Source organism: Paenilisteria rustica (assembly GCF_013820765.1).
Lineage (GTDB): Bacteria > Bacillota > Bacilli > Lactobacillales > Listeriaceae > Listeria_A > Listeria_A rustica.
Window position 1 is genome coordinate 1 of the sequence record NZ_JABJVM010000017.1, and the last position, 57671, is coordinate 57671.

57 protein-coding genes, 1 other RNA gene and 1 riboswitch are annotated in these 57671 nt (G+C 42.7%); of the genes, 8 read left to right on the forward strand and 50 right to left on the reverse strand.

Going from position 1 to position 57671, the window contains the following annotated elements; all coding sequences use genetic code 11:
* Positions 1-251: 251 nt before the first annotated feature.
* Together HPK16_RS13345 and HPK16_RS13350 are read left to right on the forward strand one after the other, a co-directional pair.
* Positions 252-704: a threonine/serine exporter family protein gene (locus HPK16_RS13345; RefSeq protein ID WP_181677427.1), complete on the forward strand. Its 453-nt coding sequence runs from the start codon at positions 252-254 to the stop codon at positions 702-704.
* A gap of 74 nt (positions 705-778) precedes the next feature.
* Positions 779-1312 carry an NADPH-dependent FMN reductase gene (locus HPK16_RS13350; protein ID WP_181677428.1) on the forward strand — a complete coding sequence of 178 codons (534 nt, stop codon included), beginning with the start codon at positions 779-781 and terminating at the stop codon, positions 1310-1312.
* Positions 1313-1442: 130 nt separating this feature from the next.
* Here the strand turns inward: HPK16_RS13350 and HPK16_RS13355 are convergent, their stop codons facing one another.
* The 28 genes from HPK16_RS13355 to HPK16_RS13490 form a co-directional block, all read right to left on the reverse strand.
* The gene (locus HPK16_RS13355; protein WP_181677429.1) at positions 1443-2591 is read right to left on the reverse strand and encodes an ABC transporter permease; all 1149 of its coding nucleotides are present in this window, start codon (positions 2589-2591) and stop codon (positions 1443-1445) included.
* Between the two features lies 1 nt (position 2592).
* A complete protein-coding gene (locus HPK16_RS13360; protein WP_246369426.1) occupies positions 2593-3699 on the reverse strand; it encodes an ABC transporter permease in 1107 nt (368 codons plus the stop codon).
* A 19-nt stretch (positions 3700-3718) separates the two neighbouring features.
* The gene (locus tag HPK16_RS13365; protein ID WP_181677430.1) at positions 3719-4657 is read right to left on the reverse strand and encodes an ABC transporter ATP-binding protein; all 939 of its coding nucleotides are present in this window, start codon (positions 4655-4657) and stop codon (positions 3719-3721) included.
* A gap of 122 nt (positions 4658-4779) precedes the next feature.
* Entirely contained in the window at positions 4780-5895 is a 1116-nt protein-coding gene (locus HPK16_RS17120) for a histidine kinase (RefSeq protein WP_181677431.1), read from the reverse strand.
* Positions 5892-6533, reverse strand: coding sequence for a response regulator transcription factor (locus HPK16_RS13375; protein ID WP_181677432.1), 642 nt, complete (start codon positions 6531-6533; stop codon positions 5892-5894). The genes HPK16_RS17120 and HPK16_RS13375 overlap by 4 nt, the downstream gene beginning before the upstream one ends.
* Positions 6534-6647: 114 nt before the next feature.
* Complete coding sequence (locus HPK16_RS13380) at positions 6648-7478, reverse strand: MetQ/NlpA family ABC transporter substrate-binding protein (protein ID WP_181677433.1); 831 nt, start codon at positions 7476-7478, stop codon at positions 6648-6650.
* An 18-nt stretch (positions 7479-7496) separates the two neighbouring features.
* Positions 7497-8171: a methionine ABC transporter permease gene (locus HPK16_RS13385; protein ID WP_036090830.1), complete on the reverse strand. Its 675-nt coding sequence runs from the start codon at positions 8169-8171 to the stop codon at positions 7497-7499.
* A complete protein-coding gene (locus HPK16_RS13390; protein ID WP_181677434.1) occupies positions 8168-9190 on the reverse strand; it encodes a methionine ABC transporter ATP-binding protein in 1023 nt (340 codons plus the stop codon). Before HPK16_RS13390 ends, HPK16_RS13385 begins: the two co-directional genes overlap by 4 nt.
* Before the next feature lie 94 nt (positions 9191-9284).
* A riboswitch (SAM riboswitch) is annotated at positions 9285-9405 on the reverse strand.
* A gap of 85 nt (positions 9406-9490) precedes the next feature.
* A complete protein-coding gene (locus HPK16_RS13395; protein ID WP_181677435.1) occupies positions 9491-10327 on the reverse strand; it encodes a D-alanyl-D-alanine carboxypeptidase family protein in 837 nt (278 codons plus the stop codon).
* Positions 10328-10475: 148 nt separating this feature from the next.
* Complete coding sequence (locus HPK16_RS13400; RefSeq protein WP_425487939.1) at positions 10476-11624, reverse strand: sensor histidine kinase; 1149 nt, start codon at positions 11622-11624, stop codon at positions 10476-10478.
* A complete protein-coding gene (locus tag HPK16_RS13405) occupies positions 11608-12306 on the reverse strand; it encodes a response regulator transcription factor (RefSeq protein ID WP_181677436.1) in 699 nt (232 codons plus the stop codon). Before HPK16_RS13405 ends, HPK16_RS13400 begins: the two co-directional genes overlap by 17 nt.
* A gap of 57 nt (positions 12307-12363) precedes the next feature.
* The gene (locus HPK16_RS13410; protein ID WP_181677437.1) at positions 12364-13236 is read right to left on the reverse strand and encodes a cation diffusion facilitator family transporter; all 873 of its coding nucleotides are present in this window, start codon (positions 13234-13236) and stop codon (positions 12364-12366) included.
* Between the two features lie 339 nt (positions 13237-13575).
* Entirely contained in the window at positions 13576-14229 is a 654-nt protein-coding gene (locus tag HPK16_RS13415) for a DUF6088 family protein (RefSeq protein ID WP_181677438.1), read from the reverse strand.
* 104 nt (positions 14230-14333) lie between these two features.
* Positions 14334-14639, reverse strand: a complete 306-nt coding sequence (locus HPK16_RS13420; RefSeq protein WP_181677439.1) for a thioredoxin family protein — start codon at positions 14637-14639, stop codon at positions 14334-14336.
* A 66-nt stretch (positions 14640-14705) separates the two neighbouring features.
* Positions 14706-15083, reverse strand: a complete 378-nt coding sequence (gene gcvH / locus HPK16_RS13425) for a glycine cleavage system protein GcvH (protein WP_036090814.1) — start codon at positions 15081-15083, stop codon at positions 14706-14708.
* Between the two features lie 28 nt (positions 15084-15111).
* Positions 15112-15465 carry an arsenate reductase family protein gene (locus HPK16_RS13430; RefSeq protein ID WP_036090812.1) on the reverse strand — a complete coding sequence of 118 codons (354 nt, stop codon included), beginning with the start codon at positions 15463-15465 and terminating at the stop codon, positions 15112-15114.
* 208 nt (positions 15466-15673) lie between these two features.
* A complete protein-coding gene (locus HPK16_RS13435; protein ID WP_181677440.1) occupies positions 15674-16120 on the reverse strand; it encodes a VanZ family protein in 447 nt (148 codons plus the stop codon).
* Between the two features lie 240 nt (positions 16121-16360).
* The gene (gene rodA, locus HPK16_RS13440) at positions 16361-17536 is read right to left on the reverse strand and encodes a rod shape-determining protein RodA (protein ID WP_181677441.1); all 1176 of its coding nucleotides are present in this window, start codon (positions 17534-17536) and stop codon (positions 16361-16363) included.
* Between the two features lie 74 nt (positions 17537-17610).
* Positions 17611-18768 (reverse strand): FtsW/RodA/SpoVE family cell cycle protein, encoded by a 1158-nt coding sequence (locus tag HPK16_RS13445; protein ID WP_181677442.1) that lies wholly within the window; start codon positions 18766-18768, stop codon positions 17611-17613.
* Between the two features lie 182 nt (positions 18769-18950).
* A complete protein-coding gene (locus HPK16_RS13450; RefSeq protein WP_246369428.1) occupies positions 18951-19742 on the reverse strand; it encodes an ABC transporter ATP-binding protein in 792 nt (263 codons plus the stop codon).
* Complete coding sequence (locus HPK16_RS13455) at positions 19739-20734, reverse strand: FecCD family ABC transporter permease (protein WP_181677443.1); 996 nt, start codon at positions 20732-20734, stop codon at positions 19739-19741. The genes HPK16_RS13450 and HPK16_RS13455 overlap by 4 nt, the downstream gene beginning before the upstream one ends.
* Positions 20734-21711, reverse strand: a complete 978-nt coding sequence (locus HPK16_RS13460) for an ABC transporter substrate-binding protein (RefSeq protein ID WP_181677444.1) — start codon at positions 21709-21711, stop codon at positions 20734-20736. Before HPK16_RS13460 ends, HPK16_RS13455 begins: the two co-directional genes overlap by 1 nt.
* Positions 21712-21776: 65 nt before the next feature.
* Entirely contained in the window at positions 21777-22274 is a 498-nt protein-coding gene (locus tag HPK16_RS13465) for a GNAT family N-acetyltransferase (protein ID WP_246369432.1), read from the reverse strand.
* Positions 22275-22340: 66 nt separating this feature from the next.
* Positions 22341-23099 (reverse strand): MerR family transcriptional regulator, encoded by a 759-nt coding sequence (locus tag HPK16_RS13470; RefSeq protein ID WP_181677446.1) that lies wholly within the window; start codon positions 23097-23099, stop codon positions 22341-22343.
* Positions 23100-23175: 76 nt separating this feature from the next.
* The gene (locus HPK16_RS13475; RefSeq protein ID WP_181677447.1) at positions 23176-23745 is read right to left on the reverse strand and encodes a YdcF family protein; all 570 of its coding nucleotides are present in this window, start codon (positions 23743-23745) and stop codon (positions 23176-23178) included.
* A gap of 10 nt (positions 23746-23755) precedes the next feature.
* Positions 23756-24346, reverse strand: coding sequence for a VanZ family protein (locus tag HPK16_RS13480; protein WP_181677448.1), 591 nt, complete (start codon positions 24344-24346; stop codon positions 23756-23758).
* 402 nt (positions 24347-24748) lie between these two features.
* Positions 24749-25309 carry a hypothetical protein gene (locus tag HPK16_RS13485; RefSeq protein WP_181677449.1) on the reverse strand — a complete coding sequence of 187 codons (561 nt, stop codon included), beginning with the start codon at positions 25307-25309 and terminating at the stop codon, positions 24749-24751.
* Between the two features lie 432 nt (positions 25310-25741).
* Complete coding sequence (locus tag HPK16_RS13490; protein WP_181677450.1) at positions 25742-26545, reverse strand: YwqG family protein; 804 nt, start codon at positions 26543-26545, stop codon at positions 25742-25744.
* 119 nt (positions 26546-26664) lie between these two features.
* On the opposite strand from HPK16_RS13490, the gene HPK16_RS13495 reads away from it, so the two are divergent.
* Entirely contained in the window at positions 26665-27216 is a 552-nt protein-coding gene (locus tag HPK16_RS13495) for a GNAT family N-acetyltransferase (protein ID WP_181677451.1), read from the forward strand.
* Between the two features lie 156 nt (positions 27217-27372).
* Here HPK16_RS13495 and HPK16_RS13500 read toward each other — a convergent pair whose 3' ends face one another.
* From HPK16_RS13500 to HPK16_RS13515, 4 genes are all read right to left on the reverse strand, one after another.
* Positions 27373-28311: a siderophore ABC transporter substrate-binding protein gene (locus tag HPK16_RS13500; RefSeq protein ID WP_181677452.1), complete on the reverse strand. Its 939-nt coding sequence runs from the start codon at positions 28309-28311 to the stop codon at positions 27373-27375.
* Positions 28312-28391: 80 nt separating this feature from the next.
* Positions 28392-29150, reverse strand: a complete 759-nt coding sequence (locus tag HPK16_RS13505; RefSeq protein WP_181677453.1) for an iron ABC transporter ATP-binding protein — start codon at positions 29148-29150, stop codon at positions 28392-28394.
* A complete protein-coding gene (locus tag HPK16_RS13510; protein ID WP_181677454.1) occupies positions 29147-30088 on the reverse strand; it encodes an iron chelate uptake ABC transporter family permease subunit in 942 nt (313 codons plus the stop codon). Before HPK16_RS13510 ends, HPK16_RS13505 begins: the two co-directional genes overlap by 4 nt.
* Positions 30081-31031, reverse strand: a complete 951-nt coding sequence (locus tag HPK16_RS13515) for an ABC transporter permease (protein WP_181677455.1) — start codon at positions 31029-31031, stop codon at positions 30081-30083. Before HPK16_RS13515 ends, HPK16_RS13510 begins: the two co-directional genes overlap by 8 nt.
* A gap of 201 nt (positions 31032-31232) precedes the next feature.
* On the opposite strand from HPK16_RS13515, the gene HPK16_RS13520 reads away from it, so the two are divergent.
* Complete coding sequence (locus HPK16_RS13520) at positions 31233-31403, forward strand: hypothetical protein (protein WP_156110608.1); 171 nt, start codon at positions 31233-31235, stop codon at positions 31401-31403.
* A gap of 92 nt (positions 31404-31495) precedes the next feature.
* Here HPK16_RS13520 and tdcB read toward each other — a convergent pair whose 3' ends face one another.
* Positions 31496-32494 (reverse strand): bifunctional threonine ammonia-lyase/L-serine ammonia-lyase TdcB, encoded by a 999-nt coding sequence (gene tdcB, locus HPK16_RS13525; protein ID WP_181677483.1) that lies wholly within the window; start codon positions 32492-32494, stop codon positions 31496-31498.
* Entirely contained in the window at positions 32494-33597 is a 1104-nt protein-coding gene (ald, locus tag HPK16_RS13530; protein ID WP_181677456.1) for an alanine dehydrogenase, read from the reverse strand. Before ald ends, tdcB begins: the two co-directional genes overlap by 1 nt.
* 353 nt (positions 33598-33950) lie before the next feature.
* Here ald and HPK16_RS13535 point away from each other — a divergent pair, with 353 nt between their 5' ends.
* The 4 genes from HPK16_RS13535 to HPK16_RS13550 all read left to right on the forward strand — a co-directional run bounded on the left by HPK16_RS13535 (position 33951) and on the right by HPK16_RS13550 (position 39956).
* Positions 33951-36056 carry a BglG family transcription antiterminator gene (locus tag HPK16_RS13535; protein ID WP_181677457.1) on the forward strand — a complete coding sequence of 702 codons (2106 nt, stop codon included), beginning with the start codon at positions 33951-33953 and terminating at the stop codon, positions 36054-36056.
* A gap of 99 nt (positions 36057-36155) precedes the next feature.
* Positions 36156-37346 carry a glycine C-acetyltransferase gene (locus tag HPK16_RS13540; protein ID WP_181677458.1) on the forward strand — a complete coding sequence of 397 codons (1191 nt, stop codon included), beginning with the start codon at positions 36156-36158 and terminating at the stop codon, positions 37344-37346.
* Between the two features lie 222 nt (positions 37347-37568).
* On the forward strand, positions 37569-38540 hold the full coding sequence (locus tag HPK16_RS13545) for an L-threonine 3-dehydrogenase (protein ID WP_181677459.1): 972 nt from the start codon (positions 37569-37571) through the stop codon (positions 38538-38540).
* Between the two features lie 90 nt (positions 38541-38630).
* A complete protein-coding gene (locus tag HPK16_RS13550) occupies positions 38631-39956 on the forward strand; it encodes an APC family permease (protein WP_181677460.1) in 1326 nt (441 codons plus the stop codon).
* A gap of 52 nt (positions 39957-40008) precedes the next feature.
* On the opposite strand, the gene HPK16_RS13555 is transcribed toward HPK16_RS13550, so the two are convergent.
* The 16 genes from HPK16_RS13555 to HPK16_RS13630 form a co-directional block, all read right to left on the reverse strand.
* Positions 40009-41733 (reverse strand): carboxylesterase family protein, encoded by a 1725-nt coding sequence (locus tag HPK16_RS13555; protein WP_181677461.1) that lies wholly within the window; start codon positions 41731-41733, stop codon positions 40009-40011.
* A gap of 227 nt (positions 41734-41960) precedes the next feature.
* Positions 41961-42328, reverse strand: a transfer-messenger RNA (tmRNA) gene (gene ssrA / locus HPK16_RS13560).
* 406 nt (positions 42329-42734) lie between these two features.
* A complete protein-coding gene (gene smpB, locus HPK16_RS13565) occupies positions 42735-43199 on the reverse strand; it encodes an SsrA-binding protein SmpB (protein WP_036076812.1) in 465 nt (154 codons plus the stop codon).
* Between the two features lie 15 nt (positions 43200-43214).
* Positions 43215-45572 (reverse strand): ribonuclease R, encoded by a 2358-nt coding sequence (gene rnr, locus HPK16_RS13570; protein ID WP_181677462.1) that lies wholly within the window; start codon positions 45570-45572, stop codon positions 43215-43217.
* 27 nt (positions 45573-45599) lie between these two features.
* On the reverse strand, positions 45600-46346 hold the full coding sequence (locus HPK16_RS13575) for an alpha/beta hydrolase (RefSeq protein WP_181677463.1): 747 nt from the start codon (positions 46344-46346) through the stop codon (positions 45600-45602).
* A gap of 359 nt (positions 46347-46705) precedes the next feature.
* Positions 46706-46936 carry a preprotein translocase subunit SecG gene (gene secG, locus HPK16_RS13580; RefSeq protein ID WP_181677464.1) on the reverse strand — a complete coding sequence of 77 codons (231 nt, stop codon included), beginning with the start codon at positions 46934-46936 and terminating at the stop codon, positions 46706-46708.
* Between the two features lie 118 nt (positions 46937-47054).
* Positions 47055-47501: a carboxymuconolactone decarboxylase family protein gene (locus tag HPK16_RS13585; RefSeq protein ID WP_181677465.1), complete on the reverse strand. Its 447-nt coding sequence runs from the start codon at positions 47499-47501 to the stop codon at positions 47055-47057.
* Between the two features lie 65 nt (positions 47502-47566).
* The gene (locus HPK16_RS13590) at positions 47567-48400 is read right to left on the reverse strand and encodes a sigma-70 family RNA polymerase sigma factor (protein ID WP_181677466.1); all 834 of its coding nucleotides are present in this window, start codon (positions 48398-48400) and stop codon (positions 47567-47569) included.
* Between the two features lie 58 nt (positions 48401-48458).
* Positions 48459-49202 carry an alpha/beta hydrolase gene (locus HPK16_RS13595; protein WP_181677467.1) on the reverse strand — a complete coding sequence of 248 codons (744 nt, stop codon included), beginning with the start codon at positions 49200-49202 and terminating at the stop codon, positions 48459-48461.
* Positions 49203-49448: 246 nt separating this feature from the next.
* Positions 49449-50156 (reverse strand): alpha/beta fold hydrolase, encoded by a 708-nt coding sequence (locus HPK16_RS13600; protein WP_181677468.1) that lies wholly within the window; start codon positions 50154-50156, stop codon positions 49449-49451.
* A 134-nt stretch (positions 50157-50290) separates the two neighbouring features.
* The gene (eno, locus tag HPK16_RS13605; RefSeq protein ID WP_036063537.1) at positions 50291-51583 is read right to left on the reverse strand and encodes a phosphopyruvate hydratase; all 1293 of its coding nucleotides are present in this window, start codon (positions 51581-51583) and stop codon (positions 50291-50293) included.
* Between the two features lie 108 nt (positions 51584-51691).
* On the reverse strand, positions 51692-53224 hold the full coding sequence (gene gpmI, locus HPK16_RS13610) for a 2,3-bisphosphoglycerate-independent phosphoglycerate mutase (protein WP_181677469.1): 1533 nt from the start codon (positions 53222-53224) through the stop codon (positions 51692-51694).
* Positions 53225-53980: a triose-phosphate isomerase gene (gene tpiA, locus HPK16_RS13615; RefSeq protein ID WP_181677470.1), complete on the reverse strand. Its 756-nt coding sequence runs from the start codon at positions 53978-53980 to the stop codon at positions 53225-53227.
* Between the two features lie 272 nt (positions 53981-54252).
* Positions 54253-55443: a phosphoglycerate kinase gene (locus tag HPK16_RS13620; protein WP_036063542.1), complete on the reverse strand. Its 1191-nt coding sequence runs from the start codon at positions 55441-55443 to the stop codon at positions 54253-54255.
* Between the two features lie 88 nt (positions 55444-55531).
* Complete coding sequence (gene gap / locus HPK16_RS13625; RefSeq protein WP_181677471.1) at positions 55532-56542, reverse strand: type I glyceraldehyde-3-phosphate dehydrogenase; 1011 nt, start codon at positions 56540-56542, stop codon at positions 55532-55534.
* Positions 56543-56576: 34 nt separating this feature from the next.
* Positions 56577-57623 carry a sugar-binding transcriptional regulator gene (locus HPK16_RS13630; protein ID WP_181677472.1) on the reverse strand — a complete coding sequence of 349 codons (1047 nt, stop codon included), beginning with the start codon at positions 57621-57623 and terminating at the stop codon, positions 56577-56579.
* Between the last annotated feature and the right edge of the window lie 48 nt (positions 57624-57671).

Below are 57671 nucleotides of genomic sequence, written 5' to 3' on the forward strand. Positions count from 1 at the left end.
AGTGAAACTGACAACCTTTTAATTGTTAGAGGGCGCAGGGAAAACCCGTCCTTGTTTTTTTCGGAGGCCACGAAATTTCCGAGAGGCTGGCTCTTGAAGCCGGATCAAGAGAAGTGCTGAAACGGCCGCTCCAGTTTTCGAGTAGTTGGCTTAAAGGAAGGCAGTTTCATTGTATTCAACTGCCTATTGAGGTTCTAGCAAAGCAAACGACGCTTTTCAAGAAGCACAACAAAATAAGGAGGTAAAATCAAATGTTTTGGACTATACTCATGCAGCTGGCTTTTAGTTTTCTAGCCACACTTGCATTCGCTATCATCACCAACGTTCCCCGCCGCTCGCTCATCGCTTGTGGTCTCACGGGTACATTTGGCTGGATGACCTATTGGATTCTCATGCATCTCGAAGCTGGCACGACAATGAGTACGCTCGCTGGTGCTTTTGTTGTCGCTATAGCTAGTTTCTTCTTTGCAAAATCAAAAAGGTTACCTGTCACGATTTTTAATGTTCCAGGCATTGTTCCGCTTGTACCAGGTGGTCTCGCTTACCAAGCTGTGCGTAATTTCGTGCTTGGTGATTATCTCGAAGCTATCTCGTTCTCCGTTCGCGTTGCCCTAGTTGCTGGCGCGATTGCTGCAGGGCTAGTGCTTTCAGAGGTTTTAAATCACAGTATTCGACGTTTTCGGGAACATAAAGAAAATATTTGAGTCTAAATCATTGACTTACTTTTTGTAAGTTGTTAATATTAAGTTATTAACTTGATGAAATGAGGAATATAACAATGAAAGTAGCCATTTTAGTAGGTAGTTTAAGAAAGCATTCCTTTAATAAAACGTTAGCCGAATTTATTCAAAAACGTTACGCGGATAATTTAGATAGTGATATTTTAGATCTTAACTTACCACTTTTTAATGAGGATTTAGAGGCAGATCTACCAGCGGATGTCGTAGCTTTTAAAGAAAAAGTTCGCGACGCTGATGCCGTTCTTTTCGTGACACCTGAGTATAATCACTCTATTTCTGGTGTGTTGAAAAACGGTATTGACTGGGCTAGCCGTATTACGCCAGATTTGACAGAGAAGCCTGGATTTATTGTTGGTGCCTCGATGGGTGGTCTTGGAACGGTTCGGGCGCAGATGCATTTACGTCAAATCTTAGATACGATGGGAATGCGAATTTTGCCAGCAAATGAAGTTTTCATCAGTTCAGCTCACACGAAATTCGATGAGACTGGTGCACTGATCGATGAAGGAACGGTCGCTTTTATGGATTCTGTCGTTCAGAACTTTGTCGCTTTTTATGATAGAAATAAATAGTTAGAACTTAGAGCAGGAGATAATCTTGCTCTTTTTATATAGAAATAGGCAATACGATACTTGAATACGTGTACACTATTATTGAAAAAAATTCGGCGACGCCTCGTGCTTGAGGTGCCGTCGAATTTTTCTATACAAAGGAGTTAACCCGATTATTTTTCGTGAATTTGTAGCTCGCGATGCAGAAGAATAGCAAGGCGTATCCCAGTATAATTGCGATATTCAAGCTAATCGATGCCAAATCGCCGTTTTGTTGTAGTGTCGTAATCGCGTTCATCACCCAATATTGTGGCAGGAACTCCGCGAATTTTTGCATGAATGCTGGCATGATTTGAACTGGAATAAGCGCGCCAGAAAGTAGACTTGTTAGCGTGAACAGGATCATTTGTAATCCGCTGACGCTCTTTCTGCTTGTCGCTGTGAACCCGAGTGCTAATGATAGCAAGACCGCCATGATTGAGAAGACAAACAACACGCCGAATAGCGCAAGGTAGGATACCCCTGGATCGATACCAAACACGAAGTTCATCGCCGTTAAGCAGATCACAACCTCCGTGACAACGACAGTAAGCGCGAATAATGCATTGCCAAAAAGATACGCTTTGCTGCTAAGCGGTGTCGACATCAACCGATAAAACGTGCCATCTTCCTTTTCCTGCAAAATGAGTTCCCCTAGATTTCCCGCCGCATATAACAACATCATACATAGAAAACCAAGGATTTGCGTCGACATCATCAGCACCACATCGTGTTGATTGCTCGTCGTTTTTTGCGTCACGCTGATTTCTGACTGATCAAAGGTTGTTGCATACTTCGCAAAATCTTGTCCGCCTTTTTCGCTCGCCTGAATCATCGTCATGATATTACTAAGCGAGGCATCCACTGTTCGCTTCACGGTATTATTAACGGCATCGCCCTGCATCGATTTCACCTTAATATGTTGCGGATCAAGTGCTGCGATGCTTTTTTCCGAGCCTTTTTCAAAAATCACGAGCGCGTCTAATTGTCCGCCAGTCAGCTTCTTATCACCAGTCGCCTTCGAAACCGACTGCACACTGTCACTATCCTCTTTCATCCATGTCACCATTTGGCTCGTATACACGCCTGGATCCTCATTTACTAAACCGATTTTCAGCGTTGTTGTCCCAGATTGAGTCCCGTATGAAAGAAAATAAATTAAAATACTCAAGATTGGTAAACCTATAATCATGATTAATTTCGCCTTATTTTGCGTCAGACTTTTCAAGTTATGCCTGAATATCCAACCAATTTGCCGCATCTTAATACACTTCCTTTCGTCTAATCCACAGGCTCATTCCGACTACTAGAACCGCTGTTACAAGCAAGTTCACACCTATCGGAAACACCGCCGCTGTTACATCATGATTATATAATACATCTCTGACCCCAACTCGAACCCAGCCAATCGGTGATAATTTCGACATTAGTCCGTCGCCAGTTGGGAAATACGCGCCACCCAAGAAAGCAAACACTTGAACCAAAATAGACGCAACACCGTTCGCCGCTGGATTCCCATTACTAAACACATCGACCGCCATACCAAGCGCTACCGATAAGAATAATAAACTAAAATAAATCACAAAAATGACGAGCGCGTAATCGCCCCAATGAACCCCGAAAAATAAATCTGAAATCACCATCAGCAAAATAAGGGACATAGTCTGCATAAAAATCGCGCCCATAAAATTCCCAATAATCGCCGTCGATTTCTTGATCGGCGCAATAAAGAGCCTCACATCCGTATGACGCACCTTCTCCTCACGAAACACGTTAATCCCGCTATTAATACCGAACATCATCACCATCGCAATCATCGCAATCGCATAATATTCAAAAGCACTAATATTATTTCCCGAAGCCAATTTCTCCACTTGAATCGCCGAATCCGATGCCTTTGGAGGATTCTGCAAGACGCCAGCCTGTGTCGGGTCTACTTTTATGATCGTGCTCGCCAGTCGATACTGCGATGTAAAGCCATCCAAATAGCCATCTAGTACGCTCATCTCAATCTGACTCGGAGAATTCGTCGTCACCGTCAAATCATCCTTCACGTCCACAAAACCGACCGCATCTCCATTCTCGACCGCATCCTTGCCAGCCTTCGCACTGTCCGCTTTCTTAAACGTCACCTGCTTACCACTAGCCTCCGTCGCAAACTCACCGAACGCCTTGCCAACCGGACTATCCTTTTGCACCGTGTATTCCACCGTCATTTTATCCAGTTCCACATCGCTACTAAACGCATCCTGCAACACACTTCCCAGCACCAAAATCAACGCCAACGGGAAAATCATCATATAGAGAAAATAGCCCTTGTCACGCAGCGTCAGCTTGATTGCCTTCAACATTATATGAAAAATCATCATCACAAGCTCAACTTCCTCTCTAATCCCTTAATTTTCGGCCCGTCAAATTCAAAAAGACCGTTTCCAAATTCAACGTCTGCTGGTTCATCTCCATCACTTCTACCGACTGCCCAATAAGCATGTCTAAAACTGCATTCAAATTGTTCACTTCGCTGTTAGACGTGATGTTAAGCGCATTGCCCTCTGTCACTTCCACCAGCAAAATTCCAGAAATAGCCCGCAACGCTTCCAAATCAATTTTCGACGCATCATCCACAACTAAACGCATCTCTTTCCGATCCGAAACAAGGCTCACCAACTGTTCCTTCGTGCCTTCCGCAATCACTTTTCCATGGTCGATAATCGAAATATAGTCACATAACTCCTCGACTTCTTCCATATAATGACTCGTATAAATAATCGTACAACCCGATGCATTCAATTTTTTAATCGATTTCAAAATATAATTCCTCGACTGCGGATCAATCCCGACCGTCGGCTCATCCATAATAATCAGCTCCGGTTTATGCGCAATCGCACACGCAATATTCAGGCGTCGCTTCATCCCACCCGAGAAAGTTCCTGGTTTATCCTTCGCCTTATCCGCCAAACCAACGAATTCCAAAGCCGTGTTCGCAGCCGCATCCAGTTCCTTCCCACGAATCCCATAAAGCCCCGCGAAAAAGCGCACATTCTCAAACGCCGATAGATCACTGTAAAGCGCAATATCCTGTGGCACCAAGCCAATTCGCTGCTTAATCTCCAAACTATGCGACTCCTGCTCCTCCCCAAACAACCGAATCTGCCCACTATTTTTCTTCAAAAGTCCACACAAAACGCTGATTGTCGTACTTTTCCCAGCTCCATTAGGTCCAAGCAAGCCGAAAATCTGCCCTTGTTCTATCGTCAAATCCAGATTATCCACTGCAATATTCTTTTCAAATTTCTTCGTTAACTGCTCAATCTCCACAATTTTCATGACGTTCCCTCTCTTTCATTATCCTCTTATTTACTAGTATAGAAAAAAAACGAGCATCACACTAGTGCAATTACTCATTTTCTTCCCGTGAGAATCTCACGAATTTTGCTGCCTATGAGGAATCAATCAGGCGAAATCGGCAGCAATGTCACAACAACAAAGCCATCTGCCCCGTCGATAACTAGCTTCCCACCGAGTTTCGCAGTTCGCTCCTCCATGCCCGTCAAACCAAGACTTTTCGTCATAGAAACCGCCCCGATACCATTATCCCTGAACTCCAAACGCACAAACTTATTCAAAATCCCCAGCGACACTTCGACTTTTGTTGCCTGGCTATATTTCAGAACATTCGTCAGCCCCTCCGTCACATTTTGGAGCAACACATACCACATCGCTTGCGACACTTTCCCAATATTCCCTTGCGTATTAAAAACCGCGCGAATCCCGTACTGCATCTCAAAAACCTCCAATTGAGCCCGCAGCCTATTCACGCCCAAACTCTCCTGCGCAGGTTTTGTCATTTTTAGCGTTTTCCGAATCTCCTCGATCCCCGACTGATTAATCAAAATCGCATTATTCAGCAGTTCCGTCGCTTTCTCAAGATCAATAGAAAGTAGCGCCTTCGCAGCCTCCAATTGCATTAAGCCCCCCGTCAGCGAGTGCCCCAACTGATCGTGTATTTCATGCGACAATGCATTTCGTTCCTCCAATTTCGCCAAATACGCCTGTCTAATCCCATTCATCTCAGCAGCCTCAAGCTTTGCCGCAAAACCATCCGACTTCACCCGTAACGCCTCATTCTCAACCATTAAATCGTCCAATACATAAGCTGTTCGGTTTAAATACCAATAAAATACCCCTACAAAAATACTAACCCCAGCATAAATTAACGCAAATGAGCTGAAAAAAACCGGAATCCCCGTCAAAATCACACTTCCCCAAAACCATTTAGCACTGATCTTCCGGCCTTGTAATAAAAGCGATAACGTGCAAAACGGCCACAATAATCCCAGCACCGGCAAATACCACAGGCTCGCAACACCTATAAACACAATCAGCAAACTACGCAACGCCAACTGATAGCGAACGAAAACAAAAGACAATAACGTCACCGATAAATATAATATAAAGTGCAATAAATAAAGCGCCAGAAGCTTTCCGCTCACATTCACCTCAAGCAAATAAACAGCTAATAATCCACAAAAAGCCACATCAAGCATTAACTTGTATTTCGTCACATCTCCCCGCCTCCAACACGTCCCGTCAAATACAAAATCGCGAGTTGCGTCCGGTGATCTAATCCAAGTTTTCCAAGCAAAGCTGAAATATTATTGGCTACCGTTCCTTCCGAAATAAACAAATTCTTCGCAATCTCCTTATTCGATAATCCACTCGCAATCGCCTTCATGACATCCATTTCACGCGCCGTCAACCCCAAATCACTCAAATCAGGCTTCGTTTCACTAATGAGTGATGTCTTCACTTTATCCCAAATCTCATCCTGAATAATGCTCTGATTTTGCATCACACTCCTAATCGCATGCCGAATCGTCTGCGGATCATTATTTTTCAGCAAATAGCCCTTCGCACCATTTTCAATCGCTTTCAAAATAAATGCATCATCATCAAACGTCGTTAAAATAATCACTTTTGTAGCCGTCGTTGCTGTAATTTCCTTCGTTGCCTCAACCCCATCCATCACCGGCATCCGCACATCCATCAACACCACATCGACCTCATGATTTTGACAGAAAGTAACTGCCTCCGCACCATTTCCCGCAGCACCCAACACCTCAATGCCGTCCATCGTCGCTAGAATAATCTCCAAGCCGCCCGTAATAAAAGGATTATCATCCACTACCAATATCTTAGTCATACCTATTTCCCCCACCATAAAATTCATAAAGCAAACATAGCATACTTCCACCCAATTCTCCACTCATAAAAAAAGCCGCCCACCCATAATTCAGGTAGAACGACTCGACATATATTAGTTAGAAACAGGTACGACTGCACCCTTCCACTCTTTTGTAATGAAATCTTGAATTTCTTTTGACTGTAAAACTTTCACTAGTTCTTTAATATCTTTATTGTCTTTATTTTTCTCTTGGGCTGCAACGATATTCACGTAAGGAGAATCTGTTTTCTCAATCGCAATCGCATCTTTCTTAGGGTTCATGCCTTGATCCACTACGAAATTCGAGTTAATCGCAACAATATCGCCCTCTTCATTATTGTATGCTGTCATCAAATACCCAGCATCCACATCGTATTTGAATTTAATATTTTTCGGATTTTCAACGATATCATCGAACGTTACATCTTGACGCTTCACGCCGTCCTTCAATTTAATAACGCCATTATCCGCTAAAATGCCAAGCACACGCGGCCAATCCGATTTACTATTAGACATGATAACTTGCGCATTTTTCGGTAGGTCCTCTAACGAATCAATTTTCTTAGAATAAAGACCCATTGGCTCGATATGAATACCGCCCATATTCACAAATTTGTAGCCTTTTTCCTTCATTTCTAACTCCATGTACGGAATCGTTTGGAAATAGTTCGCATCCAAGTCGCCTTCATCCAACGCCACATTCGGCATTACGTAGTCCGTATATTTTTTAATATCTAAATTGATACCTTTTTTCGCTAAAATAGGTTTCGCTTTTTCTAAAATGACAGCATGCGGTGAGTTAGATGCACCAATAACAAGCGTTGTTCCTTTATCGCCACTCGCATCATCTTTCGAACCTTCGCCACAAGCCGCTAAAACTAATACTAACGTCAGTGTAAATAATCCTAATAAAACTTTTTTCATTCGTTAACTCCCCTTTTCCTATCGTTTGTCGACCCATTTGGTCAAGATGTCCCCAATGAACTGGAAAACAAATACTATAATTAAAATAATAATAGTCGCAACTAATGTGACTGCTGGCTGAGCCCGTTGGAAACCTTCTAGATAAGCTGCGTTTCCGAGTCCACCTGCTCCGATAACACCCGCCATGGCCGTGAAGCCAACCAGTGAAATCGCCGTCACGGTAATGCCTGAAATGATCGCTGGTAGTGCTTCTGGAATCAAAACCTTTCCAATAATCGTGAATAGGTTCGCACCCATCGCTTTTGCTGCCTCAATAACGCCCTTATCCACCTCACGAAATGCGATTTCCACCATTCGTGCATAAAATGGAGCCGCCGAAATAATCAAAGCTGGTAGCGCCGCTTTAGGCCCAATAATCGTCCCGACAAGCGTTTTTGTCATTGGAAGTAGTAACACGATTAAAATAATAAACGGAATCGATCGGAAAACATTGACTAAAATCGCTGTTATCCAATAAGCCGTCCGTGATCCAGCATCCTTTTTGCGATTCGTTAAGAATAAAACGAGTCCCAAAGCCAAACCTAGGAAAAAGACGGCAAACAGTGAAACAATCGTCATGTAAAGCGTTTCTTCTGTAGCTGTTTTCATCATGTCCCAATCTACATTTGCAAAGTATCCTGTAGAATCGTTCATCCTTCAATCACTTCCGTTTCTATCTCAAGCTCGCGTAACCGGGTGATTGTGGCATCCACTTGCGATTCCTCACCTTGAATTTGAATATATAAAGTCCCGTACGCCCCATTCTGTGTTTGCGTTAGGTTCCCGTGTAAAATATTGAGTAACACCTTATTATCTTGCGCTACCTGTGAAATAATCGGCTGCGTCGCTGTGCCGCCAACAAAAAGCAGCTTCACTAGTTTACCTTCCGAATAATTTTCGAGCAACATATGAATCAATTCTTCCGTCTCATCCGAATCGGTTACTTGGCGCACAAAGCGTTTTGTCACCGACTCTTTCGGATGTTGGAATACTTCAATAACATCACCAAGTTCGACCACACGCCCCGCTTCCATGACCGCCACACGATTACAAATTTTGCGAATAACGTGCATTTCGTGTGTAATCACGATAATCGTCAAGTTCAGACGGCGATTAATGTCTAGCAATAACTCCAACACTTCATCCGTCGTTTGTGGGTCGAGTGCCGATGTCGCCTCATCACACAGCAATACTTTCGGATTATTAGCAAGCGCCCGAGCAATCCCGACACGCTGCTTCTGACCACCACTTAGCTCAGACGGATACGCATCTTCCTTTCCTTCCAAGCCAACAAGTCGAATCAACTCATTCACCCGAAAACGTCGCTTCTCACCACGCACTCCCGCAATCTCCAGCGGAAACGCGATATTATCATACACCGTACGCGACCAAAGCAAATTAAAATGTTGAAAAATCATCCCGATTTGCTGGCGCGCCTTACGCAATTTACTTCCTCTAATTTGAGAAATAAATAAATCATCCACTTCCACCGTGCCCTCTGTCGGCAATTCCAAACCGTTAAACATCCGAATCAGCGTACTTTTCCCAGCGCCAGAATACCCTACGACACCAAAAATTTCACCATCCGCGATATCTAAATTAACATCGTCCACTGCTCTCACATTGTTTTTCCGAGTCTTATAATCCTTCGCAACACTTTTAAGCCTTATCAAAGTAAACTCCACCCTTATTCTCTGTCTTAAACAAAAAACCTCTCTTGCTACTTGAGCGAAGAAAGGTGTAATTACATGCATAATTTACGCTTTTCTCTCATCTCTCAGAGTCTTACACTCTGTATGATTTAGCACCTTGCAATGGATAACAATCATTCATCCACTTAGGTTGCTGGGTTTCTTCGGGCATATCCCTCCACCACTCTTGATAAGATTATTTTTCGACGCATTTACTTACGCGCCTTGTGTTTATTAATATTACATGTTTTTAGTCGGATTTGTCAAGATTCAGTCTCCAATTTATTTCGAAAAGCCGAACTCCATCATTTTTTTAGCATCCTTTGTTCGTCCTGCATCCGACGAACTACCCAACGTAATCGAGATTATCCGCTCGCCATTTTGAACCGCCGTTCCGATAAGACAGTAACCAGCTTGATCCGTATACCCCGTTTTCAAACCGTCCATCCCACTTACCACATCTTCTTCAAGCGCCCCGTTCGTCGTATGAATCGTGTCGCCATTTTTCGTCACATAATCCGTTCGCGATGTCGTATCCAACACTTCCGGAAAATCATGCAACAACCGCTTCGTCAAAATCATCAAATCCGCTGCTGTTGATACCGACATTTCGCCATTCTTATCCAAACCACTTGCACTGCTAAAATACGTCTTTGTCGACATACCGAACTGTTTCGCCTTCGCATTCATCTTCTCCGTGAAATGCTCCGCGTCGACCCGTTCCGCTAAAGCCTCAGCCGCATCATTGGCCGACGTAATCAACATCGCTGCAAATAAATCCTCTACCGTATAATATTTCGTTCCCGTCTTCGCATAGAGACTCACTGCCTGCGGATCATCCACTCGCTCAAGCTTCAACATCTCATCCCAAGAAAGGGCCTTCGTATGTATCGCCTCTAAAACTAAATAAGTCGTCATTAATTTCGTTATACTGGCAATCGGAACCGCACGATTCACATCTTTTGCAAAAAGCTCCTTCTCCTGCTTCGTATTTATAACCAGTACACTACTAGCCTCAATCGATGGCGTTGCACGAATATCTTTTCCCATTAAAACAAAAACTAATATAGCAACTATCGTCAAACAAGCGAGAATTAAAATCAATGTCTGTTTTTTCATAATTTCCCCTCCTTGCCTACATCTTATCTAAAAATGATAAAATGGAGAGTAAGAAATTAGAAAGAAAAGCTTAAGATTCAGCGCGTAATCTAACAGTTCCGTAAGAAAACGAGTCGTTACACACTGAATCTAGAGTACAAACCTGTCACTAGCCCTCGCTGATCGGCAATTGCACTGTAAATGTGGTTTTTCCTTTTTTACTTGTAGCGAAAACATGCCCGCCATGACGCTCAACAATGGACTTAGCAATCGCTAAACCAAGCCCAGTTCCCGTAGTCGTCCGATTTTTATCCACTTTATAAAACCGATCAAACAACTGCGGTAAATCACCAGCAGGAATCTCAGCTCCGTAGTTCGAAACCTCAATAATCGCCACACCAGCTTCTTTTTTAGCGCTAATATCAATTTTCTTCCCAGAGGCACCATACCGAAGCGCATTCGAAAATAAATTCTCAAATAAACGCATAATCTGCATACCATCCCCCATGACTTTCAGGTTCTCTACGGCGTACATCTCAACAATGCGAACCTCTTTTTCCGCAGCAGGTCGCTCATATTCTGCAACAAGCTGACGTAACAATTCCACCATATCAAGCATATCCTCTTTAATGTGGAATTCCGTACTCTCAAGCCGCGTATAATCAAACAAATCATCAATCAGTTTATGCAGTCGTTGCGCCTTTCCATACACCAATTCTGTATAATGACGCAATTCCACTTCATCACGATAACGATCCTCATGAATATAACTCAAATAACCCAAAATCGAAGTAAGCGGTGTACGTAAATCATGCGACACATTCGTAATCAAGTCGTTTTTGGCCTGTTGCGCCTCCTGCTCCTGCTTGATAAGTTCCGCCTGATGCCCCCGCATTTTCTCGATGCTCTCCTCCAACTGCACAATCTCCGGAATCAAACTCTCCTGCTCCATCGGCTGATCTTGGAGAATCGCATCATTAATCTGCCGCAACTGTTTTCTAAGTAAATTCTGCTTAAAAAGCCAATAGAAAAAGATGAAAAACACGAGTGCTACACCAGTCATACCGAGATATTTCAACATGATCATCCACGGTGAATTCAGTAATTTATCATAGCGACCGTAGCCGAATAAATCAATAAAACTCTTCGTCGTTCCAGTCAATACAACCGAATCCTGCGTCACCGAAACGAGCCACAGACCAATACTCCGCAATGTCACAAAACCCGCGAACCAAGACAGCACTGCTAAAACAATGATTTGCAATGGATGCATTTGCTGCCAAATTCGCCATATGAACTGCTTAAACTTCAATTTTATAACCTACTCCCCAAATGGTTTTGATCACATTTTCTCCGTCCATCGCATCCTTCAACTTATCGCGCAAATTGCTAATATGCACCATCACGGTCTTACTCGCACCCAGTGCCTTCTCCTGCCAAATCCGTTCAAAAATTAGCTCGGAACTGAAAACACGACCCGGCTCATTCGCCAGCAAAAATAATATATCAAATTCCGATGTCGTCAAATGCAAATCCTTCTCGTTCACCATCACCGTATGCAGCTCCCGGTCAATCACAATTGGCCCTAAAATCAGCTGATTGAGCGGCGTACTACCCATACTACCCTGACGCATCAACTGCACCCGTCGTAAAATCGCCTTCACACGTACCGACAACTCCAGCGGGTTAAACGGCTTCACCATGTAATCATCCGCGCCAGTCAAGAGTCCCATAATTTTATCATTATCCTCCGCCTTCGCGCTCAACATCAAAATCGGCGTCGTAATGCCCTCCTGACGCATCAAACGGCAAACCTCCAAGCCATCCATTTTTGGCATCATAATATCCAGCACAACCAAATCCAACTGCTCCTTTTGCACCGTTTCCCATACCTGAGCGCCATCATAAGCATAATGAATCGTGTAGCCCTCATTTTGAAGATATAATTTCACTAAATCCACAATTTCCTTATCATCATCCGCAATTAAAATCGATGTCATCTTTGCGCCACCTCACTTTTCGTTTCACATACATGTATTGTAACATAAAGACCAGCGTTATTTCGTCAAGATTCGTTCCTCTTCCGGTTCCAAATGAATCAACACTTGCGCCTTCGCATAAAAATCATAAATCTCCTTTTCAATCACATCACACAGCGAATGCGCCTGCTCGATTGTCTGATTATTCGCCACAACCAAATGAAAATCAATATATTCCTGCGCACCAGCACGACGCGACCGAAAATCATGAAACTCAATGAAATCCGCCTGATGCGTCATAATAATCCGCTTAATCTCCTCTTCCTCACTCGGCGATAAACGCTTATCCATAAGTGGCGGAAACGACTCCTTCAACAACTTCCAAGCCTCATACATAATGTAAAACGCCGTCAAAATCGCAATCACCGGATCAAGCCATAACCAGCCCGTCAAATGAACAAGCAACAAGCTAAACGCAATGCCTAGCGACGTAAACACATCCGTATACAAATGAAGCGCGTTCGACTTCATCGCCACCGAATTCTCCTTATCCGCCGCCTTCTTAATCACCTTAGAAACCACAATATTCACCGCTGCCCCAAACAACATCACAGCAATACCAAGCGCCGGAAACCGAATCTCATGCGGATTGAAAAATTTGTTCATCGACTCATAAATAATCCAAATCCCAGCCACAAAAATAAGCAGCGTCTCAATCGTCCCAGCGATATTCTCTGCCTTCCCATGCCCATATGGATGATCATCATCTGCCGGCCGGTTCGAAATCCGAATCGAGAAAAACGTAATCACCGACGCAAACAAATCCATCGACGAATGCACAGCCTCCGAAATAACCGCAACCGATCCCGTCAAAAAACCCACAATAAATTTCAAAATAACGATAACAAAATTACTTATTACCGATAGAATAGTCAAATTAGAATTACTCATCACTTACCCCCGTTAACATAAATAACTACCTAAAGTATAGTACCACAACCCTTTCGTGTGGGTCTATAGCAACCTTTTTTAGGCGACTCATTTCTATATCGGGCACGAAACTTTGTTGGGCTAGCGAAACAATCACACCCGTTCATTCTCGGGTAAAAAAGTATTCCGAAACGTAGTTAGTAATCCTCGATATAAAAGACCTCTCTAAGCAGAAAGATACTCTTCCACCTCAAAAAAAGCGAGCGCACAGCCCACTTTTTTAATATATCAACATAATAGTCTTTCTCCACAATAGATTCCGATAGCGATCTAGCAGCACTCGTCGCAATGATAAGTTGCTCAAATGTCTCTTTGTCCTCGAATAAGTGCATGATATAACCCCGTTTCAATTAATTCTTTCGATGTTTTACTGGGATACTTAGCAATAATTTCAATAATCTCCGCTTCCGATAAAGTCACATCTTCCAAATAGGATTGAAGTCGCCCTATCATAATTTCCCTCGGTACTTCGCTATAAGAAACCTTGTCTGTCAGCAAATCAAACACTTGTAAGACCTTATAATTTTCGAATGTGATTGGAGCACGCGGTTTTTTCAAGGTTAACTCCGTATTCTTTAGTGTCACCGTTCTTCTTTTACTCGCATTATTCTCGGTTACGATTTCAAGCATAGCAGGGACTTGTGTTGTTAACTGCAATTCATTCGCCAATGCAAGCCCTGAAAAATAACCATAACGCTCCGTTTTATCTTGAATATATTTCCTCTCAATCACGATTCGTTCACTAATTTGCGTGTTCTGTTGCAACATATCGTTCCATTTCGGAAAATAATAAACACCTTCACAAAAACGTACCATTTCCTTCTTCTCCACTAACCGATTAATATTTCTACGCAAACTATCCGGCTTCACTCCAAAATTCTGCTGGCGTATATTCATCGTCACAATAGGCTCATTATACCCATACTCATCCAACAAAAGCTCTCTTATTGCCATACTTCCACCTCCGCCCCTCATACTCCACTTCAGTATACAACATCTAACTAAAAAAGTAAAAAATCGAGACAAAAAAACTCAGAAGCGCTCCGCTCCTAAGTCCCTCACCCCTTCAAAAAATCATACACCTCTATCATATTTCCCATTCGATAACTCGTCTCTGCAATCTCCCCATCCTTAAAAACAAGCAACACCGGCACATTCGTAATCGCCCAGCGCTCCGCCAATTCGGGTACATAATTCAAATCCATTTTACCAATTGTAAGCTCTGGTATCGCCTCATGCGCCAAATCCACCAACTTCATCGCCTGTTGACATCCTAGACACATCGGCGTGAAAAAATATACTGCAAAATCTTCCCCAGCATCAAGCCGCGCCATCAACTGCTGTTTATTCCAAATAGCTACCAAATCCAATCCCTCCAAAAGAAGAAAACCCTGTCGCATAATGCAAGCAGGGTCCTCTATGTATCACTATTAGTCTAACGTTTTCTCGTAATCTTCCGCCGAAAGCAATGCCGCAACTTGAGCCGCGTCCGCATCTTCCACTTTCAACAACCAACCAGCATCATATGGTGCCGAGTTAAGTAGTTCTGGTGCATCTTCTAATTCCTCATTCACAGCAACCACTTTACCAGTGATCGGTGCGTAAAAATCAGATACTGTTTTAACGGATTCAATACTTCCAATCGAATCGCCCTGTGTAATCGTATCGCCCACTTCTGGTAACTCAACGAAAACGATGTCGCCTAGTTGATCTTGCGCAAAATCTGTAATCCCGATAACGAAATTTCCTGCGTCATCTTTCACCCATTCGTGCTCTTCTGAATAACGTAAATCCTTTGGTAAACTCATCTTAAAAAATCCCCCTTCAAGTCAGTATTTACTTCCAGTTTTCTACAAATTCGCTTTCCTTGAAGCCAAGTGTCACTTTTTTGCCATCTGTAACGATTGGCCTCTTAATTAGTTTACCATCTGTAGCTAATAATGTAAACGCTTCATCCTCTGTCATTTGGTCCACTTTATCTTTTAAGCCCATTTCGCGATACAAAATGCCACTTGTATTGAAGAAACGGCGAATTCCTAGGTCACTATTTTTAAACCATTTCTGTAATTCCTCTTTTTTCGGTGGTGTTTCAATCATGTCTACTTGATTATAAGCCACATCGTTCTCATCTAGCCACTGTTTTGCTTTCTTGCATGTCGAACACTTCGGATACCAGTAAAAAGTAATCATATTTGTTTTTCCCCTCCCAAAATTGTAGTACTTCCTCTATCATAATGGATTTTGATGACAATAACAAATGGTTCCCTAAAAAATACATAAAAAAAATTACCTTATCCGCATAATCCAGACAAGGTAATCTATTCTAAAATTTCATATTAAAAAAATTCTCGTAACAGATGACTTTTGCAAGTATCTATAACAAGAATCTTTTCATTATTTATTCTATTAATTCATATTTCCTCAAGATTGACTGCATCGAATTGAAGAGAAGTACGCCTAGAAAAGTTCCGATCGTATTAAAAATTAAGTCATCAATATCAGTAGCTCGATAATTATAACCTAAGTAAAGCCCTAAGAGCCATTGTCCTAATTCAATCGAAAGGCTTATCAAAAAACCAGTCAACACAACTTTTTTCCAACTAAATTTCTTAACAATTATCGGCAAAGAAAAACCTAGTGGGACGAATAAGAGTATATTTCCCACTACTTGCCTCAGAAAAATAGCCAACATCATTCCTAAATCTAAATCTTTCATGTCATAAAAAATTTTTAAAGGTATAAAGTTATGTTCAAGTCCTAGCTTGTCTGCAATCATACTCTCAATTAGATACCGTTGAACTGGCAATGGAAAGAATGTTATAGCAACAACACTACTTAGATACATAAAAAAACAGAATCAAATAAAGTAATTTCAATCCAGATATCTTCTTCATAAAAAATAAAATCAAGCAGAAAACGCTAGGGAAAACAATAATGATGAAAACTGGTGCTACAGATGTAATCATATTTATATGCTCGCTTTCTATATTATCTACGACTTATACACTAAGTTTGAATAAATTAGAGCCATACTTCCTAACAAAAAAGTCCTTACTATATTTTATCTAGCAAGGACTTTCTTTCATTATTCAGCCAGCTTCTCTTCCTTCACCGTAAACATCGATTTCTGGTAATTGTACCTAATTCCGAGAACCAGACCAATCGCCATCATATTTCCGAGTAACGCACTTCCCCCGTAACTAATAAATGGCAATGGAATACCCGTAATTGGTAGCAAACCGATGTTCATCCCCACATTCTCAAAAACGTGGAACATAATCATCATGACAACGCCTGTACAAATGTACGAATAGAAAGGAATACCGATATCAAGCGCCACACGAATAATTTGGTAAATCAACAAGAAATATATCGCTAGCAAAATACTCGCACCGACGAATCCAAAATCGCCACCAATGACTGTGAAAATAAAATCATTATGGTTTTCCGGAATCGCGATGGCATTGTAACCCGCACCGTTCCCGCCAATTTGACCAGAGCCAATCGCCGTCATCGCTCGCAGCACTTGATAACCGCCGCCTTGAGGATCCGATTCAGGGTTAATCCACGTATGAATCCGCTCAAATTGATAGGATTTGAAGCCTAATTTTACGAGCCAGCTTTCATGATAGAGTACTAAGTAGAGTAATGTTCCTCCAATTGCAATAATCGAGCCATAAATCGGCACAATGAGTTTCCAGGTGATGCCTGATACGAGAATCATACCTGACATAATCGCAATGAAAACGAGACCTGTCCCTAAATCGGGTTGTAACATGATTAAACCAATTGGGATAATCGTAATGATGCCGATTTTGACTAATAATAGAAAATCGAGTTTTACTGTGTGCAACTTATATTTCCGATTATGATCCCAAATTACTTTTGCGAGGACGATAATTAGGATAACTTTCACAACTTCCGATGGTTGAAGGCTTCCTAAAAACGGAATGATAATCCAACTTTTCGCGCCGTTTACTTCTTTTCCGAAGAACAGTACGAAAACCAACATTAACAGACCAGCACCGTAAAAATAGTAGGCCCATTTCGTCAAACGTTCATAATCTAATTGCATAATAACGAAAATAGCAAAGCCACTGACGACAAACCAAACAGCTTGTTTCATGACAAAGTTGGCGTTGTATTGCTCATTTGTTAGCTGTGCGCTGTATATTGAAATCATACTGATAACACACAATAACATGAGGGATAACACGATACCATAATCAATTCTCGCAGAAATTTTGTTTTGCGAATTCATTCTTAACGCTCCTTACTGGATGGAATAAGTTATTTTTTCCAAACCTCTGTTACTTTCCATACAGTTTTAAAAATTTATAAATCCATTGCTTTTGGCGCATTGTAGCGTGCAGATAATACAAGGCCAATTGCCATCAAACTCCCTAACATTGCACTCCCGCCATAACTAATAAATAGTAGCGGAATCCCCGTAATCGGCAACATACCGATCGTCATCCCAATATTTTGTAACACATGAAAGAAAATCATCGCTACGACGCCTGTACAAATATAGGAATAAAAAGGTATTCCTACATCCAAAGCGACACGAATAATTTGGTAAACTAATAAGAAGTATAACACAATTAAGACGCATGCACCAACAAAGCCGAAGTCCCCGCCGATAATTGTGAAAATAAAGTCATTATGGTTCTCTGGTATTTCAATCGCTTCATACCCGATACCACTTCCCTGTAATTCCCCGGAACCTACCGCCCGCATCGACTTCAAAAGCTGCATCCCCGTGTCTAGCGGATCTTTTTCAGGCTCCAACCAAGAGGTAATCCGGTTAAACTGATATTTCTTAAATCCAAGCGAAGTCAGGGTACTTGGACTTTTTAGCACGAGCAGAATTAAGGTCGTTCCAATCGCTGCAATACCTCCGAAAACGGGCAGTAGCAAGCGCCATGTGATTCCGGATATAAACATCATTCCCACCATAATCGAGATAAGTACGAGCGAAGTTCCCAAGTCCGATTGTAGCATAATCAGCGTAATCGGCGCTAAGGTCATGAGACTGATTTTTATAAAAAGGTGAAAATCGCTTTTTAGTGTGCGGATGGATGTTTTCTTTGTGTGATCCCAGATAAGCTTCGCGAGCGCGACAATCAGGAAACTTTTCATCAATTCGGAAGGTTGGATGTTGATAGCCTCCGTCCCGACCCAGCTTTGTGCCCCTTTTCGCTCGATACCGATGACCGGTGCAAAAACTAGCAGCAATAAAAAAAGACCGCCGCCGTAGAGATAGTATGCCATTTGTTGCAGTCTGTCATAGTCGAAATATTTCACGATAATTATGATAATAACGGTTCCAGCGACAAGCCAAACAAGCTGCCTAACTAGAAAATCCGTTGCGTATTGATTGTTCGTTAAACTTGCGATGTAGATTGCTGCGATGCCGATAAGACACAGGCACATAACCAATAAAATGATGGAATAATCTATTTTGGTGCTACTTTCTCGACTGGTATTCATATGCGGCCCCCTATGTCCTAATTCTCTTCAAATCAACCCTTCTATTATATAAAATTCCAGCCAAGATAGGAAGCTTTTTCATCAAATTCTAATGAAGCGAAAAACGGCTCTAGAGGACAAAACAGGGTGCTGTCTTGGTTTCCTAGAACCGTGCTTTATGAATCTTTAAATTATCTTTAACTTTACGCATGAAATTTCGTCGAGGCAATTGGCAAAACGCGTAATCCGCGCTCGGTGGAATGAATTTCAGCTTCGATTTTGAAAATATCGCGTAACAGGGGTTTTGTGAATACTTCTTCGGGCGTGCCTGTTTTTTGGATCGCGCCTTCTTCGCATACAATGACGTGATCGCTGTACCCTGCTGCTTGGTTTAGATCATGGAGAACGAGAATAATCGACATGTTGAAATCTTGATTGAGTTGTTTTAATAGGTCGAGTAATTCGAGTTGATGCGAAATGTCAAGATACGTTGTCGGTTCATCTAACAGCAGAATTGGTGTTTTTTGTGCGAGTGCCATCGCAAGCCAAGCGCGTTGTTTTTCGCCTCCTGAAAGCGTGTGTAGTGGCCTGTATGCGAGTTCCTCTAGGTTGCAAACATTCATTGCCCAATCTACAGCGAGCTCATCCTCTTTTTCCATTGTGCCGAGCCATGATTTGTACGGCATCCGGCCATAGCTAACAAGATCGCGGACGACGACATCGATTAGGCCGTCTGGTGACTGGGAAAGCATCGTCATTTCGCGTGCTAGTTTTTTGGCGCTGATAGCATCAATGTCCGTGCCGTGAAGCATGATCTTGCCTTCATTTGGTGCTAGGAGGCGCATAATCAGACGCAGAATGGTGGATTTACCCGAGCCATTTGGACCGATGATTGTCGTGATTTTACCTTCTGGAATCTCAAGCTCGAGGTTCTTCATCTCGAAGGAACGCTTGCGAATGAAAGTGACATTTTGTAGCGTTGTGATGGCGGTCATGATGCAACCCTCCCTCTTTGTAATAGGAATAGGAAGAATGGTGCGCCGATCATGGCGAGCAAGATGCCGACTGGGAGTTCGATTGAGCCGAACCAGCTACGCGCGGCTGTGTCTGCGAACCCGACGAGTAGCGCGCCGCCAATTGCTGACATGGGCAGAAGATAGCGATAGTCATTACCAATGATGAGTCGGAAAATGTGTGGGACAACGAGTCCGACGAAGCCAATGAGGCCTGCAACGCTTACTGCGACGCCGCTTAGGAATGCCGCCAACATGATGATGAAGAATCGGTGTTTTTCGACGGAATACCCGAGCAATTTTGCAGCATCATCGCCTAGTAGTAGAACGTTTGACGAGCGAATCGCGAAGATGCTGAGTGCGAATCCGACAAGCATATATGGCAAAATGAGATTGAGATGGTACCAGCTTTTCCCTGATAGCGTACCGGTCATCCAGGAAATGATGCTTTGGACGCGGTTGCTGTAGAGGACCATGATGCCTGATGTCATTGCGCCGATGAAGGCATTGATGGCGACACCGGATAAAATAACTCGAAGTGGTGCCACGCCTTTATCCCAAGCAACAGCGTAAATAAGTAACGCGGTACCGAATGCGCCGAGAAATGCGCCTAAAGGGACGAATTGGCTCAGGGACGGTAACACGATGGTAAGGATGATGGCGACAAGCCCACCGCCGGCCGAGACGCCGATCACGCCTGGATCAGCGAGCGGATTTCGCATCACGCCTTGCAATAAGCAGCCTGCAATCGCGAGTGCTGCCCCGACAAGAAACGCGAGGAACATCCGTGGCAAACGTAGATTCCAAATGAGCTGCGTGGAGAGATCATCGCCGTGCCCCATCAATGTTTGCCAAACCTCGGAATAGCTCACCTTCACCGAACCTGTTGTTAAGCCATAAAAGAACACGACGACGAGCAGTAGAATCGTGACGATAAATGTGATGATTCTTCTTTTTTTACGTGGATCATGCATTATTTACTAACCTGATTCAGTTCATTTGCCATGTAATCGAGCGCTTTTGTAATACGGATGCCAGGATTTGTACCGAAAAGATCAGCAGGAAGCACAACGATATTGTTGTTTTTCACAGCAGTTGTGGAATTCCACGCATCGTTTTGCTTCATTTCTTTTTGGAACGCGAGCTCGGTTTCCTTTTCATCGCCACCGTGAATCATCAAGAAGATAACCTCTGGATCCGATTCGACGATTTTTTCAATATTCAAAGATGCATATTGCGGAAAATTCTCGACCCCTTTAAAATCCTTAGCCACATTGACACCACCAGCTTTTTCGAGGATATCCCCGCTAAGCGAATTCGGCAATGCTGCATAATTACTGCCTGGCGCACCGAGTATAAGTAACGCGCGAACTGCCTTTCCTGTTTGTTCTTGCTTTATTTCAGCAACTTTTTGATCGATTTCTTTTTGTAAATTAGTCGCATCTTTTCCTAGTAATTCGGCCAAAATCGCTTCTTGTTTCTTAATATCCGCGATAGAATTAGCTCCTGTCAAAACGACTTGCGCACCGATTCCTTCCAGCGCTGGCACGTCTTTCAAATTCTGCTCAGAGCTTGCAATAATAACGTCTGGCGTCAAGGAGGCGATTTTCTCCAAGTTTAAATCGTGCGTATTGCCGACTTCCGTAGCTTTTAGCGCCGCACTTGGTTCGACACCACTAGCATCCATCGTTTGGCGGCCGATAACCGAGCCTCCAAGCGCATAAACAATCCCCATATCAGAATTGGTAAGTGTAATTATTCGTTCCGGTTTCTTCGCAAAGTTGACGGTTCTTCCCGCCATATCGGTAATCGTTAAAACCGCAGCTTCCTTAGATATCTTTTGTTTGCTAGTTGTTTCACTAGTGTCCCCAGAAGAATTCACATCTTTCGGTCCGCATGCCGCTAAAACGAGAAGTAATGAAAATAGACTTATAATTAGAATTTTTTTCATGCTTTCCTCCTTTTCACGCTCCTTTCTATTGTACTAAAAATCGGGCGCAATGTCTCGCTCTTCTTTCAGTAATACAAATAATGCGGCATCTCAACACCTTTGTAATACTTCACATACTGCTTATGCCGTGTCATACCAATACGTTCCGCGACTTTTTGAGAAGCCAGATTTGTATCGCGAATCGTGCACGTCACCAACTCCGCACCGAGCGTTTCCAGCGCATACTTCTTACAACCAAGCGCAGCCTCTGTCGCAAACCCCTGATGCCAAAATTTCTGCTTCAACAAATAGCCAATTTCGAGTACTTCCTCGTCCTCCACTTGTTGCATCGTCAGTCCAATTTGACCAACAAATTCGCCAGTATCCTTCTTAATCACCGCCCACAAACCAAAGCCCCAGCGCTCATAATTATCCATCTGTTTCGTGAGCCAGCGCTGCACTTCCTCATCTGTAAAAGCACCCTCATAGGCCGTCATCACGCTATCATCCTGCAATATCTCACACAAATCCGCAAAATCCAATTGATCCAATTCGCGAAAAATAAGTCGTTCCGTTTCTATCATCAAAAAAATCCCTCCAAATCAAAAAGAGCTTCCGCATCAATGTGCTTGGAAGCTCCTCTCATTATATTACTTACTAGTGAAAATGACAATCGCATCACGCAAAAATGCCGCTAAACCAGGTTGATTTTTATCATAATAAGCCGTGAAGCGTTCATCGTCCACATACATTTGGGCAAGTCCCGCGTGCGCCTCTTTGCTGTACGTATCCCAATACGCCGATAGCCATTCTTTATGCAATGCCGCAACAGCTTGCGCTTCTTCACCCGCTGGATCACCCGTCTCAAACGCCACCTGCAAGTCCGTCAAAATCGTCTCTGCAAGCTGATTTATCCGTTCCATCTCAGCCTCACTCATACCTTTAAGCTTGGCATTCGACTTCTCAATCTTCTCATCGCCATACTTCTCGCGAATTTCTGCGCCATATTTTTCCTCATTATCATCTATCATTTTTTGCTTAAAACCTTCAAATTTTTCTTGATCAGTCATTGTTATTCTCCTTTCCGAATGCGCAATCGATTTCTCCACATTGCGAATCAGTTCGTCTAATTGTTTTCGTTTATCAAGCAGTTCGACGCGATGTTTCCGGAGAGCTTCTGCCTCGTCAAAATCAGGTTGTTCTAGAATCGCCTTAATTTTTTCCAAGCTCACATTCATTTCCCGATAAAACATAATCTGCTGCAATCGGTCAACCTCGGTTTGCCCGTAAATCCGATATCCCGATGAATTGATTCTAGCCGGCTTCAGAATCCCAATTTCATCATAATACCGCAGCGTCCTCGTGCTAACTCCCGCAAGCTGTCCTAGCTTTTGAACCGTATATTCCATGCGTCTCTCGCCTCCTTGATAACTCTACTTTACACCTTGACGTAACGTGAATGTCAATAACTTTTTCAAAAAAATTCTACCGATCAAAAACCCACGCATAACTAATCGACAAAATTTCGCGAGGTACACCTTTAAAAAGCGCCCCAGTCTGCGTCTTCGCAGGTAATCCTGTTGCATCGATATTTTGCCGTCCCGCGAGCATCAGCGCGCGATACAAATGATAGTCACTCGTCACGATGACCGTTTTCCCGAGATCGAATTTGGCCTTACTATTCGCTAAGTTTTCCTCGGTACGCATCGATTTATCCTCGACCTCAATCCGAGTGGCCGCAACGCCCTGCGCCACTAAATACTCCTTCATCACACTTGCCTCCGACGCCGATTCATCATCTCCTTGACCGCCCGACACAACCACTTTCGCCGATTCGTGCTTCTCAATAAATGGAATCGCTGCATCCAATCGTTCCCGCAAAACAGGCATTGGTCGCGCTGGATCATCGATTACTTTTGAACCTAAAATAAGGATTGTATCCGGGCTTGACGCTGGTTCCGTCCGCACCCCACTATACATAAAGCCGAGCACGACAGCCACATACACCACGCCAATTCCCACTAATGCCAAAATCACTTTTTTCCACAAATTCATCCTTGTCCACTCATTTCTGTTCTATTATATGTTTATGCGAACTTGAAAAAATACGGATCATCACGTACCCAATCATAATTCCAGATACATTCAAAAAGACATCTCCCGTATCAAAATACCCTACATGTAGCGCATATTGCAACCCTTCCACGATAAAAATCATAATCCCCGCTGAAAACAACGCCATCAGGGGTGATAATTTCTTCATCAAAAACCCAATCGGTACAAAAGCAAGTACATTTCCAATCGTAATCACCCGCAAGTTCCCCGAAATAAACGTATCCACAAAACCAAACGTATCCGTTGAAACTCCTTGCGCACCAGACGCTTTCCCAAAAAGAAGCCCAATCATAACACCGAAATAAATCACATACGTCAAAACGAGCAGCGACTTATTAATTTTCCAATTGACGAGCTGCACAGCACTTAAATAAAGCATTAACGCCGTCACACCCACCGTTATATATCCCATGTGATCCACCACTTCCATCACATCTCTCAAATAAAATTGCAACCATCCTTGAAACCAAATATAGTACATCATGACCGCCGCACAAAGGGATAGCACTGGCAGAACCGTCCATATCGTTAACTTTTTCATCCTATCTCCTCCTCGTCTTTCTTTCTAGTTCCTAGCATATCATCCAACAATCAAGGCTTACTAAAAACTTTTTAAAGAAATGTTAAGGTTTTGCCAGCGTAAAAAAGAAGCCTAAGAGCAACACACGCCCCTAAACTTCCTTAAAATCAATAACAATCCCAGTTATGGATGTCACAGAATGCTAACGTGGTGCCTAAATATTATCCATTTGAATTGAATCTTCTCTGATAATCCTCTCTAATAATTCGATATATAATTCTGTACCATACTAATTACGGCGTAGGATCGGTTTATAAGATGCTCAAGAACTCCCAAAATCTAGCTAACATATTATAGGATTCTTCAAAAGAGTGCCTCGTCATTTGCACTCATTTCTGTAGTTAACAACACACAAACGCTATATCAATAAGCGATAATTTCAATATCTTGTACTTTCGTTTTCTTATCATCTTTGTCAAAATAGAATCTTAATTTTATTTTATTTTCTTTATCCCTGTATTCTACACCAAATCCATACATTTCTAAAAAATTCAACTCTTTATATGATTCTCCATAAGCTTGCGTAACGTCAGCAAACGTACTTGACAGATTAATACCCCTACTAGTCAAGACAGAAATATCTGTTGAATCAGCAGGAAGAGTTAATTCTGTAACCTCACCATCTTCTATTCGCACATATATCCTATTATTGTCTGTGGCTCGATAAAAATCATTCCTATCAATTTTTTCTGTATCCGCTTTATTCATTTGAGATAAAATCTTAATTTGATTTAGACCCTCATTGGACAAATTTATTGATTTTTGAAAAATTCCAGAAAACATAATCGCCCATATTAATACGCCTATAAGTAAAATTATTGCTCCAATTATAAATAACCATTTTTTCTTCAGCCACAATAGTACTATGCTTATAATCAATAAGATAACAATTAAAATAATCCCTATTCCAAATATACCAATCACCTCCGTTACTTACTAGGACTAAACCAGCCTATATGTTTTTGGTACCCTACTGCATTTTTTACAATATTTTTAGAGTAACGCCTGTTGTTGAACTATTTTTTGTAGAACAGCAACGTTTATTAATATCTGAATCATAATCACTTCGAAAAAAATGGTCAATAATTCTCCAATACACTTTATTTGAATAATTACTTCCACCACCAATAAACCTATTGAATCGATGAGGAGTTCATTACAATATCTTGCTTCTTTTTTGTGTATTATGAGGTTTTGTACGATCCTTATTCTACAACAAGTACTCCACCATCACCTTCGTAGTTTCAAAACCATTATGCGTCGAAGAACCAATGAATTTTTCATCGCTGTTGCTCTAATATTTTTTCCAATCCCCCTCTCAATTAAGAAAAAACTCACCCCTAAATTTCCTCAAAATCAATAACAATCCCAGTTATATAACACATTCGAGAAATCTTTACGCTTCAAATCTTCTCGGTTAATAAAGAAATTCCCAACACCCATATCGCCCCACATAATACCCTCTTCTGAATCCAACTGAAATAACAACGTGTCGTGATGTGACTTCTCATCACCAAGCCGTGGATCTTGTTGCGTGAAAAACGGATAACCGCCAAGCTGACTACTGCTATTATCTAATTCAAATAACGCGTCCATCTTCTCCTCATCCTCACCAGTCCACGCATCGAGCACATCATAAAACTCACCATCATATGCCTGCTCAAAATCATAACTTTCTTTCAAAGCCACTTGCTTCACGACTTCCCCACGCAAACGAAATTGACCATCCACAACTGGATAAAAGTCCTCATTCACCGACTCAAACCATTTATCCTGCTCCTCGGCAGAATAGCTAGCCTCATCCACCTTTTCAAAATACAAAACGCGGAAACCATTTGGACTCGTCTGATCATCAAAATCAAGCCCAGTCAAATCATCAAAATAATCAATATAAAACGCTAACAATCCCGTTTTCGGAAAATCTCCCAAATGAGGCATCTCTGAAAAATTAATCTGAGCCAACAAACTAAGTGGCCCGCCATCTTTATTACGCGGATATTCCATCGACTTTGGCACATAGCCACGTCCACCAGCCTTACTAACCGTCAAATCTAACTTCCCATCCTCTTCACAAGACAACAAAATACGTTCTTTTTCTGTTGCAAGAATCTGCTTTACAATTTCAGGTTGCACCAATTTTTCAAGTTTCTCTTTTAACATGGAAAAGCCTCCCTTTTCATATATGATAGCTCCATCATAACACACCATAAAAAACTTTCAATCTAGACTTTTATTGCCGCTATAAATGTGCTAGAATACCCAAAAAGGAGTGAAGAAAAATGGAAAGCTACACCTACTTACTCGCAGAAAATCAAATCATCAAAACCGAGCGGCTCATCTTGCGTCCAATCACGCTCGCCGATGCAAAAGCGATGTTCGATTATGCTTCTGATGAAGAAACCACGCGTTTTGTTTTTGATACACACCAAACCATCGATACGACCCGTCAGAGCATCGCCGAATTTTTCATTGCCGCTCCGATCGGGAAATATGGGATTGAAATCGCTGAAACGAGCAAGTTCATTGGCACTATCGATATTCGCGTGGATCAGCTGAACAAAAGTGGCTGCCTTGGTTACGCGCTGAATAAAAGCTACTGGGGCAACGGTTACATGACCGAAGCTGGTTTTGCGATGCTTGATCTTGCTTTTAAAACGCTCGAGTTAGAACGCGTTACCAGTTTGCACGACGTTCGCAATCCCGCATCTGGAAATGTAATGAAACGCTTAGGCATGACATACGAAGGCACGCTACGCAAAAATCGCTTTGTCAAAAAAGAATTCGTAGACGATGCCCATTACTCCATTTTAAAAGAAGAATACCAACATTAAAAAAGCGCAGCGACCTCGTTTTCACACGAAATCGCTGCGCTTTTTGATACTCCGCTAAACCTCAGCGTGCCGACAAATGCTTAGATCTTAGGCAAAGTCGAGCACCGGAGCACAGACTTTAACGACGGAGATGAGTATTTGTCGGCACGCTGATCTTTATTTCAAACTATCGCCAACCTCTTTTACCATCTCAGAAACAGACTCAAGTCCACCACCAGACAGGTACCAATACTCGGGATTCAAATAAACAATATGGCCGTCTTTATAAGCATTTGTCTTCTTCACTAAATCGTTCTCCACAACAGATTTCGCAGATGATTCCCCACCAATCGCTGCACCGCGGTCAATCACATACAAATAATCCGGATTCTTCTCCGCAATATATTCCGAAGAGATACTTTGTCCGTGCGTGGATGCTTCAATTTTCGGATCCGCCGTCACGCCAAGCACATCATGAATTAATCCAAAACGCGAACCAGGGCCATACGCGCTCATTTTTCCATCGTTCGCCAAAATAATTAAGCCCGTTTTTCCAGCCGGCACACTCGCTTTTACATCTGCAACCTGCTTGTCAATCGCGTCCAACTGCTTCTTCGCCTCGTCTTCTTTCCCGAACAAACTAGCCACCGTGTTCACATTCGCTTGGAACGACTTCATGTAATCCTTCGTATCCACACCTTGATAAATCGTTGGTGCAATATCGGAAAATTTATCATAAGAATCGGATTGGCGACCAGAAATAATGTTCAAATCCGGCGCCGCCTCGTTTATTTTCTCAAAATCAGGTTCTTTCAAACCACCAAGATCCGCGTATTTATCGCTCGCGAAATCATCTAAGTATTTCGGCAAAGATTGTTTTGGTAAACCAGCCACATTTTTAGATAAGTCTAACGCCTGCAATGTATCCAGCGTTCCAAAATCAAAAACAACCACTTTCCCAGGGTTTTGCTTCACTTTCGTTTCTCCAAGTTCGTGCTTAATCGTCAGTTCCTTCGCTGTTTTTTCCTCGTCCGCGTTCGTCTTTTCATCCGTCCCACAAGCAACCGCAAACACCGCCAAAAACACCAACATTGCGACCATTACTAATTTCTTCATCTACTTTAACCACCCTTATTTATCTATTTTTGAAGCTATTATTCCTTGTCATACCAACCATTTCGCGCTCCTCACCTCCTTTATTTGAAATACACACCAATCCGGTCATTATTAATCAACGAAATCGGAATATGCATATCAAAAACCTGCGCCAACACATCTTCCTGAATCATCTCCGCCGTGCTACCATTCGCTACAACCGCACCATCTTTAAGCGCCACAACCGAATCCGAATAACACGACGCAAAATTAATATCATGCAAAACGAGCAACACCGTCTTCCCCAGCTCGTCCACCAATCGCCGCAACAACTGCATAATTTGCACCGAATGCTTCATATCCAGATTATTCAGCGGCTCATCCAGCAAAATATAATCCGTATTCTGCGCAATAATCATCGCAATATAAGCGCGCTGCTGCTGACCACCACTCAGTTCATCCAAATAGCGCGATGCCAAATCCCGCAACTCCATATAATCAAGCGCCATCTCAATAAATGCCTCATCTTCCTTTTGCAAGCGGCCTTTCGAATGCGGAAAACGTCCAAATGCCACCAAATCCCGAACCGTCAAACGCATGGTCACATGATTACTCTGCTTCAAAATCGATAACCGTTTCGCCAAATCATCCGACTTCCAATCACCAAGGGCCATTCCATCCACGAAAACCTCGCCACTATCTGATTTCATCAACCGCGCAATAATCGATAACAACGTACTTTTTCCAGCACCATTCGCCCCGATAAACGACACAATCTGCTTCTCAGGAATCACCAAATCAACCGCTTGAAGCACATTTTTTGCCCCATATTTTTTTCCCAAATTCCGTACTTCAATCATAATTTCGCCCCTCTCAAAAGCAAATACAAGAAATACACGCCGCCACAAAGATTAATAATCACACTAATCGGCGTATCGAAATGGAACACCCGCTCCGCCAAGAACTGCCCACCGACAAGCGCCACCAGGCTTATCAAGCTTGCCCCAACAAGCAATGTCACGTGCCGATGCGTTTTCAAAAACTGATACGCCACATTCGCGACAATCAATCCTAGAAACGTAATCGGTCCAACGAGCGCCGTCGCAACCGAAACCAACACCACAATAATGAGTAGCAACTGCTTCACAATCTTGTTATACGGAACGCCCAAATTCACCGCATGATCCTTGCCCAGCGCCAGCACATCCAAATACTTCACAAATCGCAACAAATAAAGCATCGCCGCCACAAAAATAAGGATTGCAATCACCAAAATCGACGTATTCACATTATTAAAACTCGCAAACATCTTATCCTGCACAATCTGGAACTCATTCGGATCAATCAACATCTCCATAAACGACGAAAAACTAGAGAAAAACGTCCCGCAAACAATCCCAACGAGCAACAAGAAATAAATATTCCGACCATTCCGTTTAAACATCAACCAGTATAAAATAAGCGCAAATCCCATCATCAAAACAACCGATAAAAAGAAATTCCAGCGCCCACTTCCAGCCCGCATCAACGCCTGTGAACCGAAAATAAACACGAGTGACGTCTGTAATAACATGTATAACGAATCCAATCCCATAATCGAAGGCGTCAATATTTTATTTTGCGTAATTGTCTGGAAAACCACTGTCGAAACCGCAATCGCAATCCCCGTAAACACAATGGCAATCAATTTCGTCGACCTAAGTTCCAGCGCAAAAGCCGGACTTCCACCCATAAATAAAAACAAATAACCGGCCATCAAAACCACAACAATACCTGCTAAAATCCAATTTTTACGCATAGGCTTTTCTCCTCATTAGCAGATAAATAAAAATCGCGCTCCCAATAATCCCGACCATCAAACTAATCGAAATTTCGTACGGATAAATAATCACCCGACCAAGCACATCACAAAACAGCAAGAAAGTCGCACCGAAAACCGCCGTATCAAACAGAGTTTTCTTAATATTATCCCCACGATAAATCGACACAATATTCGGTACAATCAATCCAAGAAAAGGTATCATGCCAACCGTCAAAACCACAGACGCCGTAATGAATGCGACTATCACCAAACCAATTCGCATAATCGCTTTATAAGACAATCCTAAATTCCGCGAAAACGTTTCTCCCATCCCAGCAACCGTGAACTGATTCGCATACAAATACGCAATCACAATCAACGGAACCGCAACGTAAAGCAACTCATATCGCCCTTTTAGAACCATCGAAAAATCCCCTTGAAGCCATGAAGAAATATTTTGAATTAAATCAAACTTATACGCAAAGAACGTCGTAATCGAACTAAGAATCCCGCCGAACATCAAGCCAACAAGCGGAATAAAAATCGTATCTTTAAACGGAATTCGCTCCAATATTTGCATAAATATAAACGTTCCGAGGAGCGCAAACAAGAAAGCCACACCCATTTTCACCAGAGGACTTGCCGTTGTGAAGACGAGTAAAGACACCAATATCCCTAATCTCGCAGCATCCATTGTCCCCGCTGTTGTTGGCGAAACAAACTTATTTTGCGTCAAGCTCTGCATAATCATCCCGCAAATACTAATCCCAGCACCTGCCAAAATAATACTAATCAGCCTTGGAATCCGACTTATCCAAATAATGTCCCACTGTTCTCGCGTCAATTCAAAAATATGTACAATAGAAATCTTCTGCACGCCTACGAATACCGAAAGCAATGCCAATAATAAAAACACAATAATAAGTATCGCTCTCTTCAAATAATCACCCGCCTTTTAATTGAGAATGATTTTCATTATCGTTTACAGAACCTATTCTAATAGAAACACTTCCGCTTGTCAAGAGCATGTTTCCATCTGAGCAAACAAAAAGAGCCACCATCAAAAAGACGCTTCCAATCAAATATTCGTGTTTTAACTCCATCACCTCAGGGTAAGGAACAACAAAGGAGGTTTTAAAAAATGACCAATTCTAAAAAAAGTCAGACCTCGCAAGCGATTCACACACCGAAAATCAGTGACGCTCTTCCAAAGGACAAAGAGAAAAAGCCATTCGCCGAAAATTTACATGGGAAACCGCATCAACAAGTACAGGACTCCCATCAACAGTTCCATAGAAAAATTCTAAAATAAAATACTAATCGCCAAAGGCTACGGAATAACCTTTGGCGATTTTTTGTACATATTCCTACTCTAGTGCCAAGTTACAATGAATGTGATTGCTATTATTCGACAATTTCACTGGAAAAGAAATGCTCGCAAACTTGAGAAATCCGCTCTAAATCAACATTCCCACCAGAGATGATACAAACAACATTTTTGCCCTTCACATAATCTACTATTTTATCAGAAACGAGTGCAGCCGTACTAAGTGCCCCAGCGCCTTCTACAACTGCTTTTCCGCGCTGTAGCAAGTCTTTCATCGCCTGTTCTAACTCGTCTTCTGAAACCGTGATGATCTCATCTACCAATTCTTTCACAATTGAAAACGTGATATCGCCAGGAACTTTCACTGCACAACCATCTGCCATCGTTGGCGCTTCGTAATGCGGCGTTATTTCTCCAGCATCAAACGACGATTTCATCCCATGCACGTTTTCAGCTTGCACACCGATGATGCGAATATTCGGATTAAACGATTTCAGTGCAATCGCAATGCCCGATATTAAACCACCGCCGCCAATTGGCACGATGACCGTATCGACATCCCACATATTGTCCAAAATCTCCAACCCGATAGTTCCCTGCCCAGCAATCACCGCTGGATCATCGTACGGATGCAAAAATGTCCGTCCCGTTTTCTCGGCGATTTCGATGCACTTCTCTTTGGCCTCGTCAAACGTTTGCCCATACAAAACAACGTCCGAACCATAACCCCTTGTTGCATCGATTTTAGCTTGTGGCGCGGTTTCTGGCATCACGATTTTACTATTGATTCCGAGTAATTTGGAGGATAAAGCAACGCCTTGCGCATGATTCCCTGCCGAGCAAGCGATGACGCCATGTTCTTTTTCTACCGTCGTCAGGGCCGCAATTTTGTTGTAAGCGCCACGGAATTTGAAAGAGCCTGTTAATTGCATGTTTTCTAACTTTAGGTAAACGTTTGCTTCTGTCACACTTGTTAAGTAGAATGATTTTACAAGCGGTGTTTTGCGGGCATTATCTTGGAGCGTTTCCTTCGCTTTATTAATGTCCCAAATAGTCACAAATTCATCCGTTTTCATCATTGGAATACCTCACTATATTCCATTCCTAACGTGTCAGCGAGGCTTTTTGACATGATATGACCTTGGTGAATGTTCAAGCCACTTGCTAAAGAAATATCCGCTAGCATAGCTTGTTCCAGTCCCTTTTCTGCAATAGCTGACAGATAGGTGAGATTCCCAGTTGCGAGCGCCATTGTCGAGGTTCTAGGCGTTGCGCCCGGCATATTCGGAACCGCATAATGAAGGACACCATGCTTGATAAAAATTGGATCATCATGCGTCGTATAATGCTCGATGGTTTCCACGGTTCCGCCTTGATCGATAGCAATATCAACAATGACGCTACCCGGTTTCATCGATTTCACCATGTACTCCTTGACAATTTTTGGAGGTTTCGCTCCAGGAATGAGGATTGTCGAAATAAAGACGTCCGCTTTCTGGATTTCCCGCTCCAAATTTTCCGTTGTTGACGGCAAAATAACGACTGATTTCCCTGCGTAATGTTCCGTCAAATACGCAATACGTCCCGGGTTCAACTCCAAGATTGTCACGCTACAACCAATTCCAATCGCCATGTCGCACGCATTAATTGCCGCATTTCCCCCACCAAGAATAACCACTTCACCAGCCGGGATATTTTCAATACCAGATAGCAAGATTCCCTCACCTTGATGTTGTTTTTCCAAATAATACGCACCCATGAAAATCGCTCGACGTCCTGCAATTGCGCTCATTGGTTTTAGCAACGTAAGCACACCATCTTTTTCAATTGTTTCTCCACCAATCGCTGTGGCACCTGCTTTTAGAAGAGCTTCCACACACGGTTTCGAAGCGGCTAAATGAAGAAATCCCCAGATAATCTGGCCTTGTTTGAAAAATGGATATTCAGAAGGTTGCGGCTCTTTCACCTTTACGACCATGTCCGCCATCCAAGCCTCTGCCTGGTCCACAAGCGTGGCGCCAGCATCCACATATTCTTGATTCGTATAACCAGAACCAATCCCAGCATCTTGTTCTACTAATACAACGTTCCCTTGATTCACCAATATCGCCGCGTTTTCAGGCGTCATTCCGACACGTGCCTCGCCTGCCTTGATTTCTTTCACGACACTAATTTTCATCTTCGTTCACGTCCTTCTTTTAGATTGTGTTTGCGAGTACAGAATAGCACCCTCACGTAAACGCTGTCAAATTGAGTTTGATAAATTTTTCACAATATAAAATAGCAATAAAATCCCGAAAAGCATTGCGCGCCAACACCTGCAAACACTAGGAAAAGCACTCATTTCGTGGCTTGATATAACTTTGTCCAACTTTTCAATTTCAAAACTGGACAAATTAGCAATATGTTTGTATTGCTTATATGCAAGCGGAGTCATAGTATAAGGGTGTAAGGTGAATCTTTAGCAGCGAAAGAAATGAAACGCATACGTAGCTTTTCATAGGGAAAATTTCTGCGAAAGGAAGAAACATAATGTACCTATCTGCACGCTCACGAATCATTTTAGAAAAAATTCTATCGGTACCCGGCGACATTTCGATTGCACAGCTCGCTTCTTATCTGGATGTCAGCGAACGAACCGTGCGTCGCGATTTAAAAGAAGTCGGCGAAACATTACAGGATTTCAAATTAACCTTAGTCAAACACGGAAGTCGGCTCACCGTCACAGGTGCCTCTGCCCATCGCGACCGCATTCAAAAAAACATATTGGAGCTCGTCAATAATGAGTTTACACCTTTTGAGAGACAACAAATCATCTTGCGGGTGCTTTTAAGCGAGTCCGAGCCAGTGAAATTGATTGCGCTTGCCAACGAACTTTCCGTCACCGTAGCCACTGTAAGCAGTGATTTAACCCGATTAGAAGAAGACTGGAACGGCAAAATCCATATTAAACGAAAACGTGGTATCGGCGTCGAATTAGAGTCTTCTATCTTAGAAAAACGCGAACTGCTTGGAGAACTACTTTTAATGACAGTTCCGAAGATTAAGCTCTATCAAATGTTCAGCGACCTCCTAGACGATAACGAAGCCCAAATCGATGAGCGTATCGCGGATTTCGTCGACCTATCTCTTTTGCACATGTGCGATCCGATTATCACTAAATGGCTGAAAAAGCTTTCCTATGAGATTAGTAATGATTCCTACATAAACGTGCTGACCTACCTCATGATAACGATTCAGCAAATTCCAAAAGGGAAAATCATCGCGAAAAGTGAGGGAAATCATGTTTTCCTACAAGAATATCCTGAATACGACATCGCCGAACGAATTTTGCGTGATTGTTTGCCCGATATGGTCGAAATCCCAGATAGTGAAATCGCGGAGCTGACGATGCTCGTGCTCGAATCAGAAATTCGCCGCGGACAAGACGTTTTTTACCGAAATGAGAAAGTACAAGCCATTCGAATTGCGAAAAAGCTCATTTCTCGTGTCGCGAAAGAAATTGATACACCGCTATCACAAATCAATGTTTTAAAAGGACTCACCGAACACATCCAGTATTCCATCATCCGATTGAAGAAAAAAATGCCGATGAGCAACCCGCTACTAGAAATGATTAAAGCGGAGTTCCCAGATCTATTTGATATCGTGCATACAGCAGCCTGTGACGTCTATCCCTTCAAACAAATTCCGGAAGAAGAGACCGGATTCATCGTCCTTCATTTCGAAGCCGCGATTATCCATTCAGAAAATATGCGACCGTATAGCGCACTTATCGTGACCTCCCGAAGTAGCGGCATCAATACCTGGCTACAAGCAAGATTTCGGAAGCGCTTACCTAAGCTAAAAAAAATGAAGTTTATCACGCCAATTGATCTTATGAAAGAAACCAATCTAGAAAAATACGATATGATCCTCTCGACATCACACTTAGAGAATTTCACCCATGATTATCAATTTATCAGTATTTTTTTCACAGATAATGAAATCAACGCTATCAATAAGAAGCTCGAAAAAATCGCAAACCGTAAGCAAAACGAGACTTTTCCAATGGATGCCGTTGCAACGACCGATTTCGAGACTGCTTTATCAAGTTTAACTGCGATGCAAACCTATTATAATTTAATTATCTCACTCATTAAGGAAACCTATTTTACAGCGAGTAGCGTGATGACCCGCAATTTAGAAGATAACCTTCGCAGCTTCAGTCAAGAAATCGCGCAAAAAACCAATCTAGCCGCGGATGACCTTTATGAACAATTAAATAAACACGAAAATCAACGCAAAGTCTTGGCCTGCGGAACAAACACGGCCATGTTTCTTATCAATACAGAGGTTGAAACTGCCTCGATTCACGTTTTCGGCTCCAAGCATAATTTAGAAATGCACATCGCATCAGAAGGCAAAGTCAACATCACGAATATCCTCGTCTTCTTACTTCCAAATACCCTAACAAGCGAAGAAATCGAGATTTTCACCTACTTAATCACGATGCTGACAGAGGATGAAATCGCGACTACCATGATTGAATCAGGCAACTCAGAAAAAATTAAAAATCTGATTCTCTCCATACTTCAAGAGTTTTTGGAGCAAAAAAATATCAATCATGTGGTGACTGATCGATCGCTTGGTTTCTAGTTTTAGTTTGGCATTACCGCGCCTGTCCTTCTCCCAACCCCATCCGGCGATAAGGACGCGTGATAATATATAAAAAATTTTTTAGGAGGAATCTCTCACATGACGAACAAAGTTTTAAACGACTTTCTAGAACCGCAATTACAAGCATTACGAGATCAAGGACTTTACAACACCATCGATACCGTTGAAGGTCCAAACGGCGCGAAAATCAAAGTGAACGGCGCTGAGTTGATTAACCTTTCTTCCAATAACTATTTAGGCTTTTCAAATGACGACCGCCTGAAAAAGAAATGCATCGAAGCAACCGAACAATATGGCGTCGGAGCTGGGGCTGTGCGTACTATTAACGGCACCATGACCATCCATAATGAGCTGGAAACACGACTTGCAGAATTCAAACACACGGAAGCTGCAATCGCTTTCCAGTCTGGTTTCAACTGTAATATGGGAGCAATATCCGCCGTTATGACGAAAAAAGATGCCATTATTTCCGATGAACTAAATCACGCATCAATCATTGACGGGTGTCGCCTTTCCGGTGCCAAAGTACTGCGCGCCAAGCATCAAGATATGGACGATCTTCGCCGCGTCGCCAAAGAAGCAACAGAAAGCGGACTATATGAAAAAATTATGTACATCACGGATGGCGTTTTTTCCATGGATGGCGATGTTGCCAAAATCCCTGAAATCGTTGCTATCGCAGAAGAATTCGGCTTAATTACTTATATAGATGACGCACATGGCTCAGGCGTAATGGGCAAAGGTGCTGGAACCGTGAAACATTTCGGTATGTCTGATAAAATCGACTTCCAAATGGGCACACTATCCAAAGCAATTGGCGTTGTCGGCGGCTACGTAGCAGGCTCTCAACAACTTATCGACTGGCTAAAAGTTCGAGCTAGACCGTTCCTATTCTCCACCTCTTTAACACCAGGTACCGCGGCTGCCTGTATCGAAGCTATCGATATCATGGAAAGCGACCCAGAACGTATGGAAAAACTGTGGGAAAATGGCACGTATCTCAAAGCTGGCTTAGCGAAATTAGGTTTTGACATCGGACATTCAGAAACACCAATCACACCTTGCATCATCGGCGACGAAAACCTAACACAGCAATTCTCTCGCCGCTTATTAGAAGAAGGCGTGTACGCAAAATCCATCGTCTTCCCAACTGTTCCAAAAGGTACCGGCCGCGTTCGTAATATGCCAACCGCTGCCCACACAAGAGAAATGCTCGACGAAGTACTAGCAACCTACGAAAAAGTCGGCAAAGAATTAAAAGTCATCTAAAAACAGGCTGGGAGAAAGTGATTCCAAATGCACTTTCATTCCCTTCCAAAGCACAATACCAACTCAATACGTGTGAATAAAGAACAAAAAAGAGCAGCTGAGTGCACATTCGTCTCAATGTTCACCCAGCCGATTACTCTTTCTAACACCAAACTTAATTATACCACTAAAGCGAACAGAACATATAAAAATACGATTTCTAATCCAATGGAGGTTTTTTAAATGAAAAAAGTACTTATTACGGGTTGTCTAGGTCAAATTGGTTCTGAATTAACGATGCGTTTGCGCGCTGAAAACGGCACGGATAGTGTTATCGCTACAGACATCCGCCGTATTGCTGGCAATGAAGTAATTGAAAGCGGTCCCTTCGAAATTTTGGACGTTACCGATAAAGATAAGATGATGGATATCGCGCGTGAATATGAAGTCGACACGATTATTCATTTGGCGGCCTTACTTTCTGCTGTGGCCGAAGAAAAGCCACAACTCGCGTGGAGCCTCAATATGGGCGGCCTTGTCAACGCGCTTGAAGTCGCTCGCGAACTGAACCTAAAATTCTTCACACCAAGCTCCATCGGCTCATTCGGACCTGGTACGCCGGCGGACAATACACCACAAGACACCCTGCAACGCCCAACGACCATGTACGGCGTTACCAAAGTCAGCGGTGAGCTCTTATGTGACTACTACTTCCAAAAATTTGGCGTAGATACACGCGGCGTCCGTTTCCCAGGCTTGATTTCCTATAAAACATTACCAGGCGGCGGAACCACCGATTACGCTGTAGACATCTATTACGAAGCACTGAAAAATAAGAGTTACACCTCATTCATCGATAAAGGCACACACATGGATATGATGTATATGCCAGACGCGATCGATGCCATTATCAAATTGATGAAAGCGGATCCAAAACGTTTAATTCATCGCAATGCCTTCAATATCACGGCAATGAGCTTTGAACCAGAACAAATCGCTGCTTCGATTCGCAAATTTATTCCTGATTTTGAGTTAAAATACGACGTTGATCCAGCCCGCCAAGCCATCGCAGACTCATGGCCCGATTCACTTGATGCAAGCTGCGCTAGAAACGAATGGGATTTTGACCCGCAATATGACCTAGACCGTATGACAAAAGATATGCTGGAAAAGCTGACAAAAAAGCTAGAAAATGATACAGTAGTAAGGCATTAATAAATTTCTATTTTTAATAAAACAACTGTTGCGTAGGGATCGGTGTTCAGAGGGAGCGCTGATTCCTGACAACAAGCGAGGGGAAAACACATGGAAAATCAGAAACTAAAAAAAGAGATTGGCTTTTTTACTGCACTAACCATTGTTATGGGAACTGTTATTGGTTCCGGCGTATTCTTCAAACCTGAGGCCGTTTATTCAGCAACAGGAACCGCGAGTCTTGGTTTACTAGCTTGGATTCTCGGCGGTGTTATCACCATTTGTGGAGGGCTAACCGCAGCCGAACTCTCCGCTGCTATCCCACAAACCGGTGGAATGATGATGTACCTTCAAAAAACATATGGCAAATTAACCGCGTACTTACTTGGTTGGGCACAAACCGTGATCTATTTCCCAGCAAACATCGCGGCATTATCGATCATTTTTGCAACACAAGTCGCTAACCTTTTCGGAACTGGTGACGGCATTATCGTTCCAGTTGCCATCGCTGCCGCAGTGTTTATTATGCTCATGAATTTTATCGGTGCAAAAGTTGCTGGATCCTTCCAAGCAGTCACAACAATCTGTAAACTGGTACCGCTTATCTTAATTATTATATTTGGACTTTTTCATCAAGGTGACGTCGCGTTCCGGTTATTCCCGATAAGCGTAGAAGATCACCCATTTTTGACAAGCTTAGGATCAGGTCTCGTAGCAACAATGTTTGCATATGACGGCTGGATTCACGTTGGTAACATTGCCGGCGAAATGAAAAACCCGAAAAAAGATCTACCAAAAGCAATCGTGTTCGGGCTAACAGGTGTTATGTTGGTTTACTTATTGATCAATATCGCTTACCTGTTCGTGATGCCAGCCGCTGCACTAGCTGCTACAGCAACACCAGCGTCTGACGTTGCGAATATCATTTTCGGCTCGATTGGTGGTAAATTGATTACTGTTGGTATTCTGATTTCCGTATTCGGAACGATCAACGGCTACACAATGACCGGAATTCGGATTCCATATGCAATGGCTCTTGATAATCAACTGCCATTCAGTAACTGGTTTAAGAAACTTGGTGTCAAAAGTAGTGTCCCTTACAACGGTGGAATTGTCATCTTACTTATCTCCATCATCATGATTTTCACAGGGCAATTCAATCAACTAACCGATATGCTTATCTTCGTTATTTGGATTTTCTACACACTTACATTCATCGCCGTCTTCGTACTACGAAAACGAGAACCAGAACTCGCCCGGCCATACAAAGTTCCACTCTATCCAGTGATACCAATCATTGCGATTCTAGGTGGTGCCTTCATCGTCTTCAATACCCTATTCACACAACCGATGAACGCCGGAATTGGACTAGTTCTAACAGCAATTGGACTACCGATCTATCTTTATAAAAAGAAAAAAGGTCATTTTTCTGAATAACAGTAGTAAAAGCATTGGAAACTGGTTTTCACACCAACTTCCAATGCTTTTCTTACTTCACCCAGAGACTCTTATTGTTGAAATAGGCATCTAATTCACTACTAAACCATCGCCCATTTAATACATCATGAATTATTGTATTTTTTGCGTTTTCAGGAATGGTCTGATCCTTTTTTATCGCATCAATGATTGTTTGGTTTGTTTTTGTTTCTTTTGTCATCGTAGCCTTCGCATCAACTTCATTTGCGTCAAGCACTAGGCTTGCCTGATTATCTTTTTTCCATGCCGACCAAGTTGTTAGGGCAGCGCCGTTCGGATTGCCTTCATGCAAGAAATTTTTCAAGTAGCCGCGGAACAGTTCTTTCAATTGCTGCGCTCCTTCTAGTCCGTATGACTCACTCATCGTTCCTAAATAGCTCTCATTATTCGTATCTAACAACGGTATGAAAACACCATGAAACGCGCCTGCCAAATCCATATCATCCGTCTTCGTCAAATGCGTGCCAAACTGCATTTCCATATTATAAATCGGTGCCGAATACTGATCTGCCAATTTCTCAGCTGACTTCTGTGTATTAAATAATCGGTAAAAATCGCTTCCGTATTTCTTCGCAAAATCAAATTCCGCCAGTTTGCTCGCATCACTCGGTATCGTCCCATCTCCAATACTTGCGGCAAAATACGGATCTCCCATCGCGAAAAATGAAAACTCGGATGCGCCAGTAAACATCATCAATGGAACATCTGAATAATTCGCATCATCAAAACCATTTTTCGGCAATACGGTCCCATCTGTGTACAAATGAGGAAACGCACTCATTCGAATAGCAGCATCCCCCATCAAACCACTAAGCCGTTTGGCAGGTAGTTGATAAAGATAGTCACGAACATCTTTACCGCTTGTTTGTAACCATTGATATGCCTCATCCTCGTCGTTTTTCATCTTATCTTCTACAACGAGTGGTGCAATCGCTTTTGCAAATACTTTAATGCTATCCTCTTCACTCGCTGTCGTCATCCCACCGCTGAATGCAATCGCTTTTTGATATTTATCTTTAAAGAGTGGAGAAGCAAGTGTTGCCATCACATCTCTACCTCCAGCCGAAAATCCTGAAAGCGTAATATTGTCTTTATCTCCACCAAAAGCCTCAATATTGTCTTTTACCCAATCTAGAGAAGCCGCCATATCAAGCATCGCATAATTCCCTGAATCCTCTAAATCGTCACCTGTATTCAGCGCTGGCAACGGGTTAAAGCCTAATGGACCTAATCGATAATTAACCGAAACAAAAACCGTCTCTAAATCCTTCACAAAAGCTTCCCCTGATAGTTCAGCCGATGTCCCACCTTGATTATTTCCACCATGAAGATACACCATTACGGGGAGCTCTTTCTTCTCCGTGTTAGGACGGTAAATATCTAGGTTTAAATTGTCTTCACTGCCGATTACACCATCAGCACCTGCCTGTATAAATGCCTGGCTATCTTTTTTAGAAGCATCGAATGTGCCCTCAAATTTTTCAAGCTCATGAGGCTTTTTCCAGCGTAAATCCCCTATTGGTGCCTTCGCGTAAGGAACGGCTTTCCACGCTAAAACATTCTCATCCGTATTTGTGTATCCTTTGATATTTCCATATTGTGTTTTTTGGACTTCTCCCATTTTATACGTTTGATTTTGCGCCGTTTCATTATCCTTCTTTTCCCCACTTAAATTACCACAACTCACAAGTACTAACATGATTAAAACAAAGAGCAATATTGAAATAGTTTTCTTCATTTTTTTTCCCCCTTAAATTGAACTTAAAAAGAAACCGCTTTCACTATATTATATCATGGGAAAATGCTTATAAATATGTACATTTTGTTACGTTTTCCAATGTATATTTACCTATTCCGAGTAATTTGGTAATTTAAACGGAGATTTACTCACTGTTTTTTTCTAAAAAGCAAAGCAAAAAACGCTTGAAGCATATTATACATCAATGCTTCAAGCGTTTCTCCATTTAATGGAGACGGTGGGAGTCGAACCCACGTCCAGAAATAACGGCACTTAGACTTCTACGAGCGTAGTCGTCGTATTAGATTTTCGCATATACATCAGCCCGACAACAGGCTTCCATAAAGCTAGTCTGATTAAGCTCTTCTCCTAAGCCCCAGACGGAGAGTTAGAATCGTATCCCACTTAATTTGAGACCCTTACCGTAGCACATGGGCGATGCACGGAGGATCAGCTATCGACTGTTCTTAGGCAGCGAAAGCTAGGTTATTATTAGTTTTGCCAGTTATTATTGGCTTTGACGTTTGTAACGAGGCCGATCCCCCCGACTCGCAATCCAAGCTCGAACTATCCCTGTCGAATCCGTAACGTCCCCGTGATAATAGAGCTTACTCTTAGTAAATTGGCGACAACCGCTCGCATTCAGCGAGTTTTGCAGACTTTTCGGTTCTGCTACACAAGAGCAGTTTCGCTTAACTTCTCACATGGTCGGGGATAGTACCCCCTTCCTGTTTTCAGTCATCATGTACAGTCGTACACGCAGCTCTCCGGCTTCTGCAAAACTCGCTGAATACAAACGCTTTCGCTCAATTTGTTTAAAGCATAATCTTCGTCCTACCCAAAAGATAGGTTCCGTGATTCTGCATAATTTAGAGTTAAGATCAGTGTACCACGAGAAAAATGTTTCTTTTTGCGAAACACCAAACGTGACAGTAACTAGTATTATACACGAACGGCTCGCAAATGGCAAATTAAAGCCAATCACGAGCAACATCTAAATCTTATCGCTGTCTTTCTTTAAACGCCCGCTCCACATCACGTTTCGCTTCTTTATTCTTCAAATCTTGGCGCTTATCGTATTTCTTCTTACCTTTCGCCACACCAATCAGCACTTTTGCATAGCCGTCCTTGATATACATTTTCAGCGGAATAATCGAGTACCCCGCCTCTTTTGTCTCACCGATCAACTTGCTAATTTGCTTCTTGTGTAACAATAACTTACGCGTTCGTAGCGGATCATGATTGTAGCGATTTCCCTGCTCATACGGACTAATATGCATATTATGCAAGAAAATTTCGCCACGATCGATTCGCGCATAGGCATCTTTCAAATTCACGCGCGCATTACGAACCGACTTGATCTCCGTTCCCTGAAGCACAATCCCAGCTTCAAAAGTTTCTTCAATCGCATAATCATGACGCGCCTTCTTATTTTGCGCTAGTAAACGTCCATCACCTTTAGGCATATTACATCTTCCCTTCTAACGGCGTGGTTTCTTCGGCTTCGTGCCCTTTGCCACACCTTGGTAAAATGGTTTTTTCTTTTTCTTCTTCGGTTGTCCAGCGTCCCCACCATCTTGCTTGCCTTTCTTACGCGAGGTATCGTTGTCCTTCCGTTTCTTATCACCACTCGGGCGGTTTTTATTTTTCTTAAACGATTTCGAGATTTCAACCGTTTTCTTACTCCGCTTAAAGCCAGGCGTTTCCTTACCAAGACTACGAAGCGCAAAGTCGATTTCGCGGTGATCCACGTCCACCTTCGTTACCTCAACCTCAACCTCGTCACCAATGCGGTAAACCCGACCAGTACGCTCACCAATCATAGCAAGCTGATTTTGATGGAATTGATAATAATCGTCCTTCATCGTACTCACGTGAACAAGGCCCTCAATCGTATTTGGCAACTCAATAAACAGACCGAAATTCGTCACCGAACTAATAATCCCTTTAAAAATTTCACCAACATGATCCACCATGTATTCCGTTTTCTTCAGCTCATCCGTCTCACGTTCCGCCTCTACAGCCCGGCGCTCCATTTTAGACGTATGCTCTGCGATCTCAGGAAGGCGCTCAGCCCATTTCGCCATCGTTGCGTCATCAATATCCCCATGAATCAAATACTCACGAATTAAGCGATGTACAATCAAATCCGGATACCTGCGAATCGGCGACGTGAAATGCGTATAGTATTCCGTCGACAAACCGAAATGTCCTAAGTTCGCCGTATCATATTTCGCCTGTTGCATCGAACGAAGCATGATTGTCGAAACCACCATTTCCTCCGGTTTCCCCTTAACCTCTTCCAAAACTTGCTGCAAAGCCCGCGGATGCACATCATTCGCCGTTCCCTTCACAACCAAGCCGAAGTTCGTAATAAACTCGAAGAAACGCTGCAACTTCTCTTCTTTTGGATCTTCATGGATACGATAAATAAACGGTACTTGCATCCAGAAAAAATGCTCCGCGATACATTCATTGGCCGCCAACATGAACTCCTCAATCAAGCGCTCACCAGCCGAACGTTCTCGCGTCACAACTCCCGTCGGACGCCCCTCTTCATCCACAACAACACGCGCTTCCTTAAAGTCGAAATCAATCGCCCCACGCGCATCCCGCTTCTTATTCAAAATTTTGGACAAAGCGTACATATCCTCAAGCATCGGCACAATCGGCGCATACTTCTCGCGTAAATCCGCATCCTCCGCCACTAAAATATCATTCACATCCGTATACGTCATCCGTTCTGTCGTATTAATCACACTTTCAAAAATCTCATGCGAAACAACAGCTCCCGACGCATCAATCTCCATCTCACAAGACATCGTAAACCGATCCACATGCGGATTCAGCGAACAAATCCCGTTCGACAAACGATGCGGAATCATCGGAATAACCCGGTCCACCAAGTATACACTCGTGCCACGCTCCGCCGCCTCGCGATCAAGCGCCGAGCCCTCCGTCACATACGAACTCACATCCGCAATATGTACACCCAGTTTATGGTTGCCATTTGGAAGTTGCGATACCGTTACAGCATCATCCAAATCCTTCGCATCCGCGCCATCAATCGTAATAATAACCTGGTCACGCAAATCACGACGCGCCCCAATCTCGCTCTCCGCGATTTCAGCAGGAACTTTATTAGCCTCCTCCATCACATCATCCGGAAACGCAATTGGAATCCCGTGCTTATGAATAATCGACAAAATATCGACACCCGGATCATTCCGATGCCCAATAATCATTTTGACAATCCCACGCGCACGATTACGCCCCTCAGGGTATTCCGTCAATTCCACGATAACCTTATGACCATCCACAGGTTTCAGACCACTTGCAAGATCAATTTCCACCTGTCCAAAAGTCCTTTTATCATCCGGAATCACAATCGGATCCCCCATCAAATCTTCCATATACGTCCCAACAACTTGCGACGTTTTCCGCTCCACAATTTTATGAATCATACCCTCCGCTAAATTATCACCCTTAATCTTCGTGATATTAGCAAAAACAATATCCCCATTCATCGCGTTATTCACTTGCGTTGGCGGGATAAAAATATCATCCATCTCTTGGTCCTCAGGAAGCACAAACCCAAAGCCCTTCTCATGTGCCCGGAAAGTCCCCTTCACAAAATCAAGCTCCTCTGGGAACGCATAGCGGTTCTTCTTGGTGCGAATCACATCCCCGCGATCCTCCATTGCCACAAGCGACTTCACCATCGCCTTAAAATCATCCGCATCTTGCAAACCCATCTCCGCCTCTAAATCATCCAGCGAAAACGTCTTTTTCGGTGATTCCTTCATAAACTCTAAAATCTTATCTTCTATTTTCTTCATTGTTTCCCTCCTCTCTCTTCGTAAAACTTAAACATGCCAATCAAGCGTATCTAAAAAGGCCAAAATATCATCTTGCAACTGCGCCTTTTCCTTGTCAATCGTAATAACATGCCCAGAATTCTCGTACCATTTCAGTTCCTTTTGATCTGACTCTACCTTATTATAAATCAATTCCGCTCCATTTACATCCACCATCAGATCTTTTTTTCCTTGAACGACCATCATTGGCGCATAAATCAAATCAATTTGCGGAATAACATCCTGAATCTCATCCTTCAATTTCGCAATCGTGTCCATCGGCGCATCCTTATACGCCAACATCTCCGCATCAATAACGTCCGGCGACTTGCCCTCATACTTCTTATAATTACGGACATAATCCAAAAACCCTTGAATAATCGGCGAAGAACTATCCATCCGCGTCGGCGTACTCATCGCAACAATCCCCAAAAGCGGCCGATTATACCCAAGCTTCAACGAAAACAGCCCACCGAGCGAAAGCCCAGCCACCGCAATCTCCTCGTAACCAAGCGATTTCAAGCGATCATAAGCCGCGAGCACATCCTGCCACCAATCATCAGGCCCCGTCGTCAAAAGCACATCAGGCGACACACCATGCCCCTTATACTGCGGCGCGTAACACGTATAATTATTATCCTGCAAAAATCGACCCAACATCCGCACATCCGCCGAACTACCCGTAAAACCATGCAACAACAACACCGCACGTTTCCCCGTCTCAAATAAAAATGGCTCTGGCGCCTTCATCTTCATATCAAAAAATCCCCTTCATTCTAAAAATATCATTACTCCCAGTGTACAGCCTCCGCACGTAAAATTCAAAAAGAAGGTGCTGGGCGAATCAAGTTAGTAGCATCGGAGTTCAAGACAATTGGTTTTGCGTACTAGAATTCGTATTTACACTTGATAAATTTGGTAGTAATCAAGTTATGCTACTCTAGACAGATTAAACGCTCACTATGTTCACGCTTATAATGGTACCGTCGCTCATTACATTTCGAACAGTTCCAACAATACTCTCTTCACTCGCACTCATGCTATGCCCGTTACAGCCCCAGCAACAAAAAAACCACCCGAAATCAAGTTCAGGTGGAGTTCACTGCTTTTCGAAATTACAAGAAAAATCCTAAAGCAATCAATATTGCAAAGAAGATTACCGCTAAAACGATCGTTGTACGATGTAATATACGCTCAAGTCCTCTTGCTTTTTGTTTACCAAATAGTTCTTCCGCTCCACCAGAGATAGCTCCGGATAACCCGTTACTCTTACCTGGTTGAAGAACAACTACGATTATTAACAATACTGATACAATAACTAATAAAACTGTTAAAGCTGTATTCATGCTCTTTCCTCCTAAAACCGTCCTCTTTTTGACTACCTTTTATGATAGCATATTTTGCATAGAAGGTAAAGCCTAAAAAAGAGGATTCACCATCAAAAACGGTAAATCCTCTCATCTGTTATTTATCTGCTTTTGGTTGCATTTGGCTCATAACACCCAATCGATTATATGCATTAATCGTCGCAATCAGCAAGTACAATTCTCCAATTTCCTTCTCGCTATACAATCTTTCAAGCTCTGCGTAAACCGCATCAGAAACACCATGCTGATGAATGAACGTCACTTCCTCAACAAGTTCCAACACAACGCGTTCTTTATCCGAATAAAACGGAGCCTCACGCCAAGCATTCACACCTACAATACGCTGAATCGTTTCACCGTTTTCTAGCGCCTCTTTCGTATGCATATCAAGGCAAAACGCACAGTGATTCAAGCTCGATGCATAAATCTTAATCAATTCCTGTAAATCTTTCGGAATGCTGCTTTCCCGACCTAACGTGTCCAAATTCCCCAACGCCGCATAGGCCGCTGCATTTTCCTTCATCAAATTAAAACGTATACTCATTTTACATTCTCCTTTCGTCTCTCACTAATAAGACAAATCAGCTAGCAAAAACGTGACACAATTCCTCAAAAATTTTTCAATTTATCCGGGTTCGTCACGACAAAAACACTCTGAACCTTGTCCCCGTCTACATTTAAACCAAGAAAAATAATCCGAACTAATTTCCCATCTTTCTTAATTAGCATGCAAATTTGCTCATCAATGACTTGAAGTTCACGCGAATCCCCAAAGAATTCATGTTCCGTAACCCCACGTAAAAAAGCCCCAATTCGAAGTGGCGTATGTATAACCCGTAACGGCGCCTGTCTCCTTTTTCCACCATCGATCTGCATCGTCGCCTCACTCGTAAGCATCTCGATAAATGGCGCAATATTACCATCCTCAATACTCTTCACAAAAAACGCAATCATCGACTTATTGGCGCCTGGCTCACGCTCCAATTGCAGTTCCGATTTTGCAATAATTCGCTTCGCCCGCGTCAAAACCTGCCGACTATTCAACACCGAAATATCCAATAAATCCGCAATTTCCTGATGCGAATAACCAAACACATCCTTCAGCAAAAACACCGCTCGATCTTTCGGTTCCAAACTCTCAAACACGACCATCATCGCATAATTGACCCGTTCCTTCCGCTCCAATTGCGCCTCCAGTTCTTCCGAAAGCGGCTCCGGAATCCAAGGCCCATAATACTCCTCACGCGTTTTCCGAGCCGACTTCGCCAAATTAATCGACTTGTTCACCGCAATCCGTGTCAAGAAAGCCTTCCGATTCAGAATATCCTCATCCTTATGCTTCTCCCACTCTATGTACGTCTCCTGAACAACATCCTCCGCATCCGCCATCTCACCAATAATCCGATACGACACCGTCAACAATAACTTCCTATACTCTTCCACCGAACAAACCTCCCATCAAAAAAAGGAACACCTCACGCTCAGGCATTCCTCACTTATCTTATACCACGACTTCTTCTAGCCACATCAAATCATCCAAGAAATAAACTAAATCCTCCGCTAAAATATCCTTCTCGCAGTCCGTTGTAATATCGTGACCCGAGCCCGCATAAAAGCATAGTTGCTTATCATCCGAGTGAATATTTTTGAAAATATAGTTCGCGTCATCAGCTGAAATTTCTTCATCCTGACAACCTTGTCCAATCATCGTTGGCACTTCAATTCGCTCGATATCGCTCGCCACCGCTTTATAAAACGCAGAACGCGCGTCTGTCATTGTTTTTATCTCAGGCGCATAATTAGCAAGCATTACTTCTGCTTCCGCGTCTGCAATTCCTTCTCTACTCATACTCTTTAATAGGTATTTCTCCACTGGAATATATCGCATTTTACGGTTCACGTTCGCACATAATGGAGCGATTGCTTTCGGATCAAATGTTTCCGCCATTTTCAGAGCAAAAACACCACCCATTGCAGCGCCTACTATTGCTATTTCGTGATATCCTTGGTCCTGTAAATGCTTGTAACCCGCCTTCGCATCCTCATACCACATTTCTGGTGTGGTTTTTAAGAAGATTGCCGGTTCCTCGCCATGACCGCGATAATTTGGTGCATACACTGTATAACCATTCTCTGCTAGATATTCACCTAATTCTCTAACATCCTCTGTCGTTCCTGCAAATCCATGCAGTAATAGAACAGCACGACTGCCTGCTTTTAAAAGAAAGCTACGATCCGTACTCATGATTAATTGCACTCCTCCATCTTCCTTAACTTGCCCTCATTGTACGCCATATTGACGCCAATTGCCAGTTTTTGATTCGGATCCCGAAAACCCTTGCTATCAAAGGATTCAGCACCGTTCACAATCTCTATTTTTGGGGTAAGTAATTTATACAATAGACATATGATAACGCCAAACGGAGGAACTGTCAATCTAATTCTCACATAATAAACAGAAAAACATTATTTAGCTACTTTGTCCCTAGATTTACGTCACATCTTCGTCAAAAAAGGAAACAATAACCTGATGCAACTCACGCGTTTTTTGGCGAATCAAAAAATGCGTCCCATTATGAATAACAGTCATCTTACCGCGCTGAACCAAATTCACCATATTCCTAGTATCAGCCTTTGAAATCACGTCATATTCACCAATAACCGCCAGCATCGGCGCTGAAATCCTCGCCAAATCTCTTTCTTTAATATGCGGATGAAAAATCATCAATCCCATCTGCGCCTTAACACGCCTAAAAAAGAAGCTGAACGGCGTCAGAAGAATCGAAAATAAATAACCAACAAACGTAAAAATATTCGCCCACCATTTAATCTGACTCGTATCATAATTGGTTCCAATCACAACCATCTGCACCTGCCGTTTTGGCTGGTACATCGCCATTTCCAACGCAATAATGCCACCATCACTATATCCAATAACACGATACCTATCAATTTTCAAAAAATCTAATAGACATAAAATATCCAGCGCCATAACCTGAAAATCAAGCGGCCGAAAACCCAGCTCAGACTTCCCATGACCACGTGAATCCACCGCAATTACTTGATACTCTTTTCGAAAAAAGTCAATTTGTCGCTTCATCGCACCGTGGCTCTGCCCATTTCCATGCAGCAAAACAAGCGGCTCACCTCTGCCATAAATATGATAAGAAAGTTCAATTCCGTTCACATGTGCTTTCATTGCCCTCACCAAACCTTTAGTCACGAAGTCTTAGTACAGTAATTATAGCAGAAAAAAGATTTTTACCAAAAGACTAAGGATAACGTCAAAAAGCACTCCAGAAATTCTGGAGTGCTCTCGGTTATTCACAGCGATTATTTTTTCAAGTTGTAGAAAGTATCTTCGCCGTGATATTGTGCTAGGTTACCTAGGTTGTCTTCAATACGTAGCAATTGGTTGTATTTAGCAACACGGTCTGTACGAGTTGGAGCACCTGTTTTGATTTGTCCAGCGTTTGTTGCAACAGCGATGTCAGCGATTGTGCTGTCTTCTGTTTCACCAGAACGATGGGAAACTACTGCTGTGTAACCAGCGCGTTTAGCCATTTCGATAGCGTCTAATGTTTCAGTAAGCGTACCGATTTGGTTAACTTTGATAAGGATTGAGTTAGCGATGCCGTTGTCAATTCCTTCTTTCAATTTCTTAGTGTTTGTAACGAACAAGTCATCACCAACTAATTGTACGCGATCGCCAAGGCGTTCAGTCAATAGTTTGTGACCTTTCCAGTCGTTTTCGTCTAAACCATCTTCAATAGAGATGATTGGGTATTTGTTAACTAACTCTTCGTACCAAGCAACCATTTCTTCAGAAGTACGAGTTACGCCTTCACCTTTAAGTTCATAGTTACCAGTTTCGCGGTTATAGAACTCAGAAGATGCTGCATCCATAGCCAATTTAACTTGCTCGCCTGGAGTGTAACCAGCTTTTTTGATTGCTTCGATGATTGTTTCTAATGCTTCTTCATTTGATTTAAGGTCAGGAGCGAATCCACCTTCATCACCAACACCAGTGTTAAGGCCTTTGCCTTTAAGAACTGATTTAAGGTTGTGCAAGATTTCAGTACCCATACGTAATGCTTCAGAGAAAGTTTTAGCTCCGACAGGCATAACCATGAATTCTTGAATGTCTACGTTATTGTCAGCATGTTCGCCGCCATTAACGATGTTCATCATTGGAACTGGTAATACTTTAGCGTTTACTCCACCAATGTATTCGTATAACTCAAGGCCTAATTCTTCTGCTGCTGCACGAGCTGCTGCTAAAGAAACACCTAGAATTGCGTTAGCGCCTAATTTACCTTTGTTTTCAGTACCGTCAAGCTCGATCATTGCTTGGTCTAAACCGATTTGGTCTGTTACGTCAAAACCGATAATTTTGTCTGCAATAATGTCATTTACGTTTTCAACAGCTTTCAAAACACCTTTACCCATGTAACGGCTTGAATCGTTGTCGCGTAATTCTACTGCTTCATATTCACCAGTAGATGCGCCACTTGGAACTAATGCGCGACCGAATGCGCCAGTTTCTGTGTAAACTTCTACCTCGATAGTTGGGTTACCACGGGAATCAAGAACTTCGCGTGCGTATACTTCAGTAATAATAGACATAATTTATACTCTCCTCTAAAATTGAATTTTGTAAGGAAGTGACCGAATTACCGGTTGCTTACCTTCTTATTTTAGCCTTGTTTCGCGGAAAACGCAAAGCAGACCTGTTTATTTTTGAATTAAACTTTCACCAGTCATTTCTGCTGGTTTTTTCACGCCTAAAAGATCAAGCATCGTTGGGGCTACATCGGCTAAACGACCGCCTTCACGCAAGGTTGCGCCAGCTTTTGTCACGATTACTGGAACCGGAACTGTCGTATGCGCTGTATGTGGCTTGCCTTCTGGTGTTGTCATCGTTTCAGAATTACCGTGATCGGCGAAAATAATCGCAGAACCGCCTTTTTCCAAAATTGCATCGACAACGCGTCCAAGGTTCTCATCCACTGCTTCAATCGCTTTAATCGTTGGTTCAACCATGCCTGAGTGACCTACCATATCCGGATTCGCAAAGTTTAAGATAATCGCATCATGTTTATCATTCTCGATATCTGCTACCAGTGCGTCCGTTACTTCATAGGCGCTCATTTCAGGTTTCAAATCGTACGTTTCCACTTTCGGCGAATCAATCAGAATCCGGCTTTCACCAGGGAATTCTTCGTTACGCCCACCGTTCATGAAGAAAGTAACATGAGGATATTTCTCTGTTTCAGCAATACGCAATTGCGACAAGCCTTCATTAGATAAAACTTCCCCGATCACATTCGTCATTGGCATCGGAGCAAAAGCAACTTCTGCCACGATACTCGGATTATAAAGCGTCATCGTCACGAATTTCACGTTTTTCGGATGTTTGTCGCCACGGTCAAAATGTTCCCATTCTGTATCCGTGAACGCATTCGAAAGTTGGATCGCGCGGTCAGGACGGAAGTTGAAGAAAATAACAGCGTCGTTATCTTTCACAGTTGCGACTGGTTTGCCATCTTTCGCTACAACAGCAGGAACAACGAATTCGTCATTTTTGCCATCCGCGTAAGAAGCTTCTACCAATTTCACTGGATCTTCAAATTGCGCGCCTTCCCCTTTAACAATCGTGTTATAGGCTTTTTCGACACGTTCCCAGCGCTTATCACGATCCATCGCGTAGAAGCGTCCAGAAACCGTTGCAATTTCGCCATAGTTAAGATCAGCAATGGCTTTTTGCAATGTTTCTAAATATCCTACTGCAGATTGTGGTGCCACGTCGCGTCCATCAAGGAAAGCATGGATGTAGACGTTTTTCACGCCTTCTTTCTTCGCTGTTTCAAGCAAAGCTACTAAATGGTTGATGTGACTGTGCACGCCGCCATCTGATAACAAGCCGAACAAGTGAAGATCGGAATTATTCGTTTTTGTATGCGTGAAAGCATTGTTTAACGCTTCATTTTTCGCGAATTCGCCTTCTTCAATGGCTTTGTCAATACGCGTCAAACTTTGGTAAACAATACGTCCAGCGCCGATATTTGTATGTCCGACTTCTGAGTTACCCATTTGGCCTTCTGGAAGACCGACATCAAGGCCGGCTGCTTTCAGTTGTCCATGCGGGAAGTTTGCCCAGTAGCGGTCAAAGTTAGGTTTATTAGCTAAGGCAACAGCATTCCCAACTGTTTCGTTACGTAAACCGAAACCATCAAGAATGATGATAGCTACAGGTGATTTTGCCATTTATTTCACTGCCTCCAATAAAGCTAAGAATGATGCTGGCTCAAGACTCGCGCCACCAACTAAAGCTCCATCAATGTCGGATTGTGCCATATATTCGGCAATATTTTCAGGTTTTACACTACCGCCGTATTGAATACGAACAGCATCTGCCGCTTCTTTAGAAACAGCTTCTGCAACAGTTTGACGAACAACAGCACATGTGTCGTTAGCATCTTTACTTGTAGAAGATTTACCAGTTCCGATTGCCCAGATTGGCTCATAAGCAATAACAGATTTAGCAACTTGCTCTTCCGTCAAGCCTTTAAGCGCTGCACGGATTTGTCCACTAACCCATTCGTTCGTTTGGCCAGCTTCGCGTTGTTCCAATGTTTCACCACAGCAGATGATTGGCGTCATGCCGTGTTTGAAGATTGCGTGTGCTTTTTTGTTGATATCTTCGTCTGTTTCGTGGAAATACTCACGACGTTCAGAATGTCCGATAACAACGTAAGAAACGCCAAGATCAGCGACTGCAAATGGGCTGATTTCGCCTGTGAAAGCACCTTCGTCTTCAAAATAAGTATTTTGAGCTGCGATTCTAAGATCAGTTCCCTCAGTCAAGCCAACTAATTCTTTTAAAAATAAAGCTGGTGCTGCGATTACGGAATCCACAACATCTTTACTTGGAACTTTATTCTTAACGTCCTCAGCAAATTGTCCAGCTTTAGCAGCTGTTTTATTCATTTTCCAGTTTCCTGCAATGATTGGTTTGCGCATAATTTAGACCATCCCTTCCTCTTCAGCGCGCCGACAAACGCTCATCTTCGTCGTTAAACCTTCCGTTCCGATGCACTTCTACACAAAAGAGTTACGCATAACTTCTCACATGGTCGAGGATACTACTCTCTCTCCCTGTTTTCAGTCACCATACCCAAGTATGCTCCGCTTCAGTACTCAGCTTTGCCTAAAATCTAAGCATTTGTCGACACGCTGAGGCTCGCAGATACTATCATGACCTGCGAAATACGAGAGGTTAACAGTTTTAATTCTTATTTATCGCTAATAGATTCAACGCCAGGTAGTTTTTTGCCTTCTAGGTACTCTAGAGAAGCTCCGCCACCAGTTGAAATATGGGTGAATTTGTCAGCGTAACCTAGGTCCATCGCTGCAGCTGCACTATCGCCACCGCCGATGATTGTTGTTGCGCCTTCAAGATTCGCGATTGCTTCACAAACGCCGATTGTTCCTTTAGCAAAGTTGCTCATTTCGAATACGCCCATAGGACCGTTCCAAACAACCGTTTTCGCGCCTTGCAATTCTTTTGTGAAAAGTTCCACTGTCGCAGGACCAATATCCAAACCTTCTTCGTCAGCCGGAATGTGGTTCGAGTCAACCGTGTGGAATGGTGCGTCATTGCTGAATTCATGAGAAACAACATTGTCGATTGGAAGTACTAATTTGTCGCCTGCTTTTTCAAGTAAGCTCTTCGCAAGATCGATTTTGTCTTTTTCTAAAAGGGAAATGCCGACTTCTTTACCTTGCGCTTTGAAGAATGTGTATGCCATTCCGCCACCGATAAGTAATTTGTCTGCTTTTTCGATTAAGTTCTCGATAACGCCAATTTTGTCGGAAACTTTCGCGCCACCAAGGATTGCAACAAGTGGACGTGATGGGTTATCCACAACGCCACCGATGAATTTAATTTCTTTTTCCATTAGGAAGCCTGCCGCTGAATCTAGGTTAGAAGCGATTCCAACGTTAGAAGCATGCGCACGGTGAGCAGTTCCAAATGCGTCATTTACAAAAACATCACCTAGAGAAGCCCAGTACTTGCCTAGCTCTGGATCGTTTTTGCTTTCTTTTTTACCGTCAACATCTTCAAAACGCGTATTTTCGAAAAGAATAACGTCGCCGTCTTTCATTTCGTTAATTGCGCCTTCAAGTTCTGGTCCACGAGTTACAGGCACGAATTTTACTTCTTTACCTAATAATTCGCTCAAACGTTCAGCAACAGGGCGAAGTGATTTATCCGCTTTGTCTTCTTCGGTCTTCACTTTACCTAAGTGAGAGAAAAGAATTGCTTTACCGTTTTGTTCAAGGATATATTGAATCGTTGGAAGTGCCGCTACGATACGATTATCATTGGTAATTTTACCGTCTTTCATTGGAACGTTAAAATCAACACGTACTAGAACTTTTTTGTCGTTTAAGTCTAAATCGGTCACAACTTTTTTAGCCATAATTCTTTTCCTCCATACTTTTCAAATAAAAAGCGGAAACAAAAGACCTGTTCCCGCTTATTTGTTTATTATTTAGTTCTTAGCAATCTTATTTAGCAATTTTAGCGAAATATTCAAGTGTACGAACTAATTGTGCAGTGTAAGACATTTCGTTGTCATACCAAGCAACAGTTTTCACTAATTGTTTGCCGCCAACTGAAAGGACTTTCGTTTGCGTTTCATCGAATAAAGAACCATAAGTGATTCCTTGGATATCAGAAGAAACGATTGGGTCGTTAGTGTAACCGAATGTATCTGCATCACTTGCAGCTTCCATTGCAGCGTTCACTTCTTCAACAGTAACGTCTTTCTTAAGAACAGTTACAAGTTCAGTTAATGAACCAGTTGCAACTGGAACACGTTGAGCAGCACCGTCTAATTTACCAACAAGTGATGGTAATACAAGACCGATTGCTTTAGCAGCACCAGTCGTGTTAGGAACGATGTTTTCTGCTGCAGCGCGCGCACGACGGAAGTCTCCACCTGGGTGAGGACCATCAAGAGTCATTTGGTCGCCAGTGTAAGCGTGAATTGTAGTCATAAGACCTTGTTCAATACCAAATTCTTTTTCTAATACGTTAGCCATTGGAGCAAGACAGTTAGTAGTACATGAAGCACCAGAGATAACTGTTTCAGTTCCATCTAAAGTATCGTGGTTTACGTTATAAACGATTGTTTTCATGTCGCCAGATGCAGGAGCTGAGATAACAACTTTTTTAGCACCAGCTTTGATGTGTAGTTCTGCTTTTTCTTTCGCAGTGAAGAAACCAGTACACTCAAGAACGATATCTACACCTAGTTCGCCCCATGGTAATTCCTCAGGGTTACGGTTAGCTAAAACTTTAACTTCTTTGCCGTTCACGTTGAAATAACCATCATGTACTTCAACATCGCCATCGAAACGACCTTGAGTAGTATCATATTTCAACAGGTGAGCTAACATTTTAGCGTCTGTTAAGTCATTGATTGCAACAACTTCAATACCTTCCACATTTTGAATACGACGGAATGCTAGACGTCCGATACGTCCAAAACCATTAATACCAACTTTAACTGTCATAAGTCAATTTCCTCCTTGAAAATAATGAAATTTTTTATTTCAAAAGGGTGTTTTCCCCTTTTAAAAGCATCGTTGCGGCTCCTTCGTCTGTTACTAAAATCGTATGTGCCGGAGCGGTTTTCATATACGACTTGATTGCTTTGGCCTTCGAAGTGCCTCCTGCTAGTGCAATAATGTTCGGTATGCGAGGTAGGTCTTCAAATTGTAAACCAAATGTTGGGACTTTGTACACGACTTCTCCTTCTTCATTGAAGTAATAGCCAAATGCTTCTCCCACGGCTTGTCTATCCGTGATTTTCTGCATTGTCTCGGCGTTCGTGTGCCGGCGCTGTGCCATCGTCATCGCATCGCCAATACCATGTAATATCGCATTTGCCGATTGAACGAGTCGCAGTCCTTCTTGAATCGCGGGCTCCTTCATCAATGATTGATACGCTTCTTCGCCAAGTTGTTCCGGTACATAAAACATACGGTGTTTGCCGTTCGTCTTCGTTGCCATCCTGTCACAAATCGTGTTCGCTTGATTATTAAGATCCTCACCAAGCCCACCACGCCCTGGGACAAAAAGTAGTTCGCGTCCATTTGAAAAATCAGGTGTCATCATTTCGGCTAGCGTCGCCATTGTTGAACCACCCATCACGGCAATTGTATTCTTCTTCCCCGTGAGTGATATATCCAGCTGTTCGAGTGCCACACGTCCCATTTCTTCCAGAACCCATGGCGTCACATCGCTATCACCTTGAACGACAAAACAAGCTTTGATCTTTAATTTCTCGCGCAGTCTATCTTCCATTGTATGTATTCCCGTCAATTGATTCATAACGGATTCCAATTCGCGAAATACGACCAGACCATCCTTCGTCACTGTCATCCCAGCAGGAGCAATGCCAATCAACCCTTGTGCTTTCAAAAATTCAACCTCACCACGCAGCACCCGCTCACTCATTCCCAACATCTGGGCAAGTGTCCGTCTACCAACCGGCTCCGCAAAATAAATCGAACGCAAGATCTGATAGCGCTTCTGCATTACTAGAAGCATGTCGGGTAACAATTTCTTTTGAATGTTAATAATATCTGACATTTCAAAGTCTCCTAACTATCTTGGACTCTTCTTGACCCGCTTAGTCAT

Excerpts from the sequence above, each read along its gene's own strand:
- HPK16_RS13575 (WP_181677463.1), bottom strand. The coding sequence starts at position 46,346 with ATGAAGATGAAGGCGCCAGAGCCATTTTTATTTGAGACGGGGAAACGT.
- HPK16_RS13480 (WP_181677448.1), bottom strand. The coding sequence starts at position 24,346 with ATGAAAAAGTTAACGATATGGACGGTTCTGCCAGTGCTATCCCTTTGT.
- tpiA (WP_181677470.1), bottom strand. The coding sequence starts at position 53,980 with ATGCGCAAACCAATCATTGCAGGAAACTGGAAAATGAATAAAACAGCT.
- rodA (WP_181677441.1), bottom strand. The coding sequence starts at position 17,536 with ATGAATTCGCAAAACAAAATTTCTGCGAGAATTGATTATGGTATCGTG.
- HPK16_RS13465 (WP_246369432.1), bottom strand. The coding sequence starts at position 22,274 with ATGATAGAAACGGAACGACTTATTTTTCGCGAATTGGATCAATTGGAT.
- HPK16_RS13360 (WP_246369426.1), bottom strand. The coding sequence starts at position 3,699 with ATGATGATTTTTCATATAATGTTGAAGGCAATCAAGCTGACGCTGCGT.
- HPK16_RS13430 (WP_036090812.1), bottom strand. The coding sequence starts at position 15,465 with ATGATTACTTTTTACTGGTATCCGAAGTGTTCGACATGCAAGAAAGCA.
- HPK16_RS13550 (WP_181677460.1), top strand. The coding sequence starts at position 38,631 with ATGGAAAATCAGAAACTAAAAAAAGAGATTGGCTTTTTTACTGCACTA.
- HPK16_RS13395 (WP_181677435.1), bottom strand. The coding sequence starts at position 10,327 with ATGAAAAAACAGACATTGATTTTAATTCTCGCTTGTTTGACGATAGTT.
- HPK16_RS13555 (WP_181677461.1), bottom strand. The coding sequence starts at position 41,733 with ATGAAGAAAACTATTTCAATATTGCTCTTTGTTTTAATCATGTTAGTA.
- ald (WP_181677456.1), bottom strand. The coding sequence starts at position 33,597 with ATGAAAATTAGTGTCGTGAAAGAAATCAAGGCAGGCGAGGCACGTGTC.
- HPK16_RS13505 (WP_181677453.1), bottom strand. The coding sequence starts at position 29,150 with ATGATTGAAGTACGGAATTTGGGAAAAAAATATGGGGCAAAAAATGTG.
- tdcB (WP_181677483.1), bottom strand. The coding sequence starts at position 32,494 with ATGAAAACGGATGAATTTGTGACTATTTGGGACATTAATAAAGCGAAG.
- HPK16_RS13540 (WP_181677458.1), top strand. The coding sequence starts at position 36,156 with ATGACGAACAAAGTTTTAAACGACTTTCTAGAACCGCAATTACAAGCA.
- HPK16_RS13535 (WP_181677457.1), top strand. The coding sequence starts at position 33,951 with ATGTACCTATCTGCACGCTCACGAATCATTTTAGAAAAAATTCTATCG.
- HPK16_RS13490 (WP_181677450.1), bottom strand. The coding sequence starts at position 26,545 with ATGTTAAAAGAGAAACTTGAAAAATTGGTGCAACCTGAAATTGTAAAG.
- HPK16_RS13520 (WP_156110608.1), top strand. The coding sequence starts at position 31,233 with ATGACCAATTCTAAAAAAAGTCAGACCTCGCAAGCGATTCACACACCG.
- HPK16_RS13510 (WP_181677454.1), bottom strand. The coding sequence starts at position 30,088 with ATGCGTAAAAATTGGATTTTAGCAGGTATTGTTGTGGTTTTGATGGCC.
- HPK16_RS13345 (WP_181677427.1), top strand. The coding sequence starts at position 252 with ATGTTTTGGACTATACTCATGCAGCTGGCTTTTAGTTTTCTAGCCACA.
- eno (WP_036063537.1), bottom strand. The coding sequence starts at position 51,583 with ATGTCTATTATTACTGAAGTATACGCACGCGAAGTTCTTGATTCCCGT.
- gpmI (WP_181677469.1), bottom strand. The coding sequence starts at position 53,224 with ATGGCAAAATCACCTGTAGCTATCATCATTCTTGATGGTTTCGGTTTA.
- HPK16_RS13595 (WP_181677467.1), bottom strand. The coding sequence starts at position 49,202 with ATGAGTACGGATCGTAGCTTTCTTTTAAAAGCAGGCAGTCGTGCTGTT.
- HPK16_RS13620 (WP_036063542.1), bottom strand. The coding sequence starts at position 55,443 with ATGGCTAAAAAAGTTGTGACCGATTTAGACTTAAACGACAAAAAAGTT.
- HPK16_RS13470 (WP_181677446.1), bottom strand. The coding sequence starts at position 23,099 with ATGGAATATACGGTTCAAAAGCTAGGACAGCTTGCGGGAGTTAGCACG.
- HPK16_RS13355 (WP_181677429.1), bottom strand. The coding sequence starts at position 2,591 with ATGCGGCAAATTGGTTGGATATTCAGGCATAACTTGAAAAGTCTGACG.
- HPK16_RS13365 (WP_181677430.1), bottom strand. The coding sequence starts at position 4,657 with ATGAAAATTGTGGAGATTGAGCAGTTAACGAAGAAATTTGAAAAGAAT.
- rnr (WP_181677462.1), bottom strand. The coding sequence starts at position 45,572 with ATGAAGAAAATAGAAGATAAGATTTTAGAGTTTATGAAGGAATCACCG.
- HPK16_RS13495 (WP_181677451.1), top strand. The coding sequence starts at position 26,665 with ATGGAAAGCTACACCTACTTACTCGCAGAAAATCAAATCATCAAAACC.
- HPK16_RS13475 (WP_181677447.1), bottom strand. The coding sequence starts at position 23,745 with ATGAATTTGTGGAAAAAAGTGATTTTGGCATTAGTGGGAATTGGCGTG.
- HPK16_RS13405 (WP_181677436.1), bottom strand. The coding sequence starts at position 12,306 with ATGACATCGATTTTAATTGCGGATGATGATAAGGAAATTGTGGATTTA.
- HPK16_RS13410 (WP_181677437.1), bottom strand. The coding sequence starts at position 13,236 with ATGAGTAATTCTAATTTGACTATTCTATCGGTAATAAGTAATTTTGTT.
- HPK16_RS13435 (WP_181677440.1), bottom strand. The coding sequence starts at position 16,120 with ATGTATCTAAGTAGTGTTGTTGCTATAACATTCTTTCCATTGCCAGTT.
- HPK16_RS13415 (WP_181677438.1), bottom strand. The coding sequence starts at position 14,229 with ATGGCAATAAGAGAGCTTTTGTTGGATGAGTATGGGTATAATGAGCCT.
- HPK16_RS13445 (WP_181677442.1), bottom strand. The coding sequence starts at position 18,768 with ATGAATACCAGTCGAGAAAGTAGCACCAAAATAGATTATTCCATCATT.
- gap (WP_181677471.1), bottom strand. The coding sequence starts at position 56,542 with ATGACAGTTAAAGTTGGTATTAATGGTTTTGGACGTATCGGACGTCTA.
- HPK16_RS13585 (WP_181677465.1), bottom strand. The coding sequence starts at position 47,501 with ATGAGTATACGTTTTAATTTGATGAAGGAAAATGCAGCGGCCTATGCG.
- HPK16_RS13600 (WP_181677468.1), bottom strand. The coding sequence starts at position 50,156 with ATGAAAGCACATGTGAACGGAATTGAACTTTCTTATCATATTTATGGC.
- HPK16_RS13380 (WP_181677433.1), bottom strand. The coding sequence starts at position 7,478 with ATGAAAAAAGTTTTATTAGGATTATTTACACTGACGTTAGTATTAGTT.
- gcvH (WP_036090814.1), bottom strand. The coding sequence starts at position 15,083 with ATGAGTTTACCAAAGGATTTACGTTATTCAGAAGAGCACGAATGGGTG.
- smpB (WP_036076812.1), bottom strand. The coding sequence starts at position 43,199 with ATGCCTAAAGGTGATGGACGTTTACTAGCGCAAAATAAGAAGGCGCGT.
- HPK16_RS13500 (WP_181677452.1), bottom strand. The coding sequence starts at position 28,311 with ATGAAGAAATTAGTAATGGTCGCAATGTTGGTGTTTTTGGCGGTGTTT.
- HPK16_RS13630 (WP_181677472.1), bottom strand. The coding sequence starts at position 57,623 with ATGTCAGATATTATTAACATTCAAAAGAAATTGTTACCCGACATGCTT.
- HPK16_RS13385 (WP_036090830.1), bottom strand. The coding sequence starts at position 8,171 with ATGAACGATTCTACAGGATACTTTGCAAATGTAGATTGGGACATGATG.
- HPK16_RS13460 (WP_181677444.1), bottom strand. The coding sequence starts at position 21,711 with ATGAAAAAAATTCTAATTATAAGTCTATTTTCATTACTTCTCGTTTTA.
- secG (WP_181677464.1), bottom strand. The coding sequence starts at position 46,936 with ATGAATACAGCTTTAACAGTTTTATTAGTTATTGTATCAGTATTGTTA.
- HPK16_RS13350 (WP_181677428.1), top strand. The coding sequence starts at position 779 with ATGAAAGTAGCCATTTTAGTAGGTAGTTTAAGAAAGCATTCCTTTAAT.
- HPK16_RS13450 (WP_246369428.1), bottom strand. The coding sequence starts at position 19,742 with ATGACCGCCATCACAACGCTACAAAATGTCACTTTCATTCGCAAGCGT.
- HPK16_RS13375 (WP_181677432.1), bottom strand. The coding sequence starts at position 6,533 with ATGACTAAGATATTGGTAGTGGATGATAATCCTTTTATTACGGGCGGC.
- HPK16_RS13545 (WP_181677459.1), top strand. The coding sequence starts at position 37,569 with ATGAAAAAAGTACTTATTACGGGTTGTCTAGGTCAAATTGGTTCTGAA.
- HPK16_RS13455 (WP_181677443.1), bottom strand. The coding sequence starts at position 20,734 with ATGCATGATCCACGTAAAAAAAGAAGAATCATCACATTTATCGTCACG.